The sequence below is a fragment of the Pseudomonas sp. 15C genome, from assembly GCF_055484735.1.
The window spans coordinates 1-57,671 of record NZ_JBUDGD010000022.1 but is presented as its reverse complement, the minus strand read 5'-3'; the positions used below and the strand labels follow the sequence as shown (position 1 = coordinate 57,671).

The 57,671-nt window shown below is 60.0% G+C and carries 41 protein-coding genes and 1 pseudogene (1 of these 42 running past the window's edge); 25 read left to right on the top strand and 17 right to left on the bottom strand.

Translation table 11 applies throughout. The features are described 5' to 3' along the window. The 17 genes and pseudogenes from nuoC to ACYYKW_RS13665 form a co-directional block, all read left to right on the top strand. A protein-coding gene (gene nuoC / locus ACYYKW_RS13745; RefSeq protein WP_076563524.1) for an NADH-quinone oxidoreductase subunit C/D crosses the window boundary here: on the top strand, window positions 1–1,297 show its 3' portion. Its footprint begins 488 nt before the window's first position; 1,297 of the gene's 1,785 nt are visible here — the last part of the coding sequence; the start codon falls outside the window, past its left edge; it ends in the stop codon at window positions 1,295–1,297. Between the two features lie 2 nt (window positions 1,298–1,299). Further along, the gene (gene nuoE / locus ACYYKW_RS13740; protein ID WP_003223804.1) at window positions 1,300–1,797 is read left to right on the top strand and encodes an NADH-quinone oxidoreductase subunit NuoE; all 498 of its coding nucleotides are present in this window, start codon (window positions 1,300–1,302) and stop codon (window positions 1,795–1,797) included. After that, a complete protein-coding gene (gene nuoF, locus ACYYKW_RS13735) occupies window positions 1,794–3,149 on the top strand; it encodes an NADH-quinone oxidoreductase subunit NuoF (protein WP_064363636.1) in 1,356 nt (451 codons plus the stop codon). The genes nuoE and nuoF overlap by 4 nt, the downstream gene beginning before the upstream one ends. A gap of 136 nt (window positions 3,150–3,285) precedes the next feature. Next, the gene (gene nuoG, locus ACYYKW_RS13730) at window positions 3,286–6,000 is read left to right on the top strand and encodes an NADH-quinone oxidoreductase subunit NuoG (protein WP_464990364.1); all 2,715 of its coding nucleotides are present in this window, start codon (window positions 3,286–3,288) and stop codon (window positions 5,998–6,000) included. Further along, the gene (gene nuoH, locus ACYYKW_RS13725) at window positions 5,997–7,004 is read left to right on the top strand and encodes an NADH-quinone oxidoreductase subunit NuoH (RefSeq protein WP_206416385.1); all 1,008 of its coding nucleotides are present in this window, start codon (window positions 5,997–5,999) and stop codon (window positions 7,002–7,004) included. The genes nuoG and nuoH overlap by 4 nt, the downstream gene beginning before the upstream one ends. Before the next feature lie 11 nt (window positions 7,005–7,015). Beyond that, window positions 7,016–7,564, top strand: a complete 549-nt coding sequence (gene nuoI / locus ACYYKW_RS13720; protein ID WP_016775283.1) for an NADH-quinone oxidoreductase subunit NuoI — start codon at window positions 7,016–7,018, stop codon at window positions 7,562–7,564. 9 nt (window positions 7,565–7,573) lie between these two features. After that, on the top strand, window positions 7,574–8,074 hold the full coding sequence (gene nuoJ, locus ACYYKW_RS13715) for an NADH-quinone oxidoreductase subunit J (RefSeq protein ID WP_090284375.1): 501 nt from the start codon (window positions 7,574–7,576) through the stop codon (window positions 8,072–8,074). 3 nt (window positions 8,075–8,077) lie between these two features. Further along, entirely contained in the window at window positions 8,078–8,386 is a 309-nt protein-coding gene (gene nuoK / locus ACYYKW_RS13710; protein WP_003180046.1) for an NADH-quinone oxidoreductase subunit NuoK, read from the top strand. Next, window positions 8,383–10,236 carry an NADH-quinone oxidoreductase subunit L gene (nuoL, locus tag ACYYKW_RS13705; RefSeq protein ID WP_336355931.1) on the top strand — a complete coding sequence of 618 codons (1,854 nt, stop codon included), beginning with the start codon at window positions 8,383–8,385 and terminating at the stop codon, window positions 10,234–10,236. Before nuoK ends, nuoL begins: the two co-directional genes overlap by 4 nt. A 39-nt stretch (window positions 10,237–10,275) precedes the next feature. After that, window positions 10,276–11,808: an NADH-quinone oxidoreductase subunit M gene (nuoM, locus tag ACYYKW_RS13700; RefSeq protein ID WP_090284379.1), complete on the top strand. Its 1,533-nt coding sequence runs from the start codon at window positions 10,276–10,278 to the stop codon at window positions 11,806–11,808. Between the two features lie 7 nt (window positions 11,809–11,815). Then, complete coding sequence (gene nuoN, locus ACYYKW_RS13695) at window positions 11,816–13,279, top strand: NADH-quinone oxidoreductase subunit NuoN (RefSeq protein WP_093100567.1); 1,464 nt, start codon at window positions 11,816–11,818, stop codon at window positions 13,277–13,279. 314 nt (window positions 13,280–13,593) lie between these two features. Continuing rightward, a complete protein-coding gene (locus ACYYKW_RS13690; RefSeq protein ID WP_464990363.1) occupies window positions 13,594–13,944 on the top strand; it encodes a toxin in 351 nt (116 codons plus the stop codon). Beyond that, the gene (locus ACYYKW_RS13685) at window positions 13,934–14,248 is read left to right on the top strand and encodes a helix-turn-helix domain-containing protein (RefSeq protein WP_464990362.1); all 315 of its coding nucleotides are present in this window, start codon (window positions 13,934–13,936) and stop codon (window positions 14,246–14,248) included. Before ACYYKW_RS13690 ends, ACYYKW_RS13685 begins: the two co-directional genes overlap by 11 nt. A gap of 489 nt (window positions 14,249–14,737) precedes the next feature. After that, window positions 14,738–15,046 (top strand): hypothetical protein, encoded by a 309-nt coding sequence (locus tag ACYYKW_RS13680; RefSeq protein WP_464990361.1) that lies wholly within the window; start codon window positions 14,738–14,740, stop codon window positions 15,044–15,046. Beyond that, on the top strand, window positions 15,043–19,668 hold the full coding sequence (locus ACYYKW_RS13675; protein WP_464990360.1) for a SpvB/TcaC N-terminal domain-containing protein: 4,626 nt from the start codon (window positions 15,043–15,045) through the stop codon (window positions 19,666–19,668). The genes ACYYKW_RS13680 and ACYYKW_RS13675 overlap by 4 nt, the downstream gene beginning before the upstream one ends. Next, a complete protein-coding gene (locus ACYYKW_RS13670; protein WP_464990359.1) occupies window positions 19,659–22,448 on the top strand; it encodes an RHS repeat domain-containing protein in 2,790 nt (929 codons plus the stop codon). Before ACYYKW_RS13675 ends, ACYYKW_RS13670 begins: the two co-directional genes overlap by 10 nt. A 198-nt stretch (window positions 22,449–22,646) precedes the next feature. Then, window positions 22,647–22,949: pseudogene (locus ACYYKW_RS13665) on the top strand (OprD family outer membrane porin); the annotation flags it as partial. A 158-nt stretch (window positions 22,950–23,107) separates the two neighbouring features. On the opposite strand, the gene ACYYKW_RS13660 reads toward ACYYKW_RS13665, so the two are convergent. The 7 genes from ACYYKW_RS13660 to ACYYKW_RS13630 all read right to left on the bottom strand — a co-directional run bounded on the left by ACYYKW_RS13660 (window position 23,108) and on the right by ACYYKW_RS13630 (window position 31,957). Next, window positions 23,108–25,750, bottom strand: coding sequence for an RHS repeat domain-containing protein (locus tag ACYYKW_RS13660; protein ID WP_464990358.1), 2,643 nt, complete (start codon window positions 25,748–25,750; stop codon window positions 23,108–23,110). Window positions 25,751–26,007: 257 nt separating this feature from the next. Continuing rightward, on the bottom strand, window positions 26,008–27,750 hold the full coding sequence (locus ACYYKW_RS13655; protein WP_090284389.1) for an ABC transporter substrate-binding protein: 1,743 nt from the start codon (window positions 27,748–27,750) through the stop codon (window positions 26,008–26,010). A 47-nt stretch (window positions 27,751–27,797) separates the two neighbouring features. Beyond that, window positions 27,798–28,070: a DUF2160 domain-containing protein gene (locus ACYYKW_RS13650; protein ID WP_038861868.1), complete on the bottom strand. Its 273-nt coding sequence runs from the start codon at window positions 28,068–28,070 to the stop codon at window positions 27,798–27,800. A gap of 10 nt (window positions 28,071–28,080) precedes the next feature. After that, a complete protein-coding gene (locus ACYYKW_RS13645; RefSeq protein WP_090284391.1) occupies window positions 28,081–28,881 on the bottom strand; it encodes a carbohydrate ABC transporter permease in 801 nt (266 codons plus the stop codon). A 9-nt stretch (window positions 28,882–28,890) separates the two neighbouring features. After that, on the bottom strand, window positions 28,891–29,757 hold the full coding sequence (locus tag ACYYKW_RS13640) for a carbohydrate ABC transporter permease (protein WP_007912484.1): 867 nt from the start codon (window positions 29,755–29,757) through the stop codon (window positions 28,891–28,893). After that, the gene (locus tag ACYYKW_RS13635; protein ID WP_093100550.1) at window positions 29,754–30,863 is read right to left on the bottom strand and encodes an ABC transporter ATP-binding protein; all 1,110 of its coding nucleotides are present in this window, start codon (window positions 30,861–30,863) and stop codon (window positions 29,754–29,756) included. Before ACYYKW_RS13635 ends, ACYYKW_RS13640 begins: the two co-directional genes overlap by 4 nt. Further along, window positions 30,863–31,957 (bottom strand): ABC transporter ATP-binding protein, encoded by a 1,095-nt coding sequence (locus ACYYKW_RS13630; RefSeq protein WP_093100548.1) that lies wholly within the window; start codon window positions 31,955–31,957, stop codon window positions 30,863–30,865. Before ACYYKW_RS13630 ends, ACYYKW_RS13635 begins: the two co-directional genes overlap by 1 nt. A 381-nt stretch (window positions 31,958–32,338) precedes the next feature. Here ACYYKW_RS13630 and ACYYKW_RS13625 point away from each other — a divergent pair, with 381 nt between their 5' ends. Beyond that, the gene (locus tag ACYYKW_RS13625) at window positions 32,339–34,177 is read left to right on the top strand and encodes a sigma-54-dependent Fis family transcriptional regulator (protein ID WP_464990357.1); all 1,839 of its coding nucleotides are present in this window, start codon (window positions 32,339–32,341) and stop codon (window positions 34,175–34,177) included. A gap of 194 nt (window positions 34,178–34,371) precedes the next feature. On the opposite strand, the gene cysS is transcribed toward ACYYKW_RS13625, so the two are convergent. Further along, window positions 34,372–35,754 (bottom strand): cysteine--tRNA ligase, encoded by a 1,383-nt coding sequence (cysS, locus tag ACYYKW_RS13620; RefSeq protein ID WP_093100542.1) that lies wholly within the window; start codon window positions 35,752–35,754, stop codon window positions 34,372–34,374. A 21-nt stretch (window positions 35,755–35,775) separates the two neighbouring features. Continuing rightward, a complete protein-coding gene (locus tag ACYYKW_RS13615) occupies window positions 35,776–37,473 on the bottom strand; it encodes a glutamine--tRNA ligase/YqeY domain fusion protein (protein WP_093100539.1) in 1,698 nt (565 codons plus the stop codon). Window positions 37,474–37,722: 249 nt separating this feature from the next. Between ACYYKW_RS13615 and ACYYKW_RS13610 the strand changes: the two genes are divergently transcribed. Both ACYYKW_RS13610 and lpxH read left to right on the top strand, forming a co-directional pair. Further along, a complete protein-coding gene (locus ACYYKW_RS13610) occupies window positions 37,723–38,226 on the top strand; it encodes a peptidylprolyl isomerase (protein WP_093100536.1) in 504 nt (167 codons plus the stop codon). Further along, on the top strand, window positions 38,223–38,975 hold the full coding sequence (gene lpxH, locus ACYYKW_RS13605; RefSeq protein WP_464990356.1) for a UDP-2,3-diacylglucosamine diphosphatase: 753 nt from the start codon (window positions 38,223–38,225) through the stop codon (window positions 38,973–38,975). The genes ACYYKW_RS13610 and lpxH overlap by 4 nt, the downstream gene beginning before the upstream one ends. A gap of 126 nt (window positions 38,976–39,101) precedes the next feature. On the opposite strand, the gene ACYYKW_RS13600 is transcribed toward lpxH, so the two are convergent. From ACYYKW_RS13600 to ACYYKW_RS13570, 7 genes are all read right to left on the bottom strand, one after another. Then, a complete protein-coding gene (locus ACYYKW_RS13600; protein ID WP_090284406.1) occupies window positions 39,102–40,631 on the bottom strand; it encodes a DHA2 family efflux MFS transporter permease subunit in 1,530 nt (509 codons plus the stop codon). Between the two features lie 139 nt (window positions 40,632–40,770). Then, window positions 40,771–41,973: an HlyD/EmrA/EmrK family protein gene (locus ACYYKW_RS13595; protein WP_090284408.1), complete on the bottom strand. Its 1,203-nt coding sequence runs from the start codon at window positions 41,971–41,973 to the stop codon at window positions 40,771–40,773. A 15-nt stretch (window positions 41,974–41,988) separates the two neighbouring features. Next, a complete protein-coding gene (locus tag ACYYKW_RS13590; protein ID WP_336355941.1) occupies window positions 41,989–43,458 on the bottom strand; it encodes an efflux transporter outer membrane subunit in 1,470 nt (489 codons plus the stop codon). Then, window positions 43,448–43,930 (bottom strand): MarR family winged helix-turn-helix transcriptional regulator, encoded by a 483-nt coding sequence (locus tag ACYYKW_RS13585; protein WP_090284413.1) that lies wholly within the window; start codon window positions 43,928–43,930, stop codon window positions 43,448–43,450. Before ACYYKW_RS13585 ends, ACYYKW_RS13590 begins: the two co-directional genes overlap by 11 nt. A gap of 250 nt (window positions 43,931–44,180) precedes the next feature. Next, window positions 44,181–47,855: a translocation/assembly module TamB domain-containing protein gene (locus tag ACYYKW_RS13580; protein WP_464990355.1), complete on the bottom strand. Its 3,675-nt coding sequence runs from the start codon at window positions 47,853–47,855 to the stop codon at window positions 44,181–44,183. Beyond that, a complete protein-coding gene (locus ACYYKW_RS13575; RefSeq protein WP_464990354.1) occupies window positions 47,852–49,579 on the bottom strand; it encodes an autotransporter assembly complex protein TamA in 1,728 nt (575 codons plus the stop codon). The genes ACYYKW_RS13580 and ACYYKW_RS13575 overlap by 4 nt, the downstream gene beginning before the upstream one ends. A 66-nt stretch (window positions 49,580–49,645) precedes the next feature. Continuing rightward, window positions 49,646–50,296 carry a GNAT family N-acetyltransferase gene (locus ACYYKW_RS13570; RefSeq protein ID WP_336355944.1) on the bottom strand — a complete coding sequence of 217 codons (651 nt, stop codon included), beginning with the start codon at window positions 50,294–50,296 and terminating at the stop codon, window positions 49,646–49,648. Between the two features lie 323 nt (window positions 50,297–50,619). Between ACYYKW_RS13570 and xthA the strand changes: the two genes are divergently transcribed. Both xthA and ACYYKW_RS13560 read left to right on the top strand, forming a co-directional pair. Next, window positions 50,620–51,432 carry an exodeoxyribonuclease III gene (gene xthA / locus ACYYKW_RS13565; protein WP_464990353.1) on the top strand — a complete coding sequence of 271 codons (813 nt, stop codon included), beginning with the start codon at window positions 50,620–50,622 and terminating at the stop codon, window positions 51,430–51,432. A 189-nt stretch (window positions 51,433–51,621) separates the two neighbouring features. Then, the gene (locus ACYYKW_RS13560; protein ID WP_464990352.1) at window positions 51,622–52,956 is read left to right on the top strand and encodes a substrate-binding domain-containing protein; all 1,335 of its coding nucleotides are present in this window, start codon (window positions 51,622–51,624) and stop codon (window positions 52,954–52,956) included. Between the two features lie 140 nt (window positions 52,957–53,096). Here ACYYKW_RS13560 and ACYYKW_RS13555 read toward each other — a convergent pair whose 3' ends face one another. Then, on the bottom strand, window positions 53,097–54,326 hold the full coding sequence (locus ACYYKW_RS13555) for an acyl-CoA dehydrogenase (RefSeq protein ID WP_336355947.1): 1,230 nt from the start codon (window positions 54,324–54,326) through the stop codon (window positions 53,097–53,099). Window positions 54,327–54,495: 169 nt separating this feature from the next. Between ACYYKW_RS13555 and ACYYKW_RS13550 the strand changes: the two genes are divergently transcribed. From ACYYKW_RS13550 to ACYYKW_RS13540, 3 genes are all read left to right on the top strand, one after another. After that, a complete protein-coding gene (locus ACYYKW_RS13550; RefSeq protein WP_090284427.1) occupies window positions 54,496–55,425 on the top strand; it encodes a LysR family transcriptional regulator in 930 nt (309 codons plus the stop codon). Between the two features lie 196 nt (window positions 55,426–55,621). Further along, window positions 55,622–56,020: a MerR family transcriptional regulator gene (locus ACYYKW_RS13545; RefSeq protein ID WP_464990351.1), complete on the top strand. Its 399-nt coding sequence runs from the start codon at window positions 55,622–55,624 to the stop codon at window positions 56,018–56,020. A gap of 144 nt (window positions 56,021–56,164) precedes the next feature. Continuing rightward, window positions 56,165–57,064, top strand: a complete 900-nt coding sequence (locus ACYYKW_RS13540) for a hydroxymethylglutaryl-CoA lyase (protein ID WP_464990350.1) — start codon at window positions 56,165–56,167, stop codon at window positions 57,062–57,064. Window positions 57,065–57,671: the final 607 nt, after the last annotated feature.

The window sequence follows — 57,671 nt, the reverse complement described above, 5'->3', positions numbered from 1 at the left end:
GCTGCGCAAGGACTTCCCGGCGCGCGCCACCGAATTCGATCCGTTCAGCCTCAACCTCGCCAAGCAGCAGCTTGAGGAAGAAGCCGCGCGTTTCCGCCCTGAAGACTGGGGCATGAAACGTTCCGGCGCCAATGAGGACTACATGTTCCTCAACCTCGGCCCGAACCACCCTTCGGCGCACGGTGCGTTCCGCATCATTCTGCAGCTGGACGGTGAAGAGATCGTCGATTGCGTCCCTGACATCGGTTACCACCACCGTGGCGCCGAGAAGATGGGCGAGCGTCAGTCCTGGCACAGCTACATTCCGTACACCGACCGCATCGACTACCTCGGCGGCGTGATGAACAACCTGCCGTACGTGCTCTCGGTCGAGAAGCTGGCCGGCATCAAGGTGCCGCAGAAGGTCGACGTCATCCGCATCATGATGGCCGAGTTCTTCCGGATCACCAGCCACCTGCTGTTCCTGGGTACCTACATCCAGGACGTCGGCGCCATGACGCCGGTGTTCTTCACCTTCACCGACCGCCAGAAAGCGTACACGGTGATCGAAGCGATCACCGGTTTCCGTCTGCATCCGGCCTGGTACCGCATCGGCGGCGTTGCCCACGATCTGCCGCGCGGCTGGGAAAAACTGGTCAAGGATTTCGTCGAGTGGATGCCCAAGCGTCTGGACGAATACACCAAGGCTGCGCTGCAGAACAGCATCCTCAAGGGTCGTACCGTCGGCGTCGCTGCCTACAACACCAAAGAGGCCCTGGAATGGGGCGTCACCGGTGCCGGCCTGCGTTCGACCGGTTGCGATTTCGACCTGCGTAAAGCGCGTCCGTACTCGGGCTACGAAAACTTCGAATTCGAAGTGCCGCTGGCCGTCAACGGCGATGCCTACGACCGCTGCATGGTCCGCGTCGAAGAGATGCGCCAGAGCATCAAGATCATCGACCAGTGCATGCGCAACATGCCGGAAGGCCCGTACAAGGCGGATCACCCGCTGACCACGCCGCCGCCCAAAGAGCGCACGCTGCAGCACATCGAAACCCTGATCACGCACTTCCTGCAGGTTTCGTGGGGCCCGGTCATGCCGGCCAACGAATCCTTCCAGATGATCGAAGCGACCAAGGGCATCAACAGTTATTACCTGACGAGCGACGGCGGCACCATGAGCTACCGTACCCGGATCCGCACTCCGAGCTTCCCGCACCTGCAGCAGATCCCTTCGGTGATCAAAGGCAGCATGGTCGCGGACTTGATTGCGTACCTGGGTAGTATCGACTTCGTTATGGCCGACGTGGACCGCTAAGCATGAACAGCACGCTTATCCAGACAGACCGTTTCACCTTGAGTGAAACCGAGCGCTCGGCCATCGAGCACGAGCTGCATCACTACGAAGACCCGCGCGCGGCGTCGATCGAAGCCCTGAAGATCGTTCAGAAGGAACGCGGCTGGGTGCCGGACGGTGCCTTGTACGCGATCGGCGAGATCCTCGGCATTCCGGCCAGCGACGTTGAAGGCGTGGCGACGTTCTACAGCCAGATCTTCCGTCAACCGGTCGGCCGCCACATCATTCGCGTCTGCGACAGCATGGTCTGCTACATCGGCGGCCACGAATCGGTGGTCAGCGAAATCCAGAACAATCTGGGCATCGGCCTGGGTCAGACCACCGCCGACGGTCGTTTCACCCTGCTGCCTGTCTGCTGCCTCGGCAACTGCGACAAGGCACCGGCGCTGATGATCGACGACGACACCTTTGGCGACGTGCAGCCTGCTGGCGTGGCCAAACTGCTCGAGGGCTACGTATGACGCTGACATCTTTTGGTCCTGCCAACCGCATTCAGCGCTCGGCCGAGACTCACCCGCTGACCTGGCGTCTGCGCGATGACGGCGAAGCCGTGTGGCTCGACGAGTACCAGGCCAAGAACGGTTACGCTGCTGCGCGCAAAGCCTTCGCCGACATGGATCAGGACGCGATCGTCCAGACCGTGAAAGACGCCGGCCTCAAGGGTCGCGGCGGTGCAGGCTTCCCCACTGGCGTGAAGTGGGGCCTGATGCCCAAGGACGAATCCATCAACATCCGCTACCTGCTGTGCAACGCGGATGAAATGGAACCGAACACCTGGAAAGACCGCATGCTGATGGAGCAACTGCCCCATCTGCTGATCGAAGGCATGCTGATCAGTGCTCGCGCGCTGAAAACCTACCGTGGCTATATCTTCCTGCGCGGCGAATACACCACCGCCGCCAAGCACCTCAACCGTGCCGTGGAAGAAGCCAAGGCTGCGGGCCTGCTGGGCAAGAACATTCTGGGCAGCGGTTTCGATTTCGAGCTGTTCGTCCACACTGGCGCCGGGCGTTACATCTGCGGTGAAGAAACCGCACTGATCAACTCCCTCGAAGGTCGCCGCGCCAACCCGCGCTCCAAGCCGCCCTTCCCTGCCGCCGTTGGCGTGTGGGGCAAGCCGACCTGCGTGAACAACGTCGAAACCCTGTGCAACGTGCCGGCAATCATCGCCGACGGCGTTGACTGGTACAAGTCGCTGGCCCGCGAAGGCTCCGAAGACATGGGCACCAAGCTCATGGGCTTCTCCGGCAAGGTCAAGAACCCGGGCCTGTGGGAACTGCCGTTCGGCGTCACCGGTCGCGAGCTGTTCGAAGATTACGCCGGCGGCATGCGCGACGGCTTCAAGCTCAAGGCCTGGCAACCAGGTGGCGCCGGTACCGGTTTCCTTCTGCCAGAACACCTCGACGCACAAATGTATGCCGGCGGCATCGCCAAAGTCGGCACCCGTATGGGTACCGGTCTGGCGATGGCGGTGGACGACAGCGTCAACATGGTCTCGCTGCTGCGCAACATGGAGCAGTTCTTCGCGCGCGAATCCTGCGGTTTCTGCACCCCGTGCCGCGATGGCCTGCCATGGAGCGTCAAGCTGCTGATGGCCATCGAACAGGGCAAGGGCCAGCCAGGCGACATCGAGACCCTGCTGGGTCTGGTCGGTTTCCTCGGCCCTGGCAAGACCTTCTGTGCTCACGCACCGGGTGCCGTGGAGCCATTGGGCAGTGCCATCAAATACTTCCGTCCAGAGTTCGAAGCCGGTATCGCGCCTGTCAGCGCCGCCGTCCCGCCTCTGGCAAGGCCGATCGTAGTCGGCGCGTAAACGCTTAAAAAGGCGAAGGGTCCGTGCCCTTCGCCTTTCGTCCGATGACGCCTTTCGGGGCTGACTGGATTCGGACGCATAACAAGATTCCATTAGCCACGCCCGCTGACACCGGGCCAACGAAGACCTTTGAACCATGGCCACTATCCACGTAGACGGCAAAGCGCTCGAAGTCGACGGGGCAGACAACCTGTTACAGGCATGTCTGTCGCTGGGCCTCGACATTCCATATTTCTGCTGGCACCCCGCGCTTGGTAGCGTCGGGGCCTGCCGCCAGTGCGCGGTCAAGCAGTACACCGACGAGAACGACACCCGTGGTCGCATCGTCATGTCATGCATGACGCCCGCCACCGACAACACCTGGATCTCCATCGACGATGAAGAGTCCAAGGCGTTCCGCGCCAGTGTCGTCGAATGGCTGATGACCAACCACCCGCACGACTGCCCGGTGTGCGAGGAAGGTGGTCACTGCCACCTGCAAGACATGACCGTGATGACCGGCCACAACGAGCGCCGTTATCGCTTCAGCAAACGCACCCACCAGAACCAGCAACTGGGCCCGTTCATTTCCCACGAAATGAACCGCTGCATCGCCTGCTACCGCTGCGTGCGTTTCTACAAGGACTATGCCGGCGGCACCGACCTCGGTGTATTCGGCGCCCACGACAACGTGTACTTCGGTCGCGTTGAAGACGGCACCCTCGAAAGCGAGTTCTCCGGCAACCTCACCGAGGTCTGCCCGACTGGTGTGTTCACCGACAAGACCCACTCCGAGCGCTACAACCGCAAGTGGGACATGCAGTTCGCCCCGAGCATCTGCCATGGCTGCTCGAGCGGTTGCAACATCTCGCCGGGCGAGCGTTACGGTGAACTGCGTCGCATCGAAAACCGTTTCAACGGTTCGGTGAACCAGTATTTTCTCTGCGACCGTGGCCGTTTCGGTTATGGCTACGTCAACCGCACCGACCGCCCACGTCAGCCACTGCTGGCCGACGGCACCAAGCTGAGCCTGGACGACGCGCTGGATAAAGCCGCCGACCTGCTGCGCGGCCGCAACATCGTCGGTATCGGTTCGCCGCGTGCCAGCCTCGAAAGCAACTACGCGTTGCGCGAACTGGTCGGCGCCGAGCACTTCTATTCGGGTATCGAAGCCTCCGAACTGGAGCGCATCCGTCTGGTCCTGCAGGTGCTGAAAGACAGCCCGCTGCCCGTACCGAACATGCGCGACATCGAAGATCACGATGCGATCTTCGTCCTCGGCGAAGACCTGACCCAGACCGCCGCGCGCATGGCACTGGCCCTGCGTCAATCGGTCAAGGGCAAGGCTGAAGACATGGCTGAAGCCATGCGCGTGCAGCCTTGGCTCGACGCGGCGGTGAAGAACATCGGTCAGCACGCGCTGAACCCGCTGTTCATCGCCAGCCTCGCTGAAACCAAGCTCGACGACGTCGCCGAAGAATGCGTACACGCCGCTCCCGATGATCTGGCACGCATCGGTTTCGCCGTTGCTCACGCGCTGGATGCCAGCGCCCCGGCCGTTGAAGGCTTGGACGCCGAAGCTCTGGAACTGGCCCAGCGCATCGCCGACGCCCTGCTCGCGGCCAAACGTCCGCTGATCATTGCCGGCACTTCGCTCGGTTCGAAAGCGCTGATCGAAGCCGCGGCAAACATCGCCAAAGCCTTGAAGCTGCGCGAGAAGAACGGTTCGATCAGCCTGATCGTGCCGGAAGCCAACAGCCTCGGCCTGGCCATGCTCGGTGGCGAATCGGTCGACGCCGCGCTGCAAGCGGTGATCGACGGCAAGGCTGATGCGATCGTCGTGCTGGAAAACGATCTGTACACCCGCACCGCCAAAGCCAAGGTCGACGCTGCCCTGAACGCTGCGAAAACAGTGATCGTTGCCGACCATCAGAAAACCGCCACGACCGACCGCGCGCAACTGGTTCTGCCAGCGGCAAGCTTCGCCGAAGGCGACGGTACGCTGGTCAGCCAGGAAGGCCGCGCCCAGCGCTTCTTCCAGGTTTTCGATCCGCAATATCTGGACGCGAGCATTCTCGTTCACGAAGGCTGGCGCTGGCTGCACGCCCTGCGCGCAACCCTGTTGAACCAGCCGATCGACTGGACGCAACTCGACCACGTCACCGCTGCCGTGGCTTCGAGCACCGAACAGCTGGCGCGTATCGTCGATGCCGCGCCGTCGGCGGCGTTCCGCATCAAGGGTCTGAAACTGGCGCGTGAGCCGCTGCGTTATTCCGGTCGCACCGCGATGCGCGCCGACATCAGTGTCCACGAACCACGCATGCCGCAAGACCACGACACCGCGTTTGCCTTCTCCATGGAAGGTTACTCGGGCTCTGCCGAACCGCGTCAGCAGGTGCCGTTTGCCTGGTCGCCGGGCTGGAACTCGCCACAAGCGTGGAACAAGTTCCAGGACGAAGTCGGTGGTCACCTGCGTGCTGGCGATCCGGGCACCCGCCTGATCGAAAGCACCGGCGACTCGCTGAACTGGTTCGCCGCCGCGCCGCGTGCCTTCAACCCGGCGCCGGGTACCTGGCAAGCCGTGCCGTTCTTCCACCTGTTCGGCAGCGAAGAAAACTCTTCGAAAGCCGCACCGGTACAAGAGCGCATTCCGGCACCTTACGTGGCACTGGCGAAATCCGAAGCGGATCGCCTGGGCGTCAACGACGGTGCCCTGCTGAGCCTGAACGTGGCCGGCCAGACCCTGCGTCTGCCGCTGCGCATCAATGAAGAACTGGGCGCTGGTCTGGTGGCATTGCCTGCGGGCATAGCCGGCATTCCACCGGCATTCGCTGGCGTGTCCGTCGACGGTCTGCAGGAGGCAGCGCAATGACCTGGTTCACCCCCGAAGTGATCGATGTGATCCTGACGGTCGTCAAAGCCATCGTGATTCTGCTGGCCGTGGTGGTCGCGGGCGCCTTGCTGAGCTTTGTCGAACGTCGCCTGCTGGGCTGGTGGCAGGACCGTTACGGTCCGAACCGCGTCGGCCCGTTCGGCATGTTCCAGATCGCCGCCGACATGCTGAAGATGTTCTTCAAGGAAGACTGGACCCCGCCGTTTGCCGACAAGGTGATCTTCACCCTGGCACCGGTGGTGGCCATGTCGGCCCTGCTGATCGCCTTCGCAATCATCCCGATCACCCCGACCTGGGGCGTGGCGGATCTGAACATCGGCCTGCTGTTCTTCTTCGCCATGGCCGGGCTGTCGGTCTACGCGGTGCTGTTCGCCGGCTGGTCGAGCAACAACAAGTTCGCCCTGCTGGGCAGCTTGCGTGCCTCGGCGCAGACCGTGTCCTACGAAGTGTTCATGGGCCTGGCCCTGATGGGCATCGTGGTGCAGGTCGGCTCGTTCAACATGCGCGACATCGTCGAGTACCAGGCGCAGAACCTGTGGTTCATCATTCCGCAGTTCTTCGGCTTCTGTACCTTCTTCATCGCTGGCGTCGCCGTGACTCACCGTCACCCGTTCGACCAGCCGGAAGCGGAACAGGAACTGGCTGACGGTTACCACATTGAATACGCCGGTATGAAATGGGGCATGTTCTTCGTCGGTGAATACATCGGCATCATCCTGATCTCGGCGCTGCTGGTCACCCTGTTCTTCGGTGGCTGGCACGGTCCGTTCGGCATCCTGCCGCAACTGTCCTTCGTCTGGTTCGCACTGAAGACCGCGTTCTTCATCATGCTGTTCATCCTGCTGCGCGCGTCCATCCCGCGTCCGCGTTATGACCAGGTGATGGATTTCAGCTGGAAATTCTGCCTGCCACTGACCCTGATCAATTTGCTGGTGACCGCTGCGGTTGTGTTGTTGAACACGCCTGCGGTTGCGGTTCAGTGAGGATTTGACCCATGTTCAAATATATTGGCGACATCGTTAAGGGTACCGGTACCCAGTTGCGCAGCCTGGTCATGGTCTTCGGCCATGGCTTTCGCAAGCGTGACACCCTGCAATACCCGGAAGAACAGGTCTACCTGCCGCCGCGCTACCGTGGCCGCATCGTCCTGACCCGCGACCCCGATGGCGAAGAACGCTGCGTAGCCTGCAACCTGTGCGCCGTGGCGTGCCCGGTGGGTTGCATCTCGCTGCAGAAAGCTGAAACCGAAGACGGTCGCTGGTACCCGGACTTCTTCCGTATCAACTTCTCGCGCTGCATTTTCTGCGGTCTCTGCGAGGAAGCCTGCCCGACCACCGCGATCCAGCTGACCCCGGATTTCGAGATGGCCGAGTTCAAACGTCAGGACCTGGTGTACGAGAAAGAAGATCTGTTGATCTCCGGCCCCGGCAAAAACCCTGATTACAACTTCTATCGTGTTGCAGGTATGGCAATCGCTGGCAAGCCGAAAGGCGCTGCGCAGAACGAAGCCGAACCGATCAACGTGAAGAGCTTGCTGCCTTAAGGAAGAACGATGGAATTCGCTTTCTATTTCGCATCGGGTATCGCGGTGGTGTCCACGCTTCGTGTGGTCACCAACACCAACCCTGTGCATGCCCTGCTCTACCTGATCATCTCGTTGATCGCCGTGGCCATGACCTTCTTCGCCCTCGGCGCACCGTTCGCCGGTGTACTGGAAGTGATCGCCTACGCCGGCGCCATCATGGTGCTGTTCGTGTTCGTGGTGATGATGCTGAACCTGGGCCCGGCCTCGGTTCAGCAGGAACGCACCTGGCTCAAGCCCGGCATCTGGGCAGGACCGGTGATTCTTGCCGGGCTGCTGCTGGCCGAACTGCTGTATGTGCTGTTCGCTCACCAGAGCGGTCAGGCCATCGGCCACACCACCGTAGACGCCAAGGCCGTGGGCATCAGCCTGTTCGGCCCGTACCTGCTGGTGGTCGAACTCGCCTCGATGCTGCTGCTCGCCGCAGCCGTCACGGCGTTCCATTTGGGCCGTAACGAGGCGAAGGAGTAAGACATGCCTGCTATCCCTCTCGAACATGGTTTAGCCGTAGCCGGCATCCTGTTCTGCCTTGGTCTGGTCGGCCTGATGGTCCGCCGCAACATTTTGTTCGTGTTGATGAGTCTGGAAGTGATGATGAACGCCTCTGCCCTGGCCTTCATCGTTGCGGGCGCCCGCTGGGCGCAGCCGGATGGACAGATCATGTTCATCCTGGTGATCAGCCTGGCAGCCGCCGAGGCCAGTATTGGCCTGGCGATCCTGCTGCAACTGTATCGCCGCTTCCACACGCTCGATATCGACGCTGCCAGTGAGATGCGCGGATGAACCTGATCTTTCTGACTTTCGTATTTCCTTTAATCGGTTTCCTGCTGCTGTCGTTCTCCCGTGGACGCTGGTCGGAAAACCTCTCGGCGCTGGTCGGCGTGGGTTCCATTGGCTTGTCGGCGATCGTCACCGCTTACGTCATCTGGCAATTCAACGTCGCGCCTCCCGAAGGCGGTCACTACACGTTGGTGCTGTGGCAGTGGATGGCGGTGGAAGGCTTCAAGCCTGATTTCGCCCTCTACGTCGACGGCCTGTCGATCACCATGCTCGGCGTGGTGGTCGGCGTCGGTTTCCTGATCCACCTGTTCGCGTCCTGGTACATGCGCGGCGAAGCGGGCTACTCGCGCTTCTTCTCGTACACCAACCTGTTTATCGCCAGCATGCTGTTCCTGGTGCTCGGCGATAACCTGTTGTTCCTGTACTTCGGCTGGGAAGGCGTGGGCCTGTGCTCGTACCTGTTGATCGGTTTCTACTACAGCAACCGCAACAACGGTAATGCCGCGCTCAAGGCCTTCATCGTGACCCGGATCGGTGACGTGTTCATGGCCATCGGCCTGTTCATCCTGTTCCAGCAAGTGGGCACGTTGAACATCCAGGAACTGCTGGTGCTGGCACCGCAGAAATTCCAGGTCGGCGACTTCTGGATCACCCTGGCCACCCTGATGCTGCTGGGTGGTGCGGTCGGCAAATCGGCACAACTGCCGCTGCAAACCTGGCTCGCCGATGCGATGGCCGGCCCTACCCCGGTGTCGGCACTGATTCACGCTGCGACCATGGTAACCGCCGGTGTCTACCTGATCGCCCGTACCCACGGTCTGTTCACCCTGGCACCGGACATCCTGCACCTGGTCGGGATCGTCGGTGGCGTGACGCTGGTTCTCGCTGGTTTCGCCGCTCTGGTTCAAACCGACATCAAACGTATCCTCGCCTACTCGACCATGAGCCAGATCGGCTACATGTTCCTGGCGCTGGGCGTCGGTGCCTGGGATGGCGCGATTTTCCACTTGATGACCCACGCCTTCTTCAAGGCGCTGCTGTTCCTTGCTTCCGGTGCGGTGATCGTTGCCTGCCATCACGAGCAGAACATCTTCAAGATGGGCGGTCTGTGGAAGAAACTGCCACTGGCCTACGCCAGCTTCATCGTTGGTGGTGCTGCACTGGCCGCGCTGCCACTGGTCACCGCAGGCTTCTACTCCAAGGACGAAATCCTTTGGGAAGCGTTCGCCAGCGGCAACCACGGTCTGCTCTACGCCGGTCTGGTCGGTGCGTTCATGACGTCGCTGTACACCTTCCGCCTGATCTTCATCACGTTCCATGGTGAAGCCAAGACCGAAGCCCACGCTGGTCACGGCATCGCACACTGGCTGCCGCTGTCGGTGCTGATCGTTCTGTCGACTTTCGTCGGCGCGATGATCGTGCCGCCGCTGCACGGCGTTCTGCCAGAAAGCGTCGGGCATGCCGGTGGCGAAGCCAAGCACAGTCTGGAAATCGCCTCGGGCGCCATCGCCCTGGCCGGTATCCTGCTGGCGGCCCTGCTGTTCCTTGGCAAGCGTCGTTTCGTCACGGCGATCGCCAACAGCGGCATCGGCCGTTTCCTTTCGGCCTGGTGGTTCGCTGCCTGGGGCTTCGACTGGATCTACGACAAACTGTTCGTCAAGCCGTACCTTGCGATCAGCCATGTACTGCGCAAAGACCCGCTCGACCAGACCATCGGTCTGATCCCGCGTATGGCCAAGGGGGGTCACACTGCCCTGAGCCGTACCGAGACCGGTCAACTGCGTTGGTATGCCGCCTCGATGGCTGCTGGTGCCGTGCTGGTAATCGGCGCCATCGTGCTGGTAGCGGTCTGATATGAACCTTGCGAATTTGCGAAAGGAAACGAGCCCGTCATGATTCTGCCTTGGCTAATCCTGATCCCCTTCATCGGCGGCCTGCTGTGCTGGATGGGTGAGCGCTTCGGCGCTACCCTCCCGCGCTGGATTGCGCTGTTGACCATGACCCTGGAACTCGCCCTCGGCCTCTGGCTGTGGGCCCACGGTGACTATTCATTTGCACCGGCGCCGGGCGCCGACCCGACCTGGGCGCTTGAGTTCAAGCACGTCTGGATCCAGCGTTTCGGCATCAACGTGCACCTGGCCCTCGACGGCCTGTCGCTGTTGATGATCCTGCTGACCGGCCTGCTGGGTATCCTTTCGGTACTCTGCTCGTGGAAAGAGATTCAACGTCACGTTGGCTTCTTCCACCTGAACCTGATGTGGATCCTGGGCGGTGTGGTCGGCGTGTTCCTCGCCCTCGACCTGTTCATGTTCTTCTTCTTCTGGGAAATGATGCTGGTGCCGATGTATTTCCTCATCGCGCTCTGGGGTCACAGTTCTTCGGACGGCAAGAAAACCCGGATCTACGCAGCAACCAAGTTCTTCATCTTCACTCAGGCTTCCGGCCTGATCATGCTGGTGGCGATCCTCGGTCTGGTGCTGGTCAACTTCAACAACACTGGCGTGATCACCTTCAACTACGCCGATTTGTTGAAAACCAAGATGTCGATGACCACCGAGTACATTCTGATGCTCGGTTTCTTCATCGCCTTCGCGGTCAAGCTGCCCGTGGTGCCGTTCCACTCGTGGCTGCCTGATGCCCACGCCCAGGCACCGACGGCCGGTTCCGTCGACCTCGCCGGTATCCTGCTGAAAACTGCGGCCTACGGCCTGCTGCGTTTCGCCCTGCCGCTGTTCCCGAATGCCTCGGCCGAGTTTGCGCCGATCGCCATGACCCTCGGTCTGATCGGGATCTTCTACGGTGCGTTCCTGGCCTTCGCTCAAACCGACATCAAGCGTCTGATCGCCTTCTCCTCCGTTTCCCACATGGGTTTCGTGTTGATCGGCATTTACTCCGGCAGCCAACTGGCCCTGCAGGGCGCAGTGATCCAGATGTTGGCGCACGGTCTGTCGGCGGCGGCCCTGTTTATCCTCAGCGGTCAGTTGTACGAGCGTCTGCACACTCGTGACATGCGTGAGATGGGCGGCCTGTGGTCGCGTATAGCATACCTGCCGGCGATCAGCCTGTTCTTTGCGGCGGCGTCGCTCGGTCTGCCGGGTACCGGTAACTTTGTCGGCGAGTTCCTGATCCTGATCGGTTCCTTCGCCAGCGCTCCATGGGTCACAGCCATTGCAACGTCCGGTCTGGTGTTCGGTTCGGTGTATTCGCTGATCATGATCCACCGTGCCTACTTCGGCCCGTCGAAATCCGACACCGTGCTGCACGGTATGGACGCACGCGAACTGATCATGGTGCTCGGCCTTGCGGTGCTGCTGATTTACCTCGGCGTCTACCCGCAACCGTTCCTCGACACCTCTGCCGCCACGATGCATGGCGTGCAGCAGTGGCTCGGCACCGCCTTCACTCAACTCGCTTCGGCCCGGTAAGAGCGCTATGGAATTCACGATTCAACACTTTATTGCGCTTGCGCCACTGTTGATCACCAGCCTCACCATTATCGTGGTGATGCTGGCAATCGCCTGGCGCCGCAACCACTCGCAGACCTTCCTGATCTCGGTCGCTGGTCTGAACCTGGCCTTGCTGTCGATTTTGCCGGCGCTGAAAGTCGCGCCGCTGGCCGTGACCCCGTTGCTGCAGATCGATACCTTCGCTTGTCTGTACATGGCGCTGATCCTGGTCGCCACCCTCGCCTGCGTCACCCTCGCCCACGCCTACCTGGGTGATGGCGGTTCGGGCTACCCGGGCAACCGCGAAGAACTGTACCTGCTGATCCTGATGGCCGCCGCCGGTGGTCTGGTGCTGGTCAGCGCGCAGCACCTGGCCGGTTTGTTCATCGGCCTGGAACTGCTGTCGGTACCGGTTTACGGTCTGGTGGCTTACGCCTTCTTCAACAAGCGTTCGCTGGAAGCCGGCATCAAGTACATGGTGCTGTCGGCGGCCGGTTCCGCGTTCCTGCTGTTCGGTATGGCGCTGTTGTATGCGGACGCAGGCTCGCTGAGCTTCGTCGGTATCGGTCAGGCGCTGGCTGCAACGGGTCTGCCGAGTTCGCTGGCACAACTGGGCCTGGGCATGATGCTGATCGGTCTGGCTTTCAAGCTGTCGCTGGTACCGTTCCACCTGTGGACGCCGGACGTTTACGAAGGTGCGCCGGCCCCGGTGGCGGCGTTCCTCGCCACGGCTTCGAAGGTGGCGGTGTTTGCGGTGATGGTGCGTCTGTTCCAGATCTCCCCTGCCGCCAGCAGCGGTGTGCTGAGCGACGTGCTCAGCGTCATCGCCGTCGCGTCGATCCTGTTCGGTAACCTGCTGGCCCTGACCCAGAGTAATCTCAAGCGTCTGCTCGGTTATTCGTCCATCGCGCACTTCGGCTACCTGCTGATCGCTTTGGTGGCGAGCAAGGGTCTGGCGGTGGAAGCCATCGGCGTGTACCTGGTCACCTACGTGATCACCAGCCTCGGCGCCTTCGGCGTGATCACCCTGATGTCGTCGCCGTACAACGGCCGCGACGCCGACGCCCTGTACGAATACCGCGGCCTGTTCTGGCGCCGTCCGTACCTGACCGCCGTGCTGACCGTAATGATGCTGTCGCTGGCCGGTATCCCGCTGACCGCAGGCTTCATTGGCAAGTTCTACATCATTGCCAGCGGTGTCGAATCGCACCAATGGTGGCTGGTCGGTGCGCTGGTGCTGGGCAGCGCCATCGGCGTGTTCTACTACCTGCGCGTGATGGTCACCCTGTACCTGATCGAGCCGAACCTGCGGCGCCACGACGCCCAATTGCACTGGGAACAGAAGGCAGGCGGCGTCATGCTGCTGGCCATCGCCCTGGTCGCGTTCTTCCTGGGTGTCTATCCGCAGCCATTGCTGGTGCTGGTACAACAGGCGGGACTGGCGGGCTGATTGCTCTGTTAGAACTGGAAACAAAAAACGGCACCTTCGGGTGTCGTTTTTTTTTGCGCGGGTTTTCCGCAGCAAACAGTACGTGGCGAGCGCCGCGTCCGGTCCGGCTTACGGAGTCGAGGTCTTTTTCCCACACGCCAGTTGCGATGTCTCTCCTCCCCTCTATCGAACCTTCTCACCCCACCTGTTGACGCTTCCTACAGGTGTTTTTGCTACCGGCGTCTAGCGTTGAATAAGCAGCGAAATGGATGGCTCGGAAGCCTTGACCGATTCGCTTTTTCAGGACAACACTATACGTAGGCAGCGTACAAAACATGGATGCTCTTTTTATCGAACTCCCTGCGTTTCAGAAGCACCGCGACGATTACCTGGACGAGGACCTGTTCCTCAGTTTTCAGTTGGAATTGCTGAAAAACCCCGAAGCAGGCGATCTCATCGAGGAAACCGGAGGGCTACGAAAAATCCGCTTTTGCGATCAACGAAGAGGCAAAGGCAAGCGCAGCGGATTACGCATCATTTATTACTGGTGGTCAGGCTTCGATCAGTTCTGGCTGTTCACCGTCTACAGCAAAAGCGATCAAGACGACCTGACGCCGGTGCAGAGAAAACTGTTCAGGCAAACGCTGGATCGAGAACTCAACACGAGAACCCACTATGAAACGTGACATTTTTTCCGAACTGATGGATGGCCTCGACGCCCTGACCGATGAGCGCCAAGGCAAGATCACGCTGCGCACCCACAAGGTCCAGTTGCCCAAACTGGTGCCGATCACCGCCGAAGAAGTGGTCGCCATCCGTCAACAGCTCAACCTCTCCCGATCGGTGTTCGCGATGTATCTGCGCACCAACACCCGCACGCTCGAGAACTGGGAACAAGGTCGAGCTACGCCCAATGCCCAAGCGACGACATTGATTCGTCTGGTCGAACGTTTTCCGCAGACGATCGAACAGCTGGCGGCACTGAGCTGAAATTGAAGGCTCAATCCACCTGTCTGGTGGAATAAAAAACGCCCTTGCTCGATAAGAAAGGGCGTTGAGTCCGTCCAGAAGTTTGATCAGGGCTTTACAGTAGACGGTACATCGTTAATTGTCTGAACAACTCGAATTTGGTGCTTGCCGATTCGCCAAGCGTGATTCAATGCCCACTCTTCACCATTGACGTAGACATCTGCCAGATGGGAGCCATCTACGTTTTCGCCGCAACCATGAGGAGTCGGCACTCGACCATTTTTTCACCTCATGGAAGCCAACCAGCGAAGATCAATTCACGTCCCCACGATAAAGTGCATGCAGACTTATTACTCAAAAGCCAAAAAAAATTAAAAAAATTATGAAAAGGTATAAAGAAACACGACCAACCTGTCAGGTCTGACAGGTTACGACTCTCCCATTTTTCGTTAGCGTGACCCTACCAGGCATTCCCCTGATGCCACCTCATCTGGTAGGAGCTGCACACTCATGGCCGACGACATCCCCTCGCTGATGAACGCCCTCATCAAGTCCGACGCCCCGTTGAAAAGAGGCCGCCGCGGCTTCGCAGCCGCCATGCAGAAAATGGGCTTCACCTCAATCTTCGATATCGTGCGCCTGCCCAGGTCCGCCTCCGCTCGTCAATTGGCCCGGTACAGCGATGCCAATGCCGATGCGAAATCACACTGGAGCCTGACCTTCCCCAACCCGACTGCCCAGTTGGCGATGCTCCAATCTGTCCCAGACATCATCGTGCACATCAGCTACACCGCCCGCTGCAAAGGTGGTTCGCTATGAATGAACACCAGCAGCCGCCGCACCAATCGACGATGCAAATCAACACCCCGGCCCTGCCCAAGGGTGGCGGCGCCATTCAAAGCATCGGCAAGGGTTCGGCCGGCGTAGGCAGCAAGGGTACGGCGTCGCTCGAACTGCTTTTGCCGATTTCAACCGGGCGTGGTTTTGCCCCTGCGCTGGGGCTGGGTTACAGCAGCAGCACCGGCAACAGCCCCTGCGGCATCGGCTGGCAACTGACGGTCGACGCGGTAACCCTGCGCACGGTCAATGGCGTGCCGGCGTATGACGGCAGCGACCAGGTGGTGGGCCCTGACGGTGATGTGTGGATGCCCGAGCGCAATGAAAGCGACGGCGAGCTGATTTCCCGCAGCGCCAGAACCTACAACGGCCTTGCCCTGCCCACCACCTATTCCGTCGTGCGTCACTGGCCGCGGGTCGAGGGTGCCTTCACCCTGATCGAGCACTGGTCGACCCTGGTGGACAAGCCCGGTTTCTGGCTGCTTCACGGCGCCGACGGCAGCCTGCATATTTATGGCAGCACCGCCAATTCGCGCCGGGCCGATCCGAACGACCCGCAGCGTGTCGGCGTGTGGATGATCGAGGAAAGCCTCAATACCCGTGGTGAACACATCGTCTACGAGTACAAGGCCGAAACAGACCTCCCCGCTGCCCCGCAGTATCGTGACTACCGAGCTCAGCGCTATCTCAAACGCGTGTGTTACGGCAACGAAAAGGCTTTTGCGCATCTGTACGCCTGGGACACCGGCAGTTGGGAAAACCAGCTGTGGCACTTTCAGCTGCTGTTCGACTATGGCGAGCGCAGCAGCGATCTTGAAACAGTGCCGACCTTTGCCGAGCAGCAGCCCTGGCCCGAGCGCAGCGACCCTTACTGGATCTACGCCTATGGTTTCGAATTAGGTAACCGACGCCTGTGCCGACAAGTGCTGATGTTTCATCATTTCCCCGAAGAGCTGGGCGATGAGCCGGTGCTGGTGCAGCGCCTGCTCCTGCAATATCGCTCCGATCTGCTTGGCTACAACCACTTGATTGCCGCTCACCAGCAGGCTTACGACGGGCTCGGCCAGATCGAAAGCCGACCGCCCATGGAGTTCAGCTACAACGCGTTCGACCTCGCCCCGACACCCCAGGGCTGGAAAAAATTTCTCGACATGCCCGGCCTCAACGACGGTCAGCAGTATCAGATGGTCGACCTGTACGGTGAAGGCCTGTCGGGTGTGCTGTGTCGCTATGACCAGGCCTGGTATTACCGCGAGCCATTGCGCGCAAAGGCCGGCGGCGACGAAGTCGTCTACAGCGAGTGGAAACGCCTCGAACATGTGCCGACGGCTGACTCTGGCAAACCGATTCGTCAGTCCCTCACCGACCTGACCGGCGATGGCAAGCTCAACTGGGTCCTCGCCACGCCGGGCATGTGCGGATATTTCACCCTCGGCCCGGACCGCAACTGGTCGGGATTTGTGCCGTTCGATGCATTTCCCGGCGAGTTTTTCCACCCGATGGCACAGACTGCAGACCTGGTGGGTGGCGGCCTGAGCGACCTGACACTGATCGGCCCGCGCAGCGTGCGCCTGTATGCCAACCGTCGCGCAGCAGGATTCACCGACGCCATCGATGTACCTCATCGAGAAAAAACCGCCGCGGGCGACGACGATTACCTGCCCGTGCTCAGCAACAGCCCGACCGAAGTCGTTGCGTTCGCCGATGTCATTGGCAGTGGTCAGCAACATCTGGTGCGCATCCGTCACAACGAAGTCAAATGCTGGCCGAATCTGGGCCGTGGGCGTTTCGGCAAGGGTTTTGTGCTGTGCGCCCTGCCCTTCGCCTACAGCGAATTCAATGCCTCCCAAGTGCTGCTCGCCGACCTCGACGGTTCGGGTGCGGCTGATCTGATCTACCTGGAAACCGCGCGCCTGCGGGTGTTCATGAATCAGGCTGGCAGCGGCTTTGCGCAGAACTCAGTCGATCTGCCCTGGCCGGAGGGCCTCGCCTACGACCGGCTCTGGCAGGTCAGCAGCGCCGACCTGCAAGGCCTCGGCTGTTCCAGCCTGATCGTGACGCTGCCGCACATGTCGCCCCGCCACTGGCATTACGACTTCGTCAACGTCAAGCCGTATTTATTGAACAGAAGTTGCAACAACATGGGCGCCAGCAGCGGCGTGACTTACCGCAGCTCGGCGCAGGAATGGCTGGATGAAAAACGTGAGCAGATCGCCGAAGGGGTCGACAACCCGGTTTCAGCACTGCCGATGGCCATGCATTTGGTTAGTCGGCAAACCCAATGCGATGAAATCACCGGCAACAGGCTGATGCAAATCTTCAGCTATCGCGGCGGTTACTACGACCGCTTCGAGCGCGAATTCCGCGGTTTTCGTCTTTTGCTGCAAAACGACACCGAAGCATCGCCAGCCGAACGTGCGACCGCCGGCTTCACCGCGCCCATCCTCAGCAAGACCTGGTTCCACACCGGCGAGGCCATCGATCCGCCGAGAACCGGTTATTACGACGGCGATGTGGAAGCGGTCGAGCTCAAGCCGACTTTGCTGCAGAACTACCATTTCAATGACGGTTCGGCGCAATCCTTCACAGTGGCCGATGACGACAGCGCCCGAGAGATCGCCCGTACCTTGAGCGGCCGGGTGCTGCGCTCGGAGGTCTACCCGGCGGACGATAACCCGGATACCGCCGTGCCCTATGTGGTACAGGAGCATCGCTACGGCGTGCGGATATTACGGCCTAAAAGCAAATATCAACCGTACGCGGTGATCTTGCCGCTGGATGTCGAATCGCTGAGCTACCAATACGAGCCATCGCTGGCTGACGATCCGTTGTGTCAGCACCAACTGAGCCTTGAGTGGGACGCCTACGGCAGCAGCCTGCATGGTTTCACGGTGAATTATGCGCGACGCCGGACCCTCGCCGACACGCCACCGTTCAGCGATGAACGTCAGCAGAACTGGTGGCGCCACGCCCATGACGATGCGCAACAGAAATGGTATCTGAGCCAAGTCAGAGCGCAACCGATCCACCTGCCGGATATCGAGGCATGGCGCCTGCGCCTGTCCTTCCAGCAGCGCAGCAATGCACTGGTGCTGGAAAAAGCCGCGCTGAGCGCGCAGCAGATCAACCACGAACACTTCTTGCAGATGAGCGGCGACGACGGCGAATGGGCGAAACAGGCCGTGCTGGCCAGCCTGTCATTGCAGCGCTATATCAACCCGCAAAATGCTCAGACCCTTGAACCCGGCGAGGCCACCTTTGCGGGTCTGCCGGGGTATGGGGAAAGGGCGGAACTGGATGCCATCGCCCTGAGCGCTTACGACAAACTCAAGAATGCCGACGGCGAAATGCCCTTCAATCTGAAAGAAAAACTCGAATCGCCAGAAGTCGGCTATCACATCATGCCGCTGTTTTTGCCGACAGCCGCAGAGACCGCAATCGCCGATCCGGACGATGCGAAGAACTATTTGTGGTCGGTGCACCGAGGCTTCCCCACTTACCACGGGTTCGACAGCTTTTATAACCTGGAGAAATACCGCGAAACCCGTAGTCACGGCGAAACCCTGATCATCTATGACGCGTACGGGTGCCTGACCACCGCCGTGACCTTGCCCGACGGTTGCACCACCCGCAGCCTCGATGTGGATTACCGCACCTTTCTGCCAGCGTCCATCGAAGACGCCAACCGCAATATCCAGGAAGCGCGCTACAACGCGTTCGGCGAGCCGTTGGTCACCAGTTTCCATGGCACCGAACTGGGCGAGCCGGTGGGCTTCGACCCATTGAGCAGCTACGTGCCGCCGCCGGATCGCGATCCGATGGGTGCCATTGCCGACCCGAAAAACGCCATTGGCCGGTTCGCCAGCGCCAGTTTCTGGGACACCTTCAGCTGGATGGGCCGCATCTCACGCAACCCGCCACCTGCACCGGACTGGTTGGAGTGGGCAAAGAATCACGGTTTCATACTGCCCAGCGGGCACCTTTGCGATCACGCCCGACAACACCTCGCCGGTCTGGAAAATCCCGACGCCAACGAGACGCTGCTGCGGCAGCAGATCGACGCAGCGCAACGCGAACCGGTGTACTCCGTCGCGCTGCTGGCGGACCGTTATCCCGATGACCCCGAGATGCAAGTGCGGGTCAGTATCGCCTGCCTCGACGGCTTCGGCCGCTCGTTGCAGACCAAGCAGGAAGTAGAATCGGGCATATCCTGGCAGGTCGGTGAAAACGGCGAGTTGATTCTCAACGCCAACGGCCAACCGATAGAAGCCGAGGTACCGCGACGCTGGCGCGTCAGCGAACCGGTGGAATACAACAACAAAGGTGAAAAAGTGCGGATCTACCGGCCCTACTTCGCCGATCAGCCGCGCTACATCAATGACCGGTCAATGCGCGCGCATGCCTTTCATGATCAGCAGTTCTACGACGCCGCAGGACGTCCGACCGAAACCGTGCTGGCGAAACAAATGCTGCAGGGCAATCCGCCGACGATGAAACACCTGCGCCGGCAAGTCTGGTACTGGATCTGGTGCAACGTGGCCTTCGACGAAAATGATTTGTTCGAGCCTCCACCGGAACAACGGCGGCGCAACTGGTGGTCGTGAATCCGGGCATCCACGCACAGACGCCGCACCTGAGCGTCACCGACAACCGTGGCTTACCAGTGCGGCAGGTGGCCTACTGGCGCGAGGACGCCAGCGAACCCGAGGCGCGCATCACATCCCGTCACCATGACGCTGCCGGGCGGCTGGTGGCACAGCGAGACCCGCGCTTGTTCGCCGACGCGTCAGCCCCAGCCGACCTCGCCACGGTGTATTCACTGACGGGACAGGCGCTGACGACGCTCAGTGTCGACGCCGGCTGGCGCGTCAGCCTGCTGGGCGAAGCACGTCAACCGCTACACGGTTGGGATGGCCGGGGCAGCCAACGCAGCATCGAGTACGACGAACAGCTGCGGCCACTGGCAGTGTTCGAACACGCGCACGATGGCGAGCCTTTGTGCGCCGAACGTTATGGTTATGGCGGCAGCGATCCGACGCTCACCGCACGTAATCAGTGCGGGCAACTGATTCGGCACGATGATCCGGCCGGCGCGCAGTTGTTCGAACAGTTCGGATTGACAGGTGGGGTTGTGCAGCAGACTCGGCATTTTCTGCGCTCACTCGATTCTCCCGACTGGCCCGAATCGCTGCCCGACCGCGACGTCTCGCTCGAACCCGGCGCAGGGGCTACGAGCTGTTCGGTTTTCAATGCCCTGGGCGAAACCATTGAACAGACTGACGCCAAAGGTCACCGCCAGTTCTTCGCACTGAGCCTCGCCGGACAGTTGCACGAAGTGCGCCTGCAACTGGATAAACAACCCCAACCGAAAACTCTGGTCAACGCCATCCAGTACAACGCACAAGGCCAGACCGAGCAGGAAACCGCCGGCAACGGCGTGATCACCGTATTGCACTATGCGTCCGAAGATGGTCGCCTGACCCGACTGCAAGCCAGACGCAACGACGAACTGCTGCAAGACTTGCACTATGCCTATGACCCGGTCGGCAATGTCATCAGCATCAACGACGCCGCACTGCCGGTTCGCTACTTCGCCAACCAGCGCATCGAGCCGATCAACCGCTATGGGCATGACAGCCTCTATCAGTTGGTCAAAGCAACGGGATGGGAGGCTGGTGGCGCCAATCAGGGCCCGTCGTTTTCGGCATTCAACGACCCGGCCGCAGTCACCCAGTACACCCAGACCTATCGCTATGATCGCGGTGGCAACCTGCTGGAACTGATTCACGGAGGCGCGCAAGGACATGGCCATCGCCTGCTCGCCGCCGCCCAAAGCAACCGCTGCCTACCCGTATTGGATGGCGTGGAACCGGACGAAGAAGATTTCCGTAACGGCTTCGATGCCAACGGCAATCTGCTCGCCCTGCAACCGGGGCAGTCTTTACATTGGAATCTGCGCAACCAGCTGCGCGAAGTCCGACCTGTTGAGCGTGACGGAGCGGCTGGCGATCTCGAGCGATACGAGTACGGTGCCGACGGCATGCGCCTGCGCAAAGTGCAGCAGATCCAAACCAACGCCCGGACACTGATCGCTGAAGTACGTTATCTGCCGAATCTGCAAATCCGCACCCACAGCGGCACGGGCGAAACGTTGCAGGTCATCAGTGTTCAGGCCGGGCGTAGCAGCGTGCAGGTTCTGCACTGGGAATCCGAACCGCCCCAAGGCATCGCCAACGATCAACTGCGTTACAGCCTCAACGACCATTTGGGTTCCTCCACGATGGAACTCGACCTCACGGGCCAGATCATCAGTCATGAGCGTTATCACCCTTTCGGCACCACCGCATGGTTTGCCGGGCGCGGGGAAATCGAGGCGAGTTATAAAACCCTGCGCTATTCGGGCAAAGAGCGCGATGCGACGGGGCTTTATTACTATGGGTTCAGGTATTACGTGGCGTGGATGCAACGCTGGATCAATCCTGATCCAGCGGCGGATGTTGATGGCTTGAACCTTTATCGTTTTGTCCGCAATAACCCGATCATGTGGGTAGATGTCGAAGGCTTGGCGCCGGTGACGCTTTTATATGGATTTGAACATGTCAGGTCACGTGTCCTGAATGGCCTTGCCACAGCGTCGCCACAACAAAGCTTCGTTCGTATCGATGAAATCAATGACGCTCTCCAAATCAATATGGAAAACGCTTCTTCTGACTTTGAAGGGTTCAATGAAATGATCCGCGAAGGCATTGAAGTAGAAGACGACAACGTCGATTACTTTATGCAGGCCACCCCCAGTTACCAAGGTACTCCTGCAGAGGCCCGAAAGTTGCTGCAAGGTTGGTCCGACTATTTGAAAAGTAACGCTGCGGCATTTGATATCACCCGAAAAATCCAGAGTTATGAAACAAAATCCACCAAGGAAGTCGGCCAATTCTGGAAGAAAAACCTACGTGAGCCGCTGTCGGAGCACGATGTCCAACATGTTACTTCAACGCTACAAGACAGTCCCGAGGCGTTGTTCTCCTTGCGCACTGCCAGTTCGATCAAAGCAGGAGACGCCGTGATCAACTGGCAGTTCCGTCAATTCTCAAAGCTGGCGTTGGACTGGATGGCAGGCACCTCTGAAGCTGGGGAAAACTCAGGCGTGGTGTTTTTGGATGTCATTGCCCGATCCCCCGATTTTGTGTTCAAAGAGTTTGCACAAGAAACGTTTACAACCAAACCTTACAAAGACGCCGGAGCGGTCTATGGAAAATCCTATAACCCGATTACACATTCCGAACGTCGCCATCTACAAAAGCAAATGGCCAAGCCCGGCTCAAATTATGCCAAAAGAGTACAAATGATCGGTCTTGATCAGGCCAGGCAGTTGTCGAACGCATAGACTTCCAGGAGCCAGATAAAACACCAGAACGACGCAGGATTCCCATTACATGACGAAATTGTAATTCCCCATCACCTCTGCGTTATCCGCAGCTTGCAACGATGTCACCCGGCGACCATGCCGGCAGCCCCTGCTCCGCCGAACAACAAAACCCACGCCGAAGCACGTTCCCGTTCTGCCGAACCCAAGGAGTGTTTGATGGTTAACCCTACGAAAATATCGATTGCCGCTTTAGCGGTGGTGGTCGGCGCCGGGCCGTCCATGGTGTGTGCTGGAGACAAGCCCGAAGGCTTTGTCGAAGGCAGCAGCCTGACGGTGCTCAACCGCAATTTCTACTTCAATCGTGATCATCGCAATGGTCAGTCCAGCCCCACCGGCAACGGTTATTCCGAAGCCTGGGCGCATGCCGTGATCAGCAAGTTCGAATCCGGTTTCACTCAAGGCACCGTCGGCGTCGGTGTCGATGCGTTTGCGATGATCGGGCTCAAACTCGACACCGGTTTCGAAGCCGGACACAAAATCGACTGTGGCAGTCCGCCTGCTGGCGATGAGCATTCGCTTTGGCACATTGCATGATGCAAAGTTGAGGCGATTGATATCGAAGGGCTGCTTAGCAGACCTTCGATATCAATCGCCACTCAGCATCTGCTTCAGATTCCTCAAAGATTTGGTTTTTCTAGCACGCCCCGCGCTTTTGGTCTTACAGCGATATAAAAACTTGGAAAATCAGCGTGAGGGGAAACAGATCTTTTGACGCTGGTGGCTTCCATATCCAAAGCCTTCAAAATTTGCGCAGTATTTTTCCCATTGGGCGTTGTGAAAAAAGCTTCTTTCAACTCAATAGAATCACTTGCAAATTTCTCGGTTGCCGCCAACGTTTCCTTGTTCTTCACTTCATTACGAACCATCATAGATGGGTAATCAGTTATACCCATATATGCAACCTGAACCAGCTGAACATCACTTGCAAAAAACTGCTTCGTTTTGCTTTCTTTATAATTACCTCTGAAAATCCAAACTCCTGACGGGTGATATTCATTGATAAATTCGTCCTTGATGACCTGCCCGCCACTTCCATGGCCCTCAGGAAAAATCATTCTGCCAGAGCTGATTTTTACAGCGTCTATAGGCTTGTGCTCCAGAAGCGTATTGAGTTGCGTAATTCGGTCAATGTTATTCTGAAAATAATCAGAAACACGACTCAAAAATTCCTCATTGACCTTCACCGTATTAATCTCGGGGATCTCATCAGGAGCGTCACGCGGTAAGTCATTTAAGAAATCATCAACTTGATCGGGGTGCTCTTGCTTAGTCGTTACGTCGTTTGGAGGCACCGGACTAAGTCCTGTGTACTCCCGCAGGGAAACGGGCGAGTTCCTCAATACACGAAATAAATTCAACCCATCAACGTACCACGCTGGATCCGGATTCACCCATCGCTGCAACCATGGTGCGTAATATCGATATCCATAATAATAAAGCCCGGTTGCATCCCTCTCCTTACCCGAATAACGGATGGTTTTATACTTCGCCACCAAGGCACTTTTACCTGCCCAGCACGCCGTACCACCAAACGGGTAATAGTGTTCCTGACTCAATATTCCTGCGCCGTCGTCCAATTCCAGAGTGCTGGAACCGAGATGATCACTCAGGCTGTAACGCAGTTGATCGCCCTCAACGCCCTCAGGCCAATGCAGCATTCGCACCTGATTACGCCCGGCTTCGACACTGATCACATGCCGCTCTTTTCCGTTCGCTTCGCGATGCACCTCAACACCCGGCAGATAACGCACTTCTGATTTCAGGGTTTGCCCGGATGTCTGGCTGAGGCATGTTTTACGCAAGCGATGGCCGGGTCGATCGTAAACATAACATTCGTCGTCATTCGGCTCGTCCCGGCGTCGCACCAGCGTCACTCGTCTCAATAGACCGCGCACATCCCAGCTCATGGCCTGTCCGCGCTGCAATTCCAACTGATTGCCAGCGAGATCAAACCCTTCCGAAATCTGCGGTTCTCCCGGTAGAGAGCCATCGTCGCGCTGGGCCAGACTTCGATTGCTGCAAGCAGAGGTGAACATCGAAAAAACCGGTGCACCGCTGTGATGGCGGGTGACTAGATTGCCCGCCGCGTCGTAGGCGAATGTCTGGGTGTAGTTGCGCCGCTGCTTCGGGTCCAGCGGTGTGGGCAGCAGATCCGGTAATGCCGGGCCATGGCTCGGCTGGCTGACTTCCCAGCCTTTGGCCTCGACTAACCGATACAGGCTGTCATAGCGATAGCGGCTGACCGGTTCGATGCGCTGGTGATTGAAGTAAGTCACGGCCTGGGTTTTGTCTTCGAGGCTGACGATATTGCCCACCGGGTCGTAGACGTAATGCAAATTCTGCAGGGGTGTTTGTTCGCCGGCGGCTGCGCTGAGCTTCAGCAGCCGACCATCCTCAGGGCTGTACTCTGCGCGGGTCATGACACCATTACCGGCGGTCTCATGTTCGATCTGCTCATGCGCGTTGTAACGGATATCACTGACCAGACGTGTGGGTGGCTTACCTTCACCGCCAGGGAGAAGCCATGTCGCGGACAGTTGTCCCGCCACGTTGTATTGCCGCGTTTGGGCATTGCCCATGGCATCGGTCTGCTCTTTCAATTCGCCCGTCGGATAGAACACGTAGCGGGTGACGTAGGACTGCGCCTCCAGAAACACATCACGGTGTTCAGGGTCGCCAGGCCAGTCTGGCAGATCGAGGTCCGTCAGCATGCGCCGCGATTCGACCAGCCCGGCACCGGCCAAACCATAGTCGCGGATGAGCCGGGTGCCCGCCGGGTCATCATGGCGGATCAGGCGACCGCACTGATTGTGCTGGGCAAAGACATCATCCGCATCGGCATAGCTCAATCGCTCAACCACACGAGGCGGTTCGCTACGGGCCTGCTCCGTCACAACAATCGGGCGCTGCAGGTCGTCATAGTCGCGATGGCATTCGCTATCTCGGGCGTCCCAGGAACTACGCAATGAGCGGGCCTGATCCGGCAAACTCAACTGCCACCCGGCGTCGACGCTGTCCGTCAGCAATGCCTGCCCGCTCAATCCGTACGTGGTGGCCAGGTTCGGCTTCGGCGCCGCTCCCCACAATCGTGGATCCCACGATGCCACCTGACGCCCCGCTGCATCGAACACTTGCCGGGTAATGCGCGGGTCGATGTCGGGCGAGTCCGGACGCCGGCAGTAACCGACGCTGCGGATCATCAGCGAACGGGAATCGATGACCGATAGCGTCGGCGTGGCGGTGTCGTGATGAACATCCATGGTCACAAGCGTCCTTTCGCACCTATGGGTGAAGAGTGAGCGCTTTTGCGGTTTACCGATACTGTAAGAACTAACAGGTGCCTTCCCGGCAATGGGCCCCATCGCTTGCACGCGCGCTCCCACAGTGGTTCCAAGTGCACTCGGAATTTGTGAGCGACGCAGAAACCTGTGGGAGCTTGCCTGCAAGCGAAAGCGGTGGATCAGGCGCCAAAAAAAACGGCACCTTCCGGTGCCGTTCGCCTTTCACAGCTCCCCTATCACTTACGCGCATCCGCCCACGATTTCAGCAGCTCGCTATAGCTCACGGTTTCGCCCTTCGGCTTCTCGTTGGCCAGTTTCGGCTTCGGTGCGCCCGGTTGGTCGAACCAGTATTGCGCGTCGCGTTCCGGGTTCATTTTCGGTGCGCACACGGCCTGGGCCTTGGAGCGTTCGAGGCGTTCCATGATGCGGTCCTGATCCTTTGCCAAGCCATCGAGCGCTTGTTGCGGGGTCTTCTCGCCGCTGGCGGCTTCGGCGATGTGGCTCCACCACAGTTGCGCCAGACGCGGATAGTCCGGCACGTTGGTCCCGGTCGGGGTCCATTGCACGCGGGCCGGGCTGCGGTAGAACTCGACCAGACCGCCGAGTTTCGGCGCCATATCGGTCATCGCCTGCGAGTTGATGTCTGACTCGCGAATCGGCGTCAGGCCGACGATGGTTTTCTTCAGCGACACGGTTTTCGAGGTAACGAACTGCGCGTACAGCCACGCCGCCAGTTTCTGCTTCTCAGGGGTGGACTTCATGAACGTCCACGAACCCACGTCCTGATAACCGAGCTTCATGCCCTCTTCCCAATACGGCCCGCGCGGCGATGGCGCCATGCGCCATTTCGGCGTGCCATCGGCGTTGACCACCGGCAGGCCCGGTTTGGTCATGTCGGCGGTGAACGCGGTGTACCAGAAGATCTGTTGGGCGATGTTGCCCTGCGACGGCACCGGGCCGGATTCGGAAAAGGTCATGCCCGCCGCTTCCGGTGGTGCGTATTTCTTCAGCCAGTCGACGTATTTGGTGGTTGCAAACACCGCTGCCGGGCCGTTGGTGTCGCCGCCGCGGGTCACGCTGGAGCCGACCGGATGGCAGTCCTCGACGCGGATGCCCCACTCGTCCACCGGCAACCCGTTGGGAATGCCCTTGTCGCCGCCGCCGGCCATAGAGAACCAGGCATCGGTGAAGCGCCAGCCCAGCGACGGGTCTTTCTTGCCGTAGTCCATGTGCCCGTAAACGCGTTTACCGTCGATTTCCTTGACGTCTTCGCTGAAGAATTTGGCGATGTCTTCATAGGCCGACCAGTTCACCGGCACGCCCAGCTCGTAGCCGTACTTTTCCTTGAATTTGGCTTTCAGGTCGGCGCGTTCGAACCAGTCGGCCCGGAACCAGTACAGGTTGGCGAATTGCTGGTCGGGCAGTTGGTAGATCTTGCCGTCCGGTGCGGTGGTGAACGAGATGCCAATGAAGTCCTTGATGTCGAGGGTCGGCGAGGTGAAGTTTTTGCCTTCGTTGGCCATCAGGTCGGTGATCGATTCGGTCTTGCCGTAGCGAAAGTGCGTACCGATCAGGTCGGAGTCGTTGACCCAGCCGTCATAGATATTCTTGTCCGACTGCATCACCGTTTGCATTTTCTCGACCACGTCGCCTTCCTGCAGCAAGTCGTGGGTGAGCTTGATCCCGGTGATTTCGCTGAACGCCTTGGCCAGCACTTTCGATTCATATTCGTGGGTGGTCAGGGTCTCGGAAACGACCTTGATGTCCATGCCACGAAACGGCTCGGCGGCCTTGATGAACCACTTCAATTCTTCCAGCTGCTGTTCGGCCGTCAGGGTCGAGGGCTTGAACTCGCTGCCGATCCATTTTTTCGCGGCATCTTCGTAGGCGTCAGCCCAGGCAGACGCGCTCAAACCGCTGAGTGCCAGCATGGCTGCCAATGAAATGCTATGTCGCAGCTTATTGTTTTTATCGAACATAGAGACCTCCTGTTTAAGTTGTGGAGCCGCGTTGCCGAACGATTCGGCTAGCCCCAACGCATCACAGCCAACAGCCACACCAGGGACAACGCGGACGCCACCCAGATGCTCCAGTCGGTGACGCCGATTACCAGCAAGTGCAGGTAGGCGCTGCCGAGAAGACCGATAAACAAGCGATCGCCACGGGTGGTGGCAATCGGCAGAAACCCTCGCCGCAAGATGCTCGGCGAGCGCAATTCCCAGGTGGTCATGCCCACCAGAATCAGACCGATGCCGATGAAGAACGCGGCGGTCGGTGTCGTCCAGCTCATCCATTCCATCATCAGCTCCTCAGACCCGACCGAGGGCAAAGCCCTTGGCCACATGGTTGCGAACAAACCAGATCACCAGCATGCCCGGCAGGATGGTCAATACCCCCGCCGCGGCCAGCACGCCCCAATCGATCCCCGACGCCGACACAGTGCGGGTCATCACCGCCGCGATCGGTTTGGCGTTGACCGAGGTCAGCGTGCGTGCCAGCAACAGTTCGACCCAGGAAAACATGAAGCAGAAAAACGCCGTGACACCGATGCCGGAACCGATCAACGGAATGAAAATCTTCACGAAGAACTTGGGAAAACTGTAGCCGTCGATGTAGGCGGTTTCGTCGATCTCCTTCGGCACGCCGGACATGAAACCTTCGAGAATCCACACCGCCAGCGGCACGTTGAACAAGCAGTGCGCCAGGGCTACGGCGATGTGCGTGTCGAACAGGCCGATCGACGAATACAACTGAAAGAACGGCAGCAGAAACACCGCCGGCGGCGCCATGCGGTTGGTCAGCAGCCAGAAGAACAGGTGTTTGTCGCCGAGGAAACGATAGCGTGAAAACGCGTAGGCCGCCGGTAACGCCACGCTCAACGAGATCACGGTGTTGAGGCTGACGTAATACAGCGAGTTGAGATAACCGGTGTACCAGCTCGGATCGGTGAAGATCACCTTGTAGTTCGCCAGCGTGAAGGCCTGTGGGAAAAGGGTCAGGCCGCCGAGGATTTCGGTGTTGCTCTTGAACGACATGTTCAGCAGCCAGTAGATCGGCACCAGCAGGAACAGGATGTACACCAGCAACGGAATAAGCTTTCTCTTGCTCATGGCCGGGCCTCAGCGGTTGGCGTCGGAATGCGTCATGGCGGTATAGAACAGCCACGACACCAACAGGATGATCAGGAAGTACACCAGCGAAAATGCCGCTGCCGGACCGAGGTCGAATTGCCCTACGGCCATCTGCGTCAACGTCTGACTGAGGAAGGTCGTGGCATTGCCCGGCCCGCCGCCGGTGAGCACGAACGGTTCGGTGTAAATCATGAAACTGTCCATGAAGCGCAGCATCACCGCGATCAGCAGCACGCTTTTCAGTTTGGGCAGTTGAATGTGGCGGAACACCGCCCAGGCCGAGGCCCGATCGATGCGTGCGGCCTGGTAATAGACGTCGGGAATCGCGCGCAGACCGGAGAAGCACAGCAGCGCCACCAGTGAGGTCCAGTGCCACACGTCCATGACCAGCACCGTCACCCAGGCGTCCATGGTATTGGCCGCATAGTTGTAGCTGATGCCCATGGCGTTGAGGCTGGAACCGAGCAGACCGATGTCGGCGCGGCCGAAAATCTGCCAGATCGTACCGACTACGTTCCACGGAATCAGCAGCGGAATCGCCAGAATGATCAGCACCACCGACGACCAACGGCCCTTGGTCGGCATGGTCAGCGCGACGGCAATGCCCAGTGGGATCTCGATCAGCAGCACGCAGGCCGAATAGATGAACTGACGCAGCAGCGAGTCGTGCAGACGTGGGTCGAGCAGCACCTGCTTGTACCAGTCGGCGCCGACGAAGTAGCGGCTGGACTGGTCGAAGATGTCCTGCACCGAATAGTTGACCACGGTCATCATCGGGATCACTGCACTGAACGCCACCAGCAGAAACACCGGCAACACCAGCCACCAGGCCTTGTTGTTCTGCACCTTGTTCATGGCTGCACCTCATCGTCGGCTTCGAGCAGGAATTCATCGGCATACACCATTAGCCACTGCGCCGGAAAACTGATGTACGCCGTGCCCTGTGGCACCGGTTTGTCTTCGGTCAGGCGCACCTTCAACGGCGCGCCGTCGAGGTTGAGGGTCATGATCTTGTAGGTGCCGAGGTCTTCGACGTGTACGACGTCGGCCTGCATTGCGTCATCGAACGGCTCGTCCCAGACATGAATGAACTCAGGGCGGATACCGACCTTGAGATTTTTCCACTGGCCGTGCTCGATATGGCGCTGCAAGGCTTCGGACAACGGCAAGTGCGTCGAAGCGAAACCGACGCCACCGGGCTGCGGCTGCACCTCGATCAGGTTCATCCCGGGGCTGCCGATGAAATAGCCGACGAAGGTGTGGCTTGGCCGCTCGAACAATTCCCGTGGCGTGCCGAACTGGACGATCTGGCCGCCGTACATCACCGCGATCTTGTCAGCGAACGTTGAGGCTTCGAGCTGATCGTGGGTGACGTAGACCATGGTGATGTTGAACTGCTCGTGGATCTGCTTGAGCTTGCGCCGCAGTTTCCATTTCAGGTGCGGGTCGATCACCGTCAGCGGTTCGTCGAACAGGATCGCCGAGACGTCGTCGCGTACCAGACCACGGCCCATCGAGACTTTCTGTTTTTCGTCGGCGGTGAGGTTGCGCGCCTTTTTGCTCAGCAGGTTTTGCAGGTCGAGGACTTCGGCGATTTCCTGCACCTTGCTGTGCACTTTCGCCTCGGCCATGCCCTGATTGCGCAAAGGAAAAGCGAGGTTGTCGAACACGGTCATGGTGTCGTAGACCACCGGAAACTGGAACACCTGGGCGATGTTGCGCTTCTCCGGCGTCAGGTCGTTGACCGCTTTGCCGTCGAACAGCACATGGCCCTGGGACGGGCTGAGCAGGCCGGAAATGATGTTGAGCAAGGTCGACTTGCCGCAACCGGACGGGCCGAGCAAGGCATAGGCGCCGCCCTGCTCCCAGATGTGATCCATCTCACGGATCGCGTAATCCTCAGCGCCGCTCGGGGTTTTGCTGTAGCTGTGGGCGAGGTGTTGCAAACGGATTTCGGCCATCAGGCAACCCTCGCGACACGCCGGCCCGGTGCTTGCACCAGACGGCCCTGCGCATCGAAAACGAACAGTTTGTGGGTCGGGATGTAAATGCGGATCGGCGCATCGACGTCGTATTCGTGAACCCCCGGCAGGTGCAGCACCAGCAGGAAATGCTCGTTGCGCACATGCAGGAAGGTTTCCGAGCCACTGATCTCGGCCACTTCGACGGTCACCGCCAGTTCCAGATCATCGTCGTTGCTCGGCACCAGCGAGATATGGCTGGGGCGCACGCCGAAACGGTATTCGCCCTCGCCTACCGGCCGCAGATCAACGTTCAACGGGAAGTGGACGAAATTGGCGAAGCTGACTTCGTTGCCGGCAATGCGCCCGGGCATCAGGTTGATCGGCGGTTCGGAGAACAACTCGGCGGCCAGCACGGTTTGCGGCTGGTGATACACCGAGGTCGACGGCCCGCTCTGAATCACCCGGCCTTCATGCAAAATCGTCGTGGTGCCGCCCAGCGCCAACGCTTCGTTGGGCTCGGTGGTGGCGTAGATGGCGATGGTATGGCGCGCCTTGAACAGCTCGCGCATTTCCTGGCGCAGCTCTTCGCGCAGTTTGTAATCGAGGTTGACCAGCGGCTCGTCGAACAGAATCAGTTCAGCGTCCTTGACCAAGGCGCGAGCCATGGCCGTGCGCTGTTGCTGACCGCCGGACAGCTCCAGCGGATAGCGCTGCAGAAACTTCTCGATGCGCAGCATCTTTGCGGTTTCCAGCACTTTGCTGTGGATGATGTCTTTCGCCACACCGGCCTGGCGCAACGGCGAGGCGATGTTCTCGAACACCGTCATGGTCGGGTAATTGATGAACTGCTGATAGACCATCGACACGTTGCGCAGACGCACCGGGCGTTGGGTAACGTCGACGCCGTTCATCAGGATGCGCCCGCTGTCGGGCTTGTCCAGCCCGGCCATCAAACGCATCAAACTCGTTTTGCCGGACAGCGTGCGGCCGAGCAAAACGTTGAAGGAACCGGGTTCGAATTTCAGGCACGCATCGTCGATCCAGATCTGGCCCTCGACGGTACGGCTGACGTGCTCCAGGGTGAGTGACATGGCTCGGCCTTTTTTATTTTTGGAGTCAAGCGACCGAAGCAACACAGCGACTTTCGTGCCAGAAGTGGCAAGTGCTTGATTTTCCTTGAGAAGCAGTGTTTACGGGGGCCAGCGCCGTTCACAGCTGAACACTTTTGAACAGTCGGGTGATTGACAATGAACAATAGTGAACAACACTCTATAAACGCTTTTTGCCCGATCTCATGGAAGCCGAAGATCCCTGTAGGCCTTCGCCTGCTCGCGATAGCGGTGTGTCAGTCAATGCAAATCCGTCTGACAGACCGCTATCGCGAGCAGGCGAAGGCCTACAGGGGATCTGTGTTGGTTTTAAGATCGGGCTCATAACAATAATAAAATCGCTGCACTCAGAGGCTCGCCCCCATGGCCGCACCTGCTTCGCCGCTGTCCCACGATGCGATCGTCCAGACTTCCTGGCAACGCTGTCGCGCGTTCGGTCTCGACCATCAGAGCACCCCGGCCTTCGATCAACTGCCCGCCGCTGGCATTGCGCAATTGCTCGACAGTCATCATTCACTGGTACAGACCACGCATCAGGAAGTTCTGCCCTATTACGAAAACATCCTTAGCAATTCCAACTGCCTGATCATGCTCGCCGACAATCAGGGCCAGGTGCTGACCTCGTGGGGCACCCAGCGTTTTATCGAACCGAACCTGGCGCGCGGCTTTCAGGCCGGGGCGAGCTGGATGGAGCGCTGCAGCGGCACCAATGCGATCGGCACCGCGCTGGCCTGCGAACAGGCGGTGCACATTGAACACGATGAACACTTTCTCAAGGCCAACCGCTTCATGACGGGTTCCGCCGCGCCGATTTTCGACGCCGAGCGCAAGGTCATCGCCGTGCTCGACGTGTCCAGCGACAGCTACCTGCCGCCCTCGCACACCTTGGGCATGGTCAAGATGATGAGCCAGACCGTGGAGAACCGGCTGATCCTCAACTTGTTCCACGGTCAGCACTTTCAACTCACCTTCAACACCGGGTTGAACAACCTCGACAGCCAGTGGGCCGGGTTGTTGATCTTCGATGAGAGCGGTCAGGTCCTGTCGGCCAATCGCCGCGCGGACAATCTGCTCGGGGTGCGCTTGTCGCGGGTCAGTGTGGAAAGCCTGTTCAAGGTCTCGCTGCTGGAGTTGATCAATCAGCCGGACGGTTTGCCATTCGCCTTGCAGACTTCCGGACGCAACCGTTTTCAGTGTCTGTTGAAACGGCCGAAACAGGCAGCGGTTCAAGCCCGGGTATTTGTGACGGAAGAAAAGCCCGCGCCATCCAGCGCGATCAGCCTCAACAGCCTGCATTTCGGCGATAGCCGCGTGGAAAAAGCCGTGCGTCAGGCCGAACGCCTGCTGGAAAAAGATATTCCGCTGCTGATCCACGGCGAGACCGGCGTCGGCAAAGAGGTGTTCGTGAAAGCCCTGCATCAGGCCAGCTCGCGCAGTAAACAGGCGTTCATCGCGGTGAACTGCGCAGCGATCCCCGCCGAACTGGTTGAGTCCGAGCTATTCGGTTATGAGAAAGGCGCGTTCACCGGCGCCAACCAGAAAGGCAGCATCGGCCTGATTCGCAAGGCTGACAAAGGCACGCTGTTTCTCGATGAAATCGGCGATATGCCGTTGCCGACCCAGGCGCGCCTGTTGCGGGTATTGCAGGAGCGTTGCGTGCAGCCGGTGGGCAGTAGTGAGTTGTTCCCGGTGGACCTGCGGATCATCTCGGCGACCAACCGTTCGTTGCGCGAACAGGTGCAGTTGGGCCGGTTTCGTGAGGATTTGTATTACCGCATTGGCGGGCTGACCCTGGAACTGCCACCGCTGCGTGAGCGCAGTGATAAACAGGCGTTGTTCAAGCGGCTGTGGGAACAGCATCGTGAGCCGACGCAGTGGGCGGGTTTGACCTCAGAGGTGCTGGAGTTGTTCGAACGGCATCCGTGGCCGGGGAATTTGCGTCAGGTCAGCAGCGTGATGCAGGTGGCGCTGGCCATGGCCGAGGAGCAACCGGTGCGGCCGGAGCATTTGCCGGATGATTTTTTTGTCGATCTGGAGATGGAGCCGGTGGAGACGGCGGCGCCGTTGGGGCTGGATTTGAATGATGTTGAAGCGTTGAACCGCGAGTTGAAGGCGGCTGGGGGGAATATCTCGCATCTGGCGCGGCGGTTGGGGGTTAGCCGCAATACGCTTTACAAGCGGTTGCGGCAGATTGGCGGTTGAGTACAACCTTTGCCCTCACCCCAGCCCTCTCCCGCAGGAGAGGGGGCCGACCGCAGGATTTTGATCGTTCCCACGCTCCGCGTGGGAATGCAGCCCGGGGCGCTCCGCGTCCCATTCGAAAGCCGGAACGCGGAGCGTCCCTGGAGGCATTCCCACGCAGAGCGTGGGAACGATCATGGTAGGGGCTTTTGGCCTCAGTCAGCCAACCGCCAGGTCGTGCCACCCTTGCCATCTTCCAGCACCACACCCATCGCCGTAAGCTGATCACGAATGCGGTCCGACTCGGCCCAATCCTTCCCGGCCCGGGCCGCCAGACGCGCAGCAATCAACGCATCCACCTCAGCCGCATCGACACGCCCTTCGGCGCCCGCCTGCAGGAAGTCGTCGGCTTCGAGCTGCAACACGCCCAGCACGCTGGCCAATTCTTTCAGGCGCGCTGCCAGACCCGCCGCCGCATCGAGATCACTCTCGCGCAAGCGGTTGATCTCGCGAACCATCTCGAACAGCACGGCGCAGGCTTCAGGCGTGCCGAAGTCGTCGTTCATCACCGCAGTGAAACGCTCGACGAAGGCTTCGCCACCGGCCGGCGCCACAGTCGGCAGACCTTTCAATGCGTGATAGAAACGCTCCAGTGCGCCTTTGGCGTCCTTGAGGTTGTCTTCCGAATAGTTGATCGCGCTGCGGTAGTGGCTCGACACCAGCAGGTAACGCACGACTTCCGGGTGGTACTTTTCCAGTACGTCGCGGATGGTGAAGAAGTTGTTCAACGACTTGGACATCTTCTCGCCATTGATACGGATCATCCCGCAATGCATCCACGCGTTGGCGTAGGTCTTGCCGGTGGCCGCTTCGCTCTGGGCGATTTCGTTTTCATGGTGCGGGAACTCGAGGTCGCTGCCGCCGCCATGAATGTCAAAAGTCTCACCCAGGCAGCAGGTCGACATCACCGAGCACTCGATGTGCCAGCCCGGACGCCCGGCGCCCCACGGCGATTCCCAGCTCGGCTCGCCCGGCTTGGCGGCTTTCCACAGGACGAAGTCGAGCGGGTCCTGTTTCGACTCGTCGACTTCGATGCGTGCGCCGATGCGCAGGTCTTCGATTTTCTTGCGCGACAGCTTGCCGTAGCCCATGAATTTGGCGACGCGGTAGTACACGTCGCCATTGCCCGGGGCGTAGGCGTAACCCTTGTCGATCAGCGCCTGGATCATCGCGTGCATGCCAGCGATGTGATCGGTGGCGCGCGGCTCCATGTCCGGCTTTTTGATGTTGAGGCGCGCTTCGTCTTCGTGCATAGCGGCGATCATGCGTTCGGTCAACGCTTCGAACGATTCACCGTTCTCGTTGGCGCGGTTGATGATCTTGTCGTCGATGTCGGTGATGTTGCGCACGTAGGTCAGGTCGTAGCCGCTGAAGCGCAGCCAGCGCGTCACCAGGTCGAACGCGACCATGCTGCGGCCGTGGCCGAGGTGGCAGTAGTCGTACACGGTCATCCCGCAGACGTACATGCGAACCTTGTTGCCATCCAGCGGCTTGAAGACTTCTTTGCTCTTGGTGAGCGTGTTGTAGATCGTCAGCACGTTAATTTCCTTGACGCTGTCTCACTGGCCCCACGAATCACGCAGGGTCACGGTACGGTTGAATACCGGCTGACCGGGTTTCGAGTCCTTCAGATCCGCGACGAAGTAGCCTTCGCGTTCGAACTGGAAACGGTCTTCCGGCTGCGCATTGCCGAGCGATGGCTCGGCGCGACAACCGGTCAGCACTTGCAGTGAGTCAGGGTTGATGTTGTCGAGGAAACTCGCGCTGTCTTCGGCCTTCTCCGGGTTCGGTGAGCGGAACAGGCGATCGTACAGACGCACTTCGCACTCGACGCTGGCGGCGGCCGGCACCCAGTGGATCACGCCTTTGACCTTGCGCCCTTCCGGGTTCTTGCCGAGGGTTTCCGGGTCGTACGAGCAACGCAGTTCGACGATGTTGCCATCGGCGTCCTTGATCGCTTCGTCGGCACGGATCACGTAGCTGCCGCGCAGACGCACTTCACCGGCCGGCTCCAGGCGCTTGTAGCCTTTTGGCGGCTCTTCCATGAAGTCGTCACGGTCGATGTAGATTTCCCGGGCAAACGGCAAGGCGCGCACGCCCATGTCTTCTTTCGGGTGGCGTGGCAGTTCAAGGTTTTCGACCTGGCCTTCCGGGTAGTTGGTGATGACCACTTTCAGCGGACGCAGCACGCACATGGCGCGCGGTGCGCTCTGGTCGAGGTCGTCGCGGATACTGAATTCGAGCATGCCGAAGTCGACTACGCCGTCGGAGCGGTTGGTGCCGATCATTTCGCAGAAGTTGCGGATCGATTTCGGCGTGTAGCCACGGCGGCGGAAGCCCGACAGCGTGGACATGCGCGGATCGTCCCAGCCATTGACGTGCTTTTCATCGACCAGTTGCTTGAGCTTGCGCTTGCTGGTGATCGTGTAGTTCAGGTTCAGGCGGCTGAACTCGTACTGACGCGGCTGCGCCGGCACCGGCAGGTGCTCGAGGAACCACTCGTACAGCGGACGATGGCTTTCAAATTCCAGGGTGCAGATCGAATGGGTGATCCCTTCGATGGCGTCCGACTGACCGTGGGTGAAGTCGTAGTTCGGGTAGATGCACCACTTGTCGCCGGTCTGGTGGTGATGGGCGTGACGGATGCGGTACATGATCGGGTCGCGCAGGTTCATGTTCGGCGAGGCCATGTCGATCTTCGCCCGCAGCACGCGTGCGCCGTCGGGGAATTCACCGGCCTTCATGCGCGCGAACAGGTCGAGGTTTTCCTCTACCGAGCGGTCGCGAAACGGGCTGTTCTTGCCCGGTTCGGTCAGGCTGCCGCGGTATTCCTTGGCCTGCTCGGGGGTCAGGTCGTCGACGTAGGCCTTGCCGGCCTTGATCAGCTCGACCGCCCAGTCGTGCAATTGGTCGAAATACTGCGAGGCGTAGCGCACTTCACCGGACCACTCGAAGCCCAGCCATTTGACGTCGCTTTCGATCGCGTCGATATATTCCTGGTCTTCCTTGGCCGGGTTGGTGTCGTCGAAACGCAGGTGCGTGACGCCGCCGAACTCCTGGGCCAGGCCGAAGTTCACGCAGATCGACTTGGCGTGGCCGATGTGCAGGTAGCCGTTGGGCTCAGGCGGAAAACGCGTGACGATCTGGGTGTGCTTGCCCGAGTCCAGGTCTGCCTGGATGATCGGCCGCAGGAAATTGACCGGCACGGCAGGGCCGGACTTGGCATTCGAGGTAGGGTCGACAGTGGGCTTGCTCATAGGATCCTTGACTTACATGTGCGCGGCCGCAGAACGGGCCAGACAAAACAAAGCCGCTATCATAGCCGATGCCGTCAAGGGGCTGACAGAGCAGGCTCCATAAAGCGGCGCATTTAATCGCGCGGAAATGAAAAACCGCCTCGAAATTCGCGCCTGTCACGCTAAACTGCGCACCTTGGCCGAAGCAGGCTGAACCGGTTGCGGGGCTGAAGGTCCCAAAACCACGAATTCCTCAGAAGAGTAGCGATCATGACTCAAGTCAAACTGACCACCAACCATGGCGACATCGTCATCGAACTGAACGCTGAAAAGGCGCCGATCACCGTCGCCAACTTCATCGAATACGTTAACGCCGGTCACTACACCAACACCGTGTTCCACCGCGTCATCGGTAACTTCATGATCCAGGGCGGCGGTTTCGAGCCAGGCATGAAAGAGAAGAAAGACAAGCGTCCGAGCATCCAGAACGAAGCGGACAACGGTCTTTCCAATGACAAGTACACCGTCGCCATGGCCCGCACCATGGAGCCGCATTCGGCTTCGGCACAGTTCTTCATCAACGTCGCCGACAACACCTTCCTCAACCACAGCGGCAAGAACGTGCAGGGCTGGGGCTACGCGGTATTCGGTAAAGTCACCGCCGGCACCGACGTTGTCGACAAGATCAAAGGCGTGTCGACCACTTCCAAGGCCGGCCACCAGGACGTACCCGCAGACGACGTGATCATCGAGAAAGCCGAGATCATTGAGTGATATTGCTGATTTCAGACTTGCATCTGGAAGAGGAGCGCCCGGACATTACCCGGGCGTTTCTGGATTTGCTCGCCGGACGCGCCCGCTCGGCGAGTGCCTTGTACATCCTCGGCGACTTCTTCGAGGCGTGGATCGGCGACGACGCCATGACACCCTTCCAGCGTTCCATCTGCCAGGCCCTGCGCAACTTGAGCGACAGCGGCACGGCCATTTTCCTCATGCACGGCAATCGCGACTTCATGCTCGGCAAGGCCTTTTGCAAACAGGCCGGCTGCACGCTGTTGAAGGACCCGAGTGTCGTGCAGTTCTACGGCGAGCCGGTGCTGCTGATGCACGGCGACAGCCTGTGTACCCGCGACGTCGGCTACATGAAGCTGCGCCGCTACCTGCGCAATCCGATCACCCTGTTCATCCTGCGCAATCTGCCGCTGCGCACGCGCCATAAACTGGCGCGCAAGCTGCGCAGCGAAAGCCGTGCGCAGACGCGGATGAAGGCCAATGACATTGTCGATGTCACGCCGGAAGAGATTCCGCGGATCATGCAGCAATTCGGCGTGAACACCCTGATCCACGGCCACACCCACCGCCCCGCCATCCACAAGCTGCAACTCGGTGAGCAAGCAGCGAAGCGCATTGTGCTGGGGGATTGGGATCGTCAGGGCTGGGCGTTGCAGGTCGATGAGAGCGGGTATGCGTTGGCACCGTTCGACTTCGCCCCGCCACCTGCTCTCCCAGCGCCCACCCTCTGAAGCCAGATACAAAACCATTGTAGGAGTGAGCCTGCTCGCGATAGCGATATCACATTCAACATCTTTGTTGACTGATACACCGCTAATCGCGAGCAGGCTCACTCCTACAGTTAATCGCGCTTCGGATCAATGACCGCTGGCGGCAGGCCCTGCCTTCGCCGCAAACGGCGGCTTCGCCAGCCACACAATCAGAATCAACCCCATGAACCCCCACCCCAGCAGCGTGAAGTAATCCACGGTCGACAACATGTAGGCCTGACTGGACAGGATCTGATCCATCTGCGCATACGCCGGTTGACTCGCCCCGCCCAGCGCATGCAAGGTCTCGCGCGTGGCCGGTTCGAAGGTGCTGATGCTCTCGCTCATGTAGGCATGATGCTGATTCGCCCGGCGAATCCAGATCCACGTGGTCAGCGAAGCCGCAAAGCTGCCGCCCAAGGTCCGCAGGAAAGTCGCCAGACCGGCCCCGTCGGCAATCTGGCTCGGCGGCAGATCCGACATCAGGATGCTCAACGTCGGCATGAAAAACAGCGCCACGCCAATACCCATGAACAACTGCACCAGAGCGATGGACTGGAAGTCGACCTCGTTGGTGAACTCGGCGCGCATGAAGCAACTCAGGCCGATCGCCAGAAACGCCAGCCCGGCGAGCAGCCGCAAGTCGAACTTGTGTGCGTACTTACCAACAAACGGCGACAGCAGCACCGGCAGAATACCGATCGGCGCCACGGCCAGACCGGCCCAGGTCGCGGTGTAGCCCATCTGCGTCTGCAGCCATTGCGGCAGGATCAGGTTGATGCCGAAGAATCCCGCATAACCCAAGACCAACACCAGCGTACCGATGCGAAAGTTGCGATAGGCGAACAGGCGCAGGTTGACCACCGGATGCTGGTCGGTCATTTCCCAGATCACGAACACCGCCAGCGCAACCACGGAAATCGCCGCGCCGATGATGATGAAGTTCGATTCGAACCAGTCCAGATCATTGCCCTTGTCGAGGATCACCTGCAACGCGCCGACACCGATAATCAGGGTGATCAGACCGACGTAATCCATCGGCTGGCGGCTGGTGACCACCGGCCGCTTGGCCAGTTGCGAACGCACCACCATTACCGCAAAAATCCCGATCGGCACGTTGATGAAGAAGATCCACGGCCAGCTGTAACTGTCGGTGATCCAGCCGCCAAGAATCGGCCCGGCAATCGGCGCGACCACCGTGACCATCGCCAATAACGCCAGGGCCATCCCGCGTTTCGCCGGCGGATACACCGCGATCAACAGGGTTTGGGTCATCGGGTACAACGGCCCGGCGACCAGACCTTGCAGGACCCGGAAGCCGATCAGCTCGGGCATCGAGGTGGAAATACCACAGAGAAACGACGCCAGCACAAACAGCATCGTCGCCCACAGAAACAGTTTCACCTCGCCAAAACGGCGGCTGAGCCAGCCCGTCAGCGGCAGCGCAATCGCGTTGCTCACGGCGAACGAAGTGATCACCCAGGTGCCTTGCTCCGAACTCACCCCCAGGTTGCCGGAAATCGTCGGCAACGCCACGTTGGCGATGGTGGTGTCGAGCACCTGCATGAACGTCGCCAGCGACAGGCCAATGGTGCTGAGCAACAGGCTGGGCGGCGTGAAAGAAGCGTTATTGCTCATGGTGGATCCTATGAAACCTAGAGGACACCGCACCCCTGTAGGAGTGAGCCTGCTCGCGATAGCGGTGTAACAGTCGACATCATCGGTGACTGACACACCGCTATCGCGAGCAGGCTCACTCCTACAGGGTCCGTGCGGATCAGCGCTGTGCGGTCTTGCTCGCCGCGGCGCTGTTGTCGTGAATCAGCTGGGCAATCATTGCGTCCGCTTCGGCCAGTTGGCGCTCATACACATTGGTGCTGAACGAGGCTTTTTGCGGCGGCTGCTGCGCCAGCACCGGGCCGCTCTGGTCGTGCAGGTTGACTTCGACATTGGTCGACAGACCGACCCGCAGCGGATGTTTGGCCAGCTCTTCGGCATTTATGTGAATGCGCACCGGCACCCGCTGGACGATCTTGATCCAGTTACCGGTGGCGTTCTGCGCTGGCAGCAAGGCAAACGCGCTGCCGGTGCCGGCGCCGAGGCTGTCGACGGTGCCGCTGTACTTGACGTCGCTGCCGTACAGGTCGGCTTCGATGTCCACCGGCTGACCGATGCGCATGTCACGCAGTTGGGTTTCCTTGAAGTTGGCGTCGATCCACAGTTGATTGAGCGGGATCACCGCCATCAGCGCGGTGCCCGGCTGTACCCGCTGGCCGAGCTGCACGGTGCGCTTGGCGACGTAACCGGTCACCGGGGCGATCAAAGTGCTGCGCGCGTTGGTCAGGTAGGCCTGACGCAAATCGGCAGCTGCCGACATTACGTCCGGGTGCGACGACACCACGGTGTCATCGACCAGCGCGCTGGTGGTCTTCAGTTGCTGCCTGGCATTGGCCAGAGCGTTCTGCGCCGAGGTCAGGTCGTCGCGGGCGTGGGACAATTCTTCCTGGGAAATCGCCCCGCCCTGCGCCAGATTCTTGCGGCGGTTGTAGTTGTCCTGCGCCTTCTGCACTTCGGCCTGCTGCGCGTTGACCTGGGCTTTCATGCCGTCGACGTTGCTGTACAAGCCGCGCACCTGACGCACGGTGCGCGCCAGTTTGGCCTTGGCACTTTGCAGGCCTACTTCGGCGTCGTTGGGGTCGAAGTTGACCAGCACCTGGCCTTCCTGAACCAGATCACCGTCGTCGGCGCCGATGCTGACCACGGTGCCGGTCACCAGCGGGGTGATTTCCACGACGTTGCCGTTGACGTAGGCGTCGTCGGTGCTTTCGTTCCAGCGCCCGATGAATTCGTGATACGCCCACACGCCAGCAATGGCGAGCAGGACGACCACGGCCAGGGCCAACAGCATCACCTTGCGTTTGCGCGGGTTGCCGGTGTCCGGGGTGTTGTCTTGAGCTTGAGTGTTTTCGGCAGTGGCCATGACGGTTACCTTGAATTAGTTGTGCGCAGTGGCTGGGCTGGCGTTGGCTGCGGTCAGGGTTTCACCCTGGAAGCCGCCGCCCAGCGCTTGCATCAGTTGAATCGACAGGTCGATCTGCTCGGCATTGAGCGTGGCCAGCTGACGCTGGGCCTGGAGCAATTGCTGCTCGATGCTGAGCACGTCCAGGTAGTTGCCGATGCCGGAACCGTAACGCTGGACCGCAGTGTTGTAAGAATCCTGAGCAATGTCGGTGGCGTGCTGCTGCGCGCCGATCTGCCGGCCGATATCACGCAACTGATTGATCGTGTCGCCGACATCGCCAAGGGCTTTCACCAGACTTTTGTTGTACTGCGCCACCGCGAGGTCGTAATCGGCGTCGCGGGCATCAAGGTTGGCGCGCAGGCGCCCGCCATCGAAAATCGGCAGCGACACGGTTGGCGCGATGTTGAAGAAGCGACTGGCGGAACCGAACATCGCATCACCCAACAACGACTCGGCACCGGCCGACGCGCTCAGGTTGAGATTCGGATAGAAGCGCGTCTTGGCGGCATCGATATCCTTGCTCGCCGCCTCGACACGCCAGCGTGCCGCGACCAGATCGGGACGCCGCCCGAGCAGTTCGGCAGGCAATACCGACGGCACGGCAACGGCGCTGGCTTGCAGGACTTTCGGCCGAGCGATTTCGTTGCCACGATCCGGGCCTTTGCCGAGCAATACCGCCAGCGCGACTTTGGCGCTGTGCAGGCGTTTCTCTGCGTCGATCAGGCTGGCCTGAGAGCTGGCTTCCAGACTTTGCGTTTGCTGAAACTGGTACTGGCTGTCGATCCCCGAACTCAGGCGACGCTGGCTCAGGTCTAGCATCTGCCGGGTGCGCTTGAGGTCTTCGTTGGCCAGGTCATAAACGATATGCGCCTGGCCGAGATCGCTGTAGGCGCGGGCGACGTCAGCGGCGAGGGTCAACTGCGCGGCCTGACGGTCGACTTCAGCGGCGCGCGCCTCACCGAGTGCGGCTTCCCAGGCATCGCGCTGGCCGCCCCAGAGGTCGAAGTTGTAATTGAAGCCGGCGCTGACATTGCGCACCGTCGAATAGGCGCCGCCCTGCCCTAGCGGATCCTGATCACGGGCCAGCCGCGAACGGCTGATGCCGGCGCTGGCGTCGAGGGTCGGATAGCGCTCGGCGTCGGCGGCATAGGCCGCGGCGCTAGCCTGATGAGCGCGGGCGGCGGCGATCTGCATGTCCGGGCTGTCATGCAATGCTTCGCGGATCAGGCCGTCGAGCTGCGGATCGCCGAGGCTGGTCCACCAATCGCTCTTCGGCCACGCCGCCGGCGACAGGCTGACACCGTCCAGAGACTGCGCTGTCTTCAGGTTCGCGGCGTCAAGACGCTGACCTTCGGTATCGAGGCCGCTGTAGTTGGCGCAACCGGCGAGGATCATCGCCGACAGCAGCAGGGTCAGGCTGCTGCGCAAGGTTTTACCGCTCATTGTGGTCACCTAAGCGCTGGAGGGTGATCGGGTCACCAGCCGCCAGCAGGATTTTCTTGAGGATGTATTCGAGGGTTTTCAGCTCCTCGCGGGAGATCGCGCCGGCCAGTTCGTTCATCGCATCGGCACCGATCTGCGGCAGGCGATCGGTCAGTTGCTGGCCCTGTCCCGTCAGTTTCAACTGCACCTGCCGGCGGTCATCTTCGCTGCGTTGGCGCAGCAGAAAACCTTTCTGCTCCAGACGATCGAGCATGCGCGTCATCGACCCGCTGTCCAGCGACAGGTGCCGGCACAGCTCCGCCGGGGTGTCGACGCCGAACTGGGCCATGATGATCAACACCTTGAACTGCGCGGCGGTGATGCCGTGGGGTTCCATGTGCGTATCGATGATCCGGTCCTTGAGCAGCGCGGCACGGCCGAGCAACAGGCCGAGATGGCATTGCTTGAATTCGTCGGGGGTGAAATGCTTCATCGGTCCACCTGATAACTGCCTAGGCAGTGAATGTATGTCGAGATGTTACTGCTTAGGCAGCGAATGTCAACGTAATAGTTAGGTGGCTTGGTAATTTGGTTTTTTTGGCGCGCAGTCGCACGCCATCGCCAGCAGGCTGGCTCCCACAGGGGATCTCCAACAGACACCAATGCTGTGTCGATCAGAGATCCAGTGTGGGAGCCAGCCTGCTGGCGATGGCAGCGACTCGGTTTAGAGAAAGACGCGCGATTTAAAAATCGCGCTTGTAGAAGATATCCAGCGAACTGGCGACGCCACTCGCCGCTTCGACATACACCTTCTTGCTCAGCTTGTAGCGCAGGGCAATGGTGCTGGCCGGTTCGAACACGCCGACGCCGTAGCGCAGGCTGAGTTTTTCGGAGATGTTGCCGCTGGCGACGACACTGGTGTCGTTGCCGCTGCCCTGGGTGTCGAGCTGGAAATCCTGAATGCCCAGGTCCTTGGCCAGGCCGCTTGTGACCCCGGCGCTGCCCATCAGGCCCAGGCCCAATGCGGCTTGAGCGAGCATGTTGTTGTCTTCGCCGTTGGTGCTCAGCGGACGCCCGAGGACCAGATAGGACAGCGCCTGCTCCTGACTCATGGCCGGTTCGGAGAAGATCTGCGTGGTCGGCTGTTCGGCGCTGCCGCTGAGGCGGATGCCGGCGATCACGTCGTCGGTCTGGCGGATCGCTTCGATGTCCAGATACGGCTGGTCGATGGGGCCGGCGAACAACAGACGCGCACGCCGTACCGTCAGGCGCTGGCCGTAGGCGCGGTAGCGGCCGTCGTTGAGCCACAGCTCGCCACGGGTGTCCATGTTGTCGCCGATGTGCACCTGACCTTGCAGATTGGCGGTCAGGCCAAAACCGGCGAAGCTCAGCTTGTTCTGGCCGACGATCACATCGATGTCCATCTTCATCGCGAGCGGCGCTTTGCCCTCTTCGGTCTGCGCGCCGACGATGATCGTGTCGTCCGAGACTTTCACGGTTGAAGGCGGCAGTTCGCGTACGGTGATTTCACCGTTGGGCACCAGCACCTTGCCAGCGATTTTCAGCTCGTCGCCGGCCATGGAGATCTTCAGGTCCGGCGCGACTTCAAGCTTGGCGTACGGCTCGACGGTGACCGGCAATTGCGTGCCTTTCAACGCCAGGTCGACCACCAGCGCCTGGCCCCAGGCGACATTGCCGTTGAGACTGCCGCGGCCGTTTTTGCCGCTGTTCCAGCCGCCATCGAGGCGTACCGATTCGCCGGCAATCGCTGCGGTGAGTTGCAGGTTCTGCAGTTCCATCGGCAATTCGGCGCCGGACACTTCGCCGTCGCTCAGCTGCACCGTGCCATTGACCAGCGGCGCCAGCAGACCACCGGAAATCGTGCCGCTGCCGTTCAGGCGTCCGGTGAGTTTTTCCACCATTGGCACAAACGGCCGCGCTACCGACAGGTCCAGGCCGCTGAGGCGGAACGAGCCGCTCAACGGTTTGTTTTTCGGCAGCGGATTAAGCTGCGCCTGCACCATCAATTCGCCAAGCTTGCCGCCGACGAAGTTCAGTTCGGTGTCGACGCGTTTCGGTGTCAGTTTGCTGGTGAGCCTGAGCGTCTGGTAGGGGAAGTCCAGCCATTGCTGCTGGTCGCGCATGCGCAAGGTGCCGCCGCTGGCGTCGATGCTGACCACGCCGTTGGGGCCGCTGGCCGGCAGGTCGAGTTGCAGATCGGCATTGAGCCGGCCCTGCCAGGCGAAGTCTTTCGGCAACCACTGCGCCAGGCTTTCCAGCGGAAACTGCTTGAGGTGATAACGCAGTTTCGGCTCAGGCATCAGCCGCTGATCTTCGCCGCACAGGCTGGCACTGCCGGATGTCCAGCAATGCGCGCCGAAGTTGATCTTGCCATCGGCGAGGCGTTCCAGTTTCGCCGGATTCTGCAATTTCCAGTCCTGCCCGCCGGCCTGGATATCACCGCTGGCCAGACGCCCGCGCCAGTTGCCCTGATCCAGACTGCCGTCCAGCCCCAGCGCGAGTTTCAGCTTGGGTCCGAGCAGGTCAAGGTTGAGCTTCTGACTTTTGATATCCCCCTGCGCGCTGGCGGTCAGTGTGCCCAGCGATGTATCGCCGACCTGAATGCCGCTGCCCTTCAGATCGATCTTCGCCCGTTGCGCACTGTCCAGATTGGCATCGAGGTTGAGGCTTTGCAGGCGATTGTCCTGGAACACCAGTTGCGAGCCCTGCAAGTCGAGTTTGCCCTGTGGCGCCTTCAGCGTACCGGCGACGTTGACCTGACCGTTGACCTGCCCGCGCAATTGCGGCCAGAGCTGGGCCAGACGCGGCAGCTTGATGTCGATCTGCCCGGCGAGTTTCTGTTGCAGGCTGCCCTTGCCGCTGATGCTGTTGTCGCCGAGACGGATTTGCAGGGCGTTGAGGTTCCACTGCTCGCCAGCGCCCTCAGCCTTGGCTTGCAAGATCGCCGGTTGCCCGCGCAGTTTGCCTTTGAGGTCCAGGTCAGCGTTGAGGCTCAGGCGCTCATTTTTCATTTCGCCGGTGCTCTTCAGCGGCCCGGCCAACGTGCCGGGCAGTTCGGCAACCCAGTACGCCGGATTCAATGCCGAGAGTTGCAGCGCGGTGTCCCAGGCGATGCCGTCGGCGAATCTGACCTTGACGTGACCTTCGGCCTTGCCCTGCCCGGCTGCCATCACCAGTTGCGGCAAGGCGATCTGTTCGAGGCTGCCGCTGAACGGGCTGCTCAGGGTGAACGCACCGGCCGGACCATCCAGTGCGGCGGCAAAGTTGCCGAGGTACTGACCGTCAGTGTAGGAAACTTCACCCGTGAAGGTACGCAAAGCGACTTGCGGCTCGTCGATCTCGTTGTAGAGCCGATGCCAGGGAAAGTCCTGCCAGTTGATGTTGGCTTGCGCGCTGAGGCCTTTGCTCCAGTCGACGCTGCCGCTGAGTTTGAGGCTTTGTTTATCGTTGGCAGTCAGATCAAGACCGGCGATCTGCGCACCGCTGGCATCGACTTTACCCTTGAGCAACAGCGCCACCGGGGCTGTGTCGGCGGGCAATGTGGCGGTGCCGTTGAGTTGGTAACCGTTTTTCAGGTCGCCTTCGCCAGTCAGCAGCAGTTGGTTGAGTTGCAGAGTGTCCGGGAGTTCGGCGCTCGGTTTGAACGCTTCACTGGTGATGCGCACCTTGGCCGGCAGGTTTTCCACCAGTGGCTGCAACTCGCCGGTCAATTGGCCGTCGAGGTAGCCACGACTGTCGGCGTGCAGGTTGAGCGTCTTGAGCAGATCGCCCTCGGCTTTCAGGGCCAGCGTCCACGGTTCTGTGCCCGGTGCGGGTAAAGTCAAATCGCCCTGAATAGTCAGCGGCCAGTTGCCGGTCGGTTGCAGCACGCCGGACAGGTTCAGGCTGAGTTCGTCACGCTGCAATTTCACGTTGTCGATCTGCAGACCTTGAGCAGTCCAGTGCGCGACCAGTTGCAAACCTTTGAGCTGCTCACTGCCGTTGAACAGCAGGCTGCCGACCTGCACGTCGCCCAGTTCGATGGCCACCGGCAATTGCAAATCCGGCAGTCTGATCGGGCCGCTCTCGGTGGTTTCTTCACCCGGCGGGAATTGCAGAACCACTTGCTCGGCCTTGAGCTGATCGATGCACAGGGTCATGCGCGTCAGGCACAGCGGCGACCAGGCAAAGATCGCCTTGTTCAGTTCGACACGGCTGGTGTCTTGCTGCCAGAGCAGATGATCGGCACTCCATTGGCCGCCAAGGCGACCGTGAAAATTCTCCACGCTCAAGCCCGGTACAAGGCTCAGCGCCCAACGGCTGCCGGCCTGAGTGCCGAGCGCGGCGCTGATCGTCAATACCATCAACAGCAACAACGCCAGCAGCGTCACAGCCGTTATTTTCAAACCACGCTTCACAGCTCAGGCCCCATGGAAAAGTGCAGCCGGATGCCGCCGTCGTCGTCCAGCGCATGGGCCAGGTCGAGGCGGATCGGCCCGACTGGCGAGACCCAGCGCACGCCAATACCGACCCCGGTCTTGAGGTTCGGCAGTTCAAGCTTGTTGAAAGAGTTGCCTTGGTCGACGAAGGTCGCCACGCGCCATTTCTCGGCGACCGAATATTGATATTCAACGCTGCCGGCGACCATGTAGCGCCCGCCGATGCGATCGCCATCGGAGTTCTTCGGCGACAGGCTCTGATAGTCGTAGCCGCGCACGCTCTGATCGCCACCGGCGAAGAAGCGCAGCGACGGCGGGATCGAGTTGTAGCCGTTGGTGGCGCTGCCGCCGACCTGCACACGCCCGAGCAAACGGTGCTTGTCGAACACTGTGGTCAGGCCTTTGACCAACGCGGTGCCATATAACAGGTTGTTGTCGGAACCGAGGCCTTCCTTCGCCACTTTGCTTTCGAAGCTCAGGCGATAGCCGTTGTGCGGGTCGATGCGGTTGTCGCTTTTCAGGTAGGAATAACTGATGCCGGGCATCAGCAAGGTGCTGAGACCCGAGTCGTCGCCGAGTTCGTATTCCTCGCGCTGCCACTTTAGCGAGATCACCCGTTGCCAGCCGCTGGGCAACTTGCTGTGCCATTCCGGGCCGAAGGTCAGCAGTTTGCTGAGCGTGTCGGAACCTTCGATGTCTTCGAATTGATAACCGCCGGCCCAACGCAGTTTGTCGGTCAGCGGCGGGTCGAGCGGAATGTCGTAGAACAGCCCGACGTTCTGCCGTGGCGCCGAAAGCTCGGCTTCCCAGCCATAGCTGTCGCCTTGCGGATTGACCCAATGACGGGTCCAGTTAGCTTTGATGCGTGGGCCGACGTCGGTCGAATAACCGAGGCCCAGGCCCATGGTGCGCGGTTTGCGCGTGTCGAGTTTGACGTCGACGGGGATCACCTGGTCTTTGGCCGCCGTCGGTGCCGCGTCAACGCGTACGCCTTCGAAATAGCCGCTCGATTGCAGGTCGCGGTTGAGCTCGGCGATCAGCTCGGAGTCGTAAGGCTCGCCGGCCTTGAATGGCACCATGCGTTGCAGCAGGTCTTCGTCAAACGGCGTGTCGCCCTCGAATTTCACTTTACCCAGCGCATAACGCGGGCCGCTGTCGTAGATCAACTCGACATCGGCGACGCCGGCACGCGGATCGACCAAGAGTTTTTGACTGGTGAAATGGCCGCTGAAAAATCCGAAGCGCGAGGCCTGATTCTGAATAAGTCTTTTCGCGTCTTCGTAACGGCCATGGTTGAGCACTGCGCCGGATTTGAGCAGATCGCTTTTCGGCACACGAAAGGACTTCAGCGAGGCTGCCGGGCCGTCGACGCGCACGGTGACGTTGCGCAGGCGGATCGGCTCGCCGGGATCGATATTGAGCACCAGACGCGGTTTTTCGCCGCCCTTGACGTCGCTGTCGATCTGCGGCTGGTAATAGCCCAACGCCTGAGCGGCCTTGCGCGCCTGCTCTTCGGCACCGCGACTGAAGCGCTGCAAGGCTTCTTCGTCACGATCGCCGAGGCTGCCGATATAGCCTTCTATATTGGCTTTGAGTTCATCGTTGGACGGTTTGATCCGTACATCCAATTCACTTTGCGCCAGCGCCGCGCAGCTGGATAACAGCATGAGCACGCCGCTGGTAAATCTTCCTGGAAACTTCATAGGCGCGGATGCTATCACGGGCTCGGGAGCCTGATAGAACAGGTAATTTGTGAAGAAGTTCTACGGTTAACCCGTTGCTGTTTGTAACACCTGCGGATTGGCATGAAAAAATACGTGTTCGCGCACCGGCCCGACAGCAACCTCACCGATCTCCTGATAACCCTGCCTCTTATAAAATTCCAGGTAGCGCGGGTTACCGGTGTCGAGCACCACGCCTTGGGAGGTTTCGTCGACGGCGCACCAGTTGTGTACGGCGGTGAGCAGTTGTTCGCCGTAGTGCTTGCCCTGAAATTGCGGATGCACGCCGAGCAACGGCAGCATGTGCACCGAGTCACCGGGCACGCACGCGGCGACGGCATCGTGATATTCCAGATAGCGCCGGGTGCAGCGAAACCCGGTGCTGAGCACCATGCGCAGGCGCCACGCCCAGCTTTCTGTCACGCCCAGACGCCGTTGCGGCGGCGCGATCAGGGCGATGCCGATCAGCCGATCGTTGACCAGCAGTCCGATCGCCGGCAGGTCCTGGAGAAAATGCTGTTTGACCAGCTCGCGCACCGTCGCGCGCACGCGTTGCTCATAACCGTGGCGTTCGGCTTCGAACAGGTAGCCGAAGGTCGGCTCGTGACGGTAGGCCTGATACAGCAGCGAGCGCGCTTCGCGGGAATAACCGCGGTCGAGCATGTGGATGTCGGCGATGGCGGTCTGGGTGTCAGGCATGGTGGTGATTCTCCCCGTGGCGCGCTCGAAGGATGGCGCGCTTGTTGGTACGAACCTTGGGCGGGTGGTGTGGTTCCCCTGACAGGTTAGACCAGCTCTGGATCTTCATCGACTATGCGGGCCTCATCGCTGGCAAGCCAGCTCCCACAATGTCCGTGCCGTTCACAAACATTCCCACACCACACAGAAACCTGTGGGAGCTGGCTTGCCAGCGATGGGGCCGGAACAGGCGCTACAAATCCCACAGCACAAAATGATTTCTCCCACACTGGCCCCCATCCCCCATGTCAGCTAGCATCGCCCTTTTGCCAGGACTGCCGACCATGAAGATTGTTTCCTTCAACATCAACGGACTGCGGGCCCGTCCGCATCAGCTGGCGGCGCTGATCGAAAAACATCAACCGGACGTGATCGGCCTGCAGGAAACCAAAGTCCACGACGACCAGTTCCCGCTGGAAGAAGTGCGCGCGCTCGGCTACCACGTGTACTTCCACGGACAGAAAGGCCATTACGGTGTCGCCCTGCTCTCGCGCCAAGAGCCGATCGCTATTCACAAAGGTTTCGCCACCGACGAAGAAGATGCCCAACGGCGTTTTATCTGGGGCAACTTCGCCGATGCCAATGGCGTGCCGGTGACAATCATGAACGGTTATTTTCCCCAAGGCGAAAGCCGCGACCACCCGACCAAATTCCCGGCCAAGCAACGTTTCTACAGCGATCTGCAAGCGTTGCTGGAAAGCCAGTTTCACAACGAACAGCCGCTGGTGGTGATGGGCGATGTGAACATTTCCCCGGAAGACTGCGACATCGGCATCGGCCCGGACAACATGAAGCGCTGGCTGAAAACCGGTAAATGCAGCTTCCTGCCGGAAGAACGCGAGTGGATGGCGCGCCTGAAAAACTGGGGCCTGACCGACAGCTACCGGCACCTGAACCCGGACGTGACCGACATGTTCAGCTGGTTCGACTACCGCAGCCGTGGTTTTGAGGATGAACCGAAGCGTGGCCTGCGCATCGACGTGATTCTCGCCTCCCATGGTTTGCTGCCACGGGTGAAGGACGCCGGCGTGGACTACGAATTGCGCGGGATGGAAAAGCCCTCCGACCACGCGCCGATCTGGCTTGAGCTGGCCTGATCCCAAACCTTACGCAATTCCTGTAGGAGTGAGCCTGCTCGCGATAGCGGTGGATCTGTCGACATAAATGTTGACCCGCACACCGCTATCGCGAGCAGGCTCACTCCTACAGGGGGTCCGCTGTCATCTTTCGGTCATGCGCCTGACTTAATCTCCCCGGCAATCCCCCAGGCCTGATTCGGTGCCGGCATGTCCCTGCGTGTGTTCTGCGTTTTTCTATTCAGCGCCTGGCTTCCGGTCTGCGCCGCTGCCCTGCCCTTGCCGGAAAACGGCCCCGCCCTGCGCATCCAGGGTTCCAACACCATCGGCGCCGAACTCGGCCCGGCCTTGGTGGAAGGCCTGCTGCAGAAACAAGGTCTGCTGAAGATCCATCGTGAAACCCCGGACGCCGCCAACGAACAGCGCATCGTCGGCCAGACGACCGAAGGTCAGCGCGTGGTGATCGAAGTGGCCGCGCACGGTTCCAGCACCGGTTTCGTCGCCCTGAAAAACGCCAGCGCCGACCTCGCCGCCGCTTCCCGCGAGATCAAGGACAGCGAGCTGCAGGCCCTGCAAGCATTGGGCGATCTGAAAAGCCCGGGCGCTGAGCAGGTCATCGCCATCGATGGCCTGGCAATCATCGTTCATCCCGACAATCCATTGCAGCAACTGGACACCGAGCAACTGGCGCGGATCTTCGCCGGCGAGGTTAAAACCTGGGAAGCGCTTGGCGGGCGTGGCGGCCCGATTCATCTATATGCGCGCGATGATCAGTCCGGCACCTACGACACGTTTAAGGAAGTGGTCCTCAGCCATCGTGGGAAAAGTCTCAACAGCGCGGCGAAACGTTTCGAATCCAGCGAGCAATTGTCCGATGCGGTCAGCAGCGATCCACAGGCCATCGGTTTTATCGGTCTGCCTTATGTCCGCCAAGCCAAAGCCGTGGCCATCAGCGACGGCGCATCACTGCCGATGCTGCCCCTCGGCAGCCTGATTGCCACGGAGGATTACCCGTTGTCGCGACGGTTGTTCTTCTATCTACCGCCACAGAGCCAGAATCCCTGGACGAAAGCTTTGGTGATGTTTGCGCAAAGTCGCCAGGGCCAGCAGATTGTCGCGGCCAATGGTTTTGTCAGCCAGACCGTGCACGCCATGAGCGTGGCGCCGAATGCGCTGATGCCCGAGGGTTATCAAGCGCTCAGTCGGCACGCCCAGCGTCTGACGGTGAATTTCCGCTTCGAGGAAGGCAGCGCGAGCCTGGACAACAAGGCGCGGCAGGATATGGCACGGGTGCTCGACTATATAAAGCGTCATGACAAGAGCGAGCGGGCGGTGACGTTGGTTGGCTTTGGCGATGCCAAGGATGACCCGGCACGTGCGGACCTGCTGTCGAAGCTGCGGGCGATGGCGGTGCGCCGCGAGCTGGTCAGGAACGGTGTGGTGCTGCGCGAGGTGCGCGGTTTCGGCGCGTTGATGCCGGTGGCGGCGAATGATGCGGATCAGGGGCGGATCCGGAATCGGCGGGTTGAGGTTTGGGTGTACTGACTCAGCCCCTGATGTAGTGAACCTGCTTACGCCATCGCGGGCAAGCCCGCTCCCACAGGTTTCGATGGTGAACACGAGACTCATGTCCACTGCAGATCCCTGTGGGAGCGGGCTTGCCCGCGATGAACGATAACGCGGAGTTACTGACCGCTACGCATCATCTCTTTTGGCACATATTTGCCGATTTCGAATTTGCCGATTGCCGCGCGGTGCACTTCGTCCGGGCCGTCGGCCAGGCGCAGGGTGCGTTGCATGGCGTACATGTAGGCCAGCGGGAAATCGTTCGAGACCCCGGCGCCGCCATGCATCTGGATCGCGCGGTCGATCACCCGCAAAGCGACGTTCGGCGCGACGACCTTGATCTGCGCGATCTCGCTTTTGGCGATCTTGTTGCCGACGGTGTCCATCATGTACGCCGCTTTCAGCGTCAGCAGGCGCGCCATGTCGATCTCCATCCGCGAGTCGGCGATCTTGTCGATGTTGCCGCCCAGCCGCGCCAGCGGTTTGCCGAACGCGGTACGGCTGACCGAACGTTTGCACATCAATTCCAGCGCGCGCTCAGCCATGCCGATCGAACGCATGCAGTGGTGAATCCGTCCCGGGCCGAGACGCCCCTGGGCGATTTCGAAACCGCGACCTTCACCGAGCAGAACGTTTTCATACGGCACGCGCACGTTGTCGAACAACACTTCGGCGTGGCCGTGCGGCGCGTCGTCGTAACCGAACACCGGCAACGGACGGACGATTTTCACCCCGGGGGTGTCGACCGGCACGAGAATCATCGAATGCTGGGCGTGGCGCGGTGCATCGGGGTTGCTCAGGCCCATGAAAATCAGAATCTTGCAGCGTGGATCACAGGCGCCTGAGGTCCACCACTTTTTGCCATTGATCACCCACTCGTCACCATCGCGCACCGCACGAGCGGCCATGTTGGTCGCGTCAGAGGAGGCAACGTCGGGTTCGGTCATGGCGAACGCCGAGCGGATTTCGCCGCGCAGCAACGGTTCGAGCCAGCGCTGTTTCTGCTCTTCGTTGGCGTAACGCACCAGCACTTCCATGTTGCCGGTGTCCGGCGCCGAGCAGTTGAACGGCTCCGGCCCGAGCAACGAACGGCCCATGATTTCCGCCAGCGGTGCGTACTCAAGGTTGGTCAGGCCAGCGCCCAGCTCCGACTCCGGCAGGAACAGATTCCACAGGCCTTCGGCTTTGGCCTTGGCTTTGAGCTCGTCCATGATTGCCGTTGGCTGCCAGCGATCACCCTCGGCAACCTGGCGCTCGAACACGGCTTCGGCCGGGTAAACGTAAGTGTCCATGAACGCGGTCACGCGCTCACGCAGTTGTTGAACCTTGGGCGAATAAGCGAAATCCATGGGCAGCACCTTCTCTTATGGAGGTTGTTCAGGTCATGCAATCGATGCTAGAACAGCGCTGATAATTTACCTAGCCTATTCTCGGCGTGTATAAACATTCATCACCGATATATGATCGGCTGATGGCCAGCCCTGAATATCGCCCCTGAATAACAAGAGAAGCCGCGTTATGAATCTGAGCAAGGTCGACCTCAACCTTTTCATCGTCTTTGACGCGATCTACACCGAAGCCAACCTGACCCGCGCCGGGCAGATTGTCGGCATCACCCAGCCGGCGGTGTCCAACGCGTTGGCGCGGTTGCGCGAAACCTTCAACGATCCGTTGTTCGTGCGCACAGCGCAGGGCATGGTGCCGACGCCGATGGCGCAGAACATCATTGGCCCGGTGCGCAACGCCCTGTCGCTGTTGCGCGTATCGGTGCAGGAAAGCCGCATTTTCAACCCGGCGCAAGCGGTCAAGACCTACCGCATCAGCATGACCGACCTCACGGAGGCAATCATTCTGCCGCCCTTGTTTCAGCGCTTACGCCGACTGGCGCCGACGGTGATCATTGAGAGCTTTCTGTCCAAACGCCGGGAAACCACCAAGGAACTGGCGGCCGGGCGTCTGGATTTCGCCGTCGATGCACCGCTCAACACCGACCCCCAGGTGCGCCACGTCAAGCTGATGGACGACCGTTACGTCTGCGCGATGCGCAAGGGTCACCCCATGGCGGGCAAGGAAAAGCTATCGCTGGATGATTATCTGTCGCTGACCCACATTCACATCTCCAGCCGCCGCAGCGGGCTGGGTTATGTCGATCTGGCGCTGGGCAAAATGGGCATTCAACGCAAGATCGCCCTGCGCTCGCAGCACTATCTGATGGCCTCGCAAGTGATGCAGCAGACCGACATGGTCATGACCGTGCCGGAACGTTTTGCCCGACGCCATGACCTGCAATCGTTCAATCTGCCGGTGAACGATGTGCCGTCGGTGGAAACGCACCTTTATTGGCACGAGAGCACCGATCAGGACCCGGCGAATCGCTGGATGCGCGAGCAGATGATCGAGTTGTGCCAGCAGGTGACGGCGCAGGAGAAGAAGCTGGATAAGGTGTAGGGCTTGAAACCGTGGCGCTGCTATCGCGAGCAGGCTCACTCCTGCAATTAATCGCATTCCAACTGACGAAACGCGACCAATTGCAGGAGTGAGCCTGCTCGCGATGAGGCCAGCCAGGACACCACAAATCATCCCGCTTGACGTAAACGTCAACACGCCATTAGCTTAGCGCCATGCCCCTTCTCCGAGCGCTTTCATGAGCAGCCAGACCTACAGCATTTCCGACCTCGCCCGCGAGCTGGACATCACCACGCGGGCCATCCGTTTTTATGAAGAACAAGGCCTGCTGTGCCCCGAGCGCCGCGGCCAGGAGCGCATCTACTCGCCGCGCGACAAGGTCAGCCTGAAACTGATCCTGCGTGGCAAGCGCATCGGTTTTTCCCTCGCCGAATGCCGCGAGCTGATCGAGTTGTACGACCCCTCCAGCGGTAACACCAAACAGCTCAACAGCATGCTGGCGAAAATTGCCGAACGCCGCGAACAGCTCGAGCAGCAATTGCTGGACATCGAACAGATGAAGCTCGAACTCGATACCGCTGAAGAGCGCTGCGTGCAGGCGCTGGAGCAGACGCTCAAGAGCCAGCAGGCGATCTGACAAACACCACATCCCCCTGTAGAAGTGAGCCTGCTCGCGATAGCGGTGTATCAGTGAAAAAATATACCGACTGACACACCGCTATCGCGAGCAGGCTCACTCCTACAAGGGATCTCCGCGAATTCAAAAAAAACAGGTGAGTCCATGTCCCTCCCCTCCCAAGTACGCCTGATCGAAGTCGGCCCGCGCGATGGCCTGCAGAACGAAGCCCAACCGATCAGCGTCGCCGACAAGGTGCAGCTGGTTGATGCCTTGAGCGCCGCCGGCGTCGGCTACATCGAAGTCGGCAGTTTCGTCTCACCCAAGTGGGTGCCGCAAATGGCCGGCTCCGCCGAGGTGTTCGCGCAGATTCAGCGCAAGCCCGGCGTGACCTACGGTGCACTGGCGCCGAATCTGCGCGGTTTTGAAGATGCGCTCGCGGCCGGGGTCAAGGAAGTCGCGGTGTTTGCCGCCGCGTCCGAAGCGTTCTCGCAGCGCAACATCAATTGCTCGATCAGCGAAAGCCTGGCGCGGTTTGCGCCGATCATGCAAGCGGCGCAACAACACGGCGTTACCGTGCGCGGTTATGTCTCCTGCGTGCTCGGCTGCCCGTACGAAGGCACGGTCGCGCCAGAGCAAGTGGCGATGGTCGCGCGTGAGCTGTACGCGATGGGCTGCTACGAGGTGTCGCTGGGCGACACTATCGGCACGGGCACTGCGGGTGAGACTCGCCGCCTGTTCGAGGTGGTGTCGGCGCAGGTACCGCGCGACAAACTCGCCGGGCATTTCCACGACACCTACGGCCAGGCCATGGCCAATATCTACGCCAGCCTGCTCGAAGGCATCGCCGTGTTCGACAGCTCGATCGCCGGGCTCGGCGGCTGCCCGTACGCCAAAGGCGCGAGCGGTAACGTTGCCAGCGAAGACGTGGTGTACCTGCTCAACGGCCTGGGTATCGAGACCGGTATCGACCTGGAGGCCTTGATTGCCGCGGGTCAGCAGATCAGCACGGTGCTCGGCCGCCCGAGCGGTTCGCGCGTGGCCAAGGCGCGCAGCGCACAGTGAGGTGTTACCGCTGAGTTCCTGGTGTGGGCAAAAGCGAGTAACACGGAAACAAATTGTCTGGCTTTGCCCTCGCTGAAAAATCCTGAAAATTTCAACCTACTGATTTTAAAGGCTTTTTAAAAGTTGGCACGACACCTGCTATCTCTATTGCATAACAAGAATAAAAAGCCGCAAACCAATAAAAACAAGACGAAACGACTCTGACATAACAAAAACAACACGGCAGAGACGCAGCTAACAGATTTTTTTGGAGAAGGTGTGCTTTTCAGGGTGCTCTCAGGAGTGACCCGCAACCGGGCAGAGAACAATAAAACTACCTTCAGGTAGCTCCCGAATCGGTTGGATCGTTAAACGAGAAAGCAGATCAGCGCTCAAAAAAATACGTTTGCTCTTGACCCCGGATGGGGGTCGCCAAAAACAGCGGTAAAGGGCCACGGTTGCCAAAAACAACAACAGACCGACCCTCAATAATAAAAAAGAGCACGCAACGACAAATTAAAGGGGAGCTTCGGCTCCCCTTTGTGCTTTCTGTGATTCCTCAATCCACCCCAGATCCCTTGTAGGAGTGAGCCTGCTCGCGATAGCGGTGTGCCAGTCAATATTTGCA

Bases quoted from the DNA above. Each gene is read 5' to 3' on its own strand.
- ACYYKW_RS13590 (WP_336355941.1), bottom strand. From the start codon at position 43,458: ATGAGCGGTAAAACCTTGCGCAGCAGCCTGACCCTGCTGCTGTCGGCG.
- ACYYKW_RS13560 (WP_464990352.1), top strand. From the start codon at position 51,622: ATGTCCCTGCGTGTGTTCTGCGTTTTTCTATTCAGCGCCTGGCTTCCG.
- nuoL (WP_336355931.1), top strand. From the start codon at position 8,383: ATGAACCTGATCTTTCTGACTTTCGTATTTCCTTTAATCGGTTTCCTG.
- ACYYKW_RS13540 (WP_464990350.1), top strand. From the start codon at position 56,165: ATGTCCCTCCCCTCCCAAGTACGCCTGATCGAAGTCGGCCCGCGCGAT.
- ACYYKW_RS13655 (WP_090284389.1), bottom strand. From the start codon at position 27,750: ATGTTCGATAAAAACAATAAGCTGCGACATAGCATTTCATTGGCAGCC.
- ACYYKW_RS13550 (WP_090284427.1), top strand. From the start codon at position 54,496: ATGAATCTGAGCAAGGTCGACCTCAACCTTTTCATCGTCTTTGACGCG.
- ACYYKW_RS13640 (WP_007912484.1), bottom strand. From the start codon at position 29,757: ATGAACAAGGTGCAGAACAACAAGGCCTGGTGGCTGGTGTTGCCGGTG.
- nuoH (WP_206416385.1), top strand. From the start codon at position 5,997: ATGACCTGGTTCACCCCCGAAGTGATCGATGTGATCCTGACGGTCGTC.
- ACYYKW_RS13615 (WP_093100539.1), bottom strand. From the start codon at position 37,473: ATGAGCAAGCCCACTGTCGACCCTACCTCGAATGCCAAGTCCGGCCCT.
- nuoK (WP_003180046.1), top strand. From the start codon at position 8,078: ATGCCTGCTATCCCTCTCGAACATGGTTTAGCCGTAGCCGGCATCCTG.
- nuoG (WP_464990364.1), top strand. From the start codon at position 3,286: ATGGCCACTATCCACGTAGACGGCAAAGCGCTCGAAGTCGACGGGGCA.
- ACYYKW_RS13645 (WP_090284391.1), bottom strand. From the start codon at position 28,881: ATGAGCAAGAGAAAGCTTATTCCGTTGCTGGTGTACATCCTGTTCCTG.
- ACYYKW_RS13585 (WP_090284413.1), bottom strand. From the start codon at position 43,930: ATGAAGCATTTCACCCCCGACGAATTCAAGCAATGCCATCTCGGCCTG.
- xthA (WP_464990353.1), top strand. From the start codon at position 50,620: ATGAAGATTGTTTCCTTCAACATCAACGGACTGCGGGCCCGTCCGCAT.
- nuoE (WP_003223804.1), top strand. From the start codon at position 1,300: ATGAACAGCACGCTTATCCAGACAGACCGTTTCACCTTGAGTGAAACC.
- nuoI (WP_016775283.1), top strand. From the start codon at position 7,016: ATGTTCAAATATATTGGCGACATCGTTAAGGGTACCGGTACCCAGTTG.
- nuoJ (WP_090284375.1), top strand. From the start codon at position 7,574: ATGGAATTCGCTTTCTATTTCGCATCGGGTATCGCGGTGGTGTCCACG.
- ACYYKW_RS13600 (WP_090284406.1), bottom strand. From the start codon at position 40,631: ATGAGCAATAACGCTTCTTTCACGCCGCCCAGCCTGTTGCTCAGCACC.
- ACYYKW_RS13625 (WP_464990357.1), top strand. From the start codon at position 32,339: ATGGCCGCACCTGCTTCGCCGCTGTCCCACGATGCGATCGTCCAGACT.
- nuoM (WP_090284379.1), top strand. From the start codon at position 10,276: ATGATTCTGCCTTGGCTAATCCTGATCCCCTTCATCGGCGGCCTGCTG.
- ACYYKW_RS13545 (WP_464990351.1), top strand. From the start codon at position 55,622: ATGAGCAGCCAGACCTACAGCATTTCCGACCTCGCCCGCGAGCTGGAC.
- ACYYKW_RS13610 (WP_093100536.1), top strand. From the start codon at position 37,723: ATGACTCAAGTCAAACTGACCACCAACCATGGCGACATCGTCATCGAA.
- ACYYKW_RS13660 (WP_464990358.1), bottom strand. From the start codon at position 25,750: ATGGATGTTCATCACGACACCGCCACGCCGACGCTATCGGTCATCGAT.
- ACYYKW_RS13630 (WP_093100548.1), bottom strand. From the start codon at position 31,957: ATGTCACTCACCCTGGAGCACGTCAGCCGTACCGTCGAGGGCCAGATC.
- ACYYKW_RS13570 (WP_336355944.1), bottom strand. From the start codon at position 50,296: ATGCCTGACACCCAGACCGCCATCGCCGACATCCACATGCTCGACCGC.
- nuoN (WP_093100567.1), top strand. From the start codon at position 11,816: ATGGAATTCACGATTCAACACTTTATTGCGCTTGCGCCACTGTTGATC.
- ACYYKW_RS13575 (WP_464990354.1), bottom strand. From the start codon at position 49,579: ATGAAGTTTCCAGGAAGATTTACCAGCGGCGTGCTCATGCTGTTATCC.
- nuoF (WP_064363636.1), top strand. From the start codon at position 1,794: ATGACGCTGACATCTTTTGGTCCTGCCAACCGCATTCAGCGCTCGGCC.
- ACYYKW_RS13675 (WP_464990360.1), top strand. From the start codon at position 15,043: ATGAATGAACACCAGCAGCCGCCGCACCAATCGACGATGCAAATCAAC.
- ACYYKW_RS13690 (WP_464990363.1), top strand. From the start codon at position 13,594: ATGGATGCTCTTTTTATCGAACTCCCTGCGTTTCAGAAGCACCGCGAC.
- ACYYKW_RS13555 (WP_336355947.1), bottom strand. From the start codon at position 54,326: ATGGATTTCGCTTATTCGCCCAAGGTTCAACAACTGCGTGAGCGCGTG.
- ACYYKW_RS13635 (WP_093100550.1), bottom strand. From the start codon at position 30,863: ATGGCCGAAATCCGTTTGCAACACCTCGCCCACAGCTACAGCAAAACC.
- ACYYKW_RS13650 (WP_038861868.1), bottom strand. From the start codon at position 28,070: ATGGAATGGATGAGCTGGACGACACCGACCGCCGCGTTCTTCATCGGC.
- ACYYKW_RS13685 (WP_464990362.1), top strand. From the start codon at position 13,934: ATGAAACGTGACATTTTTTCCGAACTGATGGATGGCCTCGACGCCCTG.
- ACYYKW_RS13595 (WP_090284408.1), bottom strand. From the start codon at position 41,973: ATGGCCACTGCCGAAAACACTCAAGCTCAAGACAACACCCCGGACACC.
- ACYYKW_RS13680 (WP_464990361.1), top strand. From the start codon at position 14,738: ATGGCCGACGACATCCCCTCGCTGATGAACGCCCTCATCAAGTCCGAC.